The 57,671-nt window shown below is 43.6% G+C and carries 55 protein-coding genes (1 of these 55 only partly in view); 8 read left to right on the forward strand and 47 right to left on the reverse strand.

All coding sequences use genetic code 11. The features are described 5' to 3' along the window. Positions 1-434: 434 nt before the first annotated feature. From NYE72_RS16995 to NYE72_RS17005, 3 genes are all read right to left on the reverse strand, one after another. Positions 435-890: a DinB family protein gene (locus tag NYE72_RS16995; RefSeq protein WP_036687671.1), complete on the reverse strand. Its 456-nt coding sequence runs from the start codon at positions 888-890 to the stop codon at positions 435-437. 156 nt (positions 891-1,046) lie between these two features. Next, on the reverse strand, positions 1,047-1,535 hold the full coding sequence (locus tag NYE72_RS17000; protein ID WP_076103932.1) for a YfbM family protein: 489 nt from the start codon (positions 1,533-1,535) through the stop codon (positions 1,047-1,049). A 509-nt stretch (positions 1,536-2,044) separates the two neighbouring features. Then, positions 2,045-4,300, reverse strand: coding sequence for a type IA DNA topoisomerase (locus NYE72_RS17005; protein ID WP_076098791.1), 2,256 nt, complete (start codon positions 4,298-4,300; stop codon positions 2,045-2,047). Between the two features lie 164 nt (positions 4,301-4,464). On the opposite strand from NYE72_RS17005, the gene NYE72_RS17010 reads away from it, so the two are divergent. Then, positions 4,465-5,328 carry a pentapeptide repeat-containing protein gene (locus NYE72_RS17010; RefSeq protein ID WP_076274625.1) on the forward strand — a complete coding sequence of 288 codons (864 nt, stop codon included), beginning with the start codon at positions 4,465-4,467 and terminating at the stop codon, positions 5,326-5,328. A gap of 14 nt (positions 5,329-5,342) precedes the next feature. Here the strand turns inward: NYE72_RS17010 and NYE72_RS17015 are convergent, their stop codons facing one another. The 9 genes from NYE72_RS17015 to pdhA form a co-directional block, all read right to left on the reverse strand. After that, a complete protein-coding gene (locus NYE72_RS17015; RefSeq protein WP_076098773.1) occupies positions 5,343-7,055 on the reverse strand; it encodes a proline--tRNA ligase in 1,713 nt (570 codons plus the stop codon). Between the two features lie 393 nt (positions 7,056-7,448). Then, complete coding sequence (locus NYE72_RS17020) at positions 7,449-8,936, reverse strand: glutamate synthase subunit beta (RefSeq protein ID WP_036687677.1); 1,488 nt, start codon at positions 8,934-8,936, stop codon at positions 7,449-7,451. 235 nt (positions 8,937-9,171) lie between these two features. Further along, positions 9,172-9,663 (reverse strand): dihydrofolate reductase, encoded by a 492-nt coding sequence (locus NYE72_RS17025; RefSeq protein WP_036687679.1) that lies wholly within the window; start codon positions 9,661-9,663, stop codon positions 9,172-9,174. Positions 9,664-9,747: 84 nt separating this feature from the next. Then, positions 9,748-10,728, reverse strand: a complete 981-nt coding sequence (locus NYE72_RS17030; RefSeq protein ID WP_036687680.1) for a thymidylate synthase — start codon at positions 10,726-10,728, stop codon at positions 9,748-9,750. A 141-nt stretch (positions 10,729-10,869) separates the two neighbouring features. Then, positions 10,870-11,844, reverse strand: coding sequence for a S66 peptidase family protein (locus NYE72_RS17035; RefSeq protein ID WP_076098771.1), 975 nt, complete (start codon positions 11,842-11,844; stop codon positions 10,870-10,872). 151 nt (positions 11,845-11,995) lie between these two features. Continuing rightward, complete coding sequence (gene lpdA / locus NYE72_RS17040; RefSeq protein WP_036687684.1) at positions 11,996-13,408, reverse strand: dihydrolipoyl dehydrogenase; 1,413 nt, start codon at positions 13,406-13,408, stop codon at positions 11,996-11,998. A gap of 2 nt (positions 13,409-13,410) precedes the next feature. Then, positions 13,411-15,057 (reverse strand): 2-oxo acid dehydrogenase subunit E2, encoded by a 1,647-nt coding sequence (locus NYE72_RS17045; RefSeq protein WP_076144739.1) that lies wholly within the window; start codon positions 15,055-15,057, stop codon positions 13,411-13,413. A 106-nt stretch (positions 15,058-15,163) separates the two neighbouring features. Beyond that, complete coding sequence (locus NYE72_RS17050) at positions 15,164-16,141, reverse strand: alpha-ketoacid dehydrogenase subunit beta (RefSeq protein ID WP_038571553.1); 978 nt, start codon at positions 16,139-16,141, stop codon at positions 15,164-15,166. A 15-nt stretch (positions 16,142-16,156) separates the two neighbouring features. After that, positions 16,157-17,224: a pyruvate dehydrogenase (acetyl-transferring) E1 component subunit alpha gene (pdhA, locus tag NYE72_RS17055; protein ID WP_036687689.1), complete on the reverse strand. Its 1,068-nt coding sequence runs from the start codon at positions 17,222-17,224 to the stop codon at positions 16,157-16,159. A 265-nt stretch (positions 17,225-17,489) separates the two neighbouring features. On the opposite strand from pdhA, the gene NYE72_RS17060 reads away from it, so the two are divergent. Then, positions 17,490-18,221 (forward strand): alpha/beta hydrolase-fold protein, encoded by a 732-nt coding sequence (locus NYE72_RS17060; protein WP_036687691.1) that lies wholly within the window; start codon positions 17,490-17,492, stop codon positions 18,219-18,221. Positions 18,222-18,359: 138 nt separating this feature from the next. Here NYE72_RS17060 and NYE72_RS17065 read toward each other — a convergent pair whose 3' ends face one another. Further along, on the reverse strand, positions 18,360-18,824 hold the full coding sequence (locus tag NYE72_RS17065) for a low molecular weight protein-tyrosine-phosphatase (RefSeq protein WP_076144776.1): 465 nt from the start codon (positions 18,822-18,824) through the stop codon (positions 18,360-18,362). Between the two features lie 165 nt (positions 18,825-18,989). Between NYE72_RS17065 and NYE72_RS17070 the strand changes: the two genes are divergently transcribed. Together NYE72_RS17070 and NYE72_RS17075 are read left to right on the forward strand one after the other, a co-directional pair. After that, complete coding sequence (locus tag NYE72_RS17070) at positions 18,990-19,631, forward strand: thiamine diphosphokinase (RefSeq protein WP_036687693.1); 642 nt, start codon at positions 18,990-18,992, stop codon at positions 19,629-19,631. A gap of 295 nt (positions 19,632-19,926) precedes the next feature. After that, positions 19,927-20,427 (forward strand): C40 family peptidase, encoded by a 501-nt coding sequence (locus NYE72_RS17075; protein ID WP_036687694.1) that lies wholly within the window; start codon positions 19,927-19,929, stop codon positions 20,425-20,427. Positions 20,428-20,472: 45 nt separating this feature from the next. Here the strand turns inward: NYE72_RS17075 and NYE72_RS17080 are convergent, their stop codons facing one another. The 18 genes from NYE72_RS17080 to NYE72_RS17165 form a co-directional block, all read right to left on the reverse strand. Next, complete coding sequence (locus NYE72_RS17080) at positions 20,473-21,192, reverse strand: response regulator transcription factor (protein ID WP_076103939.1); 720 nt, start codon at positions 21,190-21,192, stop codon at positions 20,473-20,475. Between the two features lie 116 nt (positions 21,193-21,308). After that, complete coding sequence (locus NYE72_RS17085) at positions 21,309-22,349, reverse strand: ThiF family adenylyltransferase (RefSeq protein WP_076223829.1); 1,041 nt, start codon at positions 22,347-22,349, stop codon at positions 21,309-21,311. A 73-nt stretch (positions 22,350-22,422) separates the two neighbouring features. Then, a complete protein-coding gene (locus NYE72_RS17090) occupies positions 22,423-23,976 on the reverse strand; it encodes an ABC-F family ATP-binding cassette domain-containing protein (RefSeq protein ID WP_036687697.1) in 1,554 nt (517 codons plus the stop codon). 114 nt (positions 23,977-24,090) lie between these two features. Then, positions 24,091-25,584, reverse strand: a complete 1,494-nt coding sequence (locus tag NYE72_RS17095) for a serine/threonine-protein kinase (RefSeq protein WP_081386913.1) — start codon at positions 25,582-25,584, stop codon at positions 24,091-24,093. A 123-nt stretch (positions 25,585-25,707) separates the two neighbouring features. Further along, positions 25,708-26,775, reverse strand: a complete 1,068-nt coding sequence (locus NYE72_RS17100; RefSeq protein WP_036687700.1) for an SAM-dependent methyltransferase — start codon at positions 26,773-26,775, stop codon at positions 25,708-25,710. Further along, the gene (locus tag NYE72_RS17105; RefSeq protein WP_036687827.1) at positions 26,772-27,554 is read right to left on the reverse strand and encodes an ATP-binding cassette domain-containing protein; all 783 of its coding nucleotides are present in this window, start codon (positions 27,552-27,554) and stop codon (positions 26,772-26,774) included. Before NYE72_RS17105 ends, NYE72_RS17100 begins: the two co-directional genes overlap by 4 nt. Then, complete coding sequence (locus tag NYE72_RS17110; protein ID WP_038571558.1) at positions 27,554-27,877, reverse strand: thioredoxin family protein; 324 nt, start codon at positions 27,875-27,877, stop codon at positions 27,554-27,556. The genes NYE72_RS17105 and NYE72_RS17110 overlap by 1 nt, the downstream gene beginning before the upstream one ends. After that, positions 27,874-28,218: a cyclic-phosphate processing receiver domain-containing protein gene (locus NYE72_RS17115; protein WP_036687703.1), complete on the reverse strand. Its 345-nt coding sequence runs from the start codon at positions 28,216-28,218 to the stop codon at positions 27,874-27,876. The genes NYE72_RS17110 and NYE72_RS17115 overlap by 4 nt, the downstream gene beginning before the upstream one ends. A 3-nt stretch (positions 28,219-28,221) precedes the next feature. Beyond that, a complete protein-coding gene (locus tag NYE72_RS17120; protein WP_052097082.1) occupies positions 28,222-29,079 on the reverse strand; it encodes a deoxyribonuclease IV in 858 nt (285 codons plus the stop codon). Further along, positions 29,069-29,884 carry a DNA-formamidopyrimidine glycosylase family protein gene (locus tag NYE72_RS17125; RefSeq protein ID WP_339210057.1) on the reverse strand — a complete coding sequence of 272 codons (816 nt, stop codon included), beginning with the start codon at positions 29,882-29,884 and terminating at the stop codon, positions 29,069-29,071. Before NYE72_RS17125 ends, NYE72_RS17120 begins: the two co-directional genes overlap by 11 nt. Before the next feature lie 45 nt (positions 29,885-29,929). Beyond that, a complete protein-coding gene (locus NYE72_RS17130) occupies positions 29,930-30,718 on the reverse strand; it encodes a TIGR01457 family HAD-type hydrolase (protein WP_038571566.1) in 789 nt (262 codons plus the stop codon). Positions 30,719-31,011: 293 nt separating this feature from the next. Continuing rightward, on the reverse strand, positions 31,012-31,950 hold the full coding sequence (gene rnz / locus NYE72_RS17135) for a ribonuclease Z (RefSeq protein WP_036687710.1): 939 nt from the start codon (positions 31,948-31,950) through the stop codon (positions 31,012-31,014). A 143-nt stretch (positions 31,951-32,093) separates the two neighbouring features. Further along, positions 32,094-35,531 (reverse strand): methionine synthase, encoded by a 3,438-nt coding sequence (metH, locus tag NYE72_RS17140; protein ID WP_038571569.1) that lies wholly within the window; start codon positions 35,529-35,531, stop codon positions 32,094-32,096. A 119-nt stretch (positions 35,532-35,650) separates the two neighbouring features. Then, positions 35,651-36,076 (reverse strand): FixH family protein, encoded by a 426-nt coding sequence (locus NYE72_RS17145; RefSeq protein WP_038571571.1) that lies wholly within the window; start codon positions 36,074-36,076, stop codon positions 35,651-35,653. Between the two features lie 262 nt (positions 36,077-36,338). Next, positions 36,339-37,124, reverse strand: coding sequence for an HAD family hydrolase (locus NYE72_RS17150; protein WP_036687714.1), 786 nt, complete (start codon positions 37,122-37,124; stop codon positions 36,339-36,341). Positions 37,125-37,158: 34 nt separating this feature from the next. Continuing rightward, entirely contained in the window at positions 37,159-37,680 is a 522-nt protein-coding gene (locus tag NYE72_RS17155; protein ID WP_036687716.1) for a hypothetical protein, read from the reverse strand. Positions 37,681-37,729: 49 nt separating this feature from the next. Then, positions 37,730-37,939 (reverse strand): DUF896 domain-containing protein, encoded by a 210-nt coding sequence (locus NYE72_RS17160; RefSeq protein ID WP_036687717.1) that lies wholly within the window; start codon positions 37,937-37,939, stop codon positions 37,730-37,732. Positions 37,940-38,048: 109 nt separating this feature from the next. After that, on the reverse strand, positions 38,049-38,462 hold the full coding sequence (locus tag NYE72_RS17165) for a LysM peptidoglycan-binding domain-containing protein (protein ID WP_036687719.1): 414 nt from the start codon (positions 38,460-38,462) through the stop codon (positions 38,049-38,051). A 251-nt stretch (positions 38,463-38,713) separates the two neighbouring features. Here NYE72_RS17165 and lexA point away from each other — a divergent pair, with 251 nt between their 5' ends. The 4 genes from lexA (at position 38,714) to NYE72_RS17185 (ending at position 41,187) form a co-directional block, all read left to right on the forward strand. Further along, positions 38,714-39,340 (forward strand): transcriptional repressor LexA, encoded by a 627-nt coding sequence (gene lexA / locus NYE72_RS17170; RefSeq protein WP_036687720.1) that lies wholly within the window; start codon positions 38,714-38,716, stop codon positions 39,338-39,340. A 177-nt stretch (positions 39,341-39,517) separates the two neighbouring features. Next, a complete protein-coding gene (locus NYE72_RS17175) occupies positions 39,518-39,856 on the forward strand; it encodes a L,D-transpeptidase (protein ID WP_036687722.1) in 339 nt (112 codons plus the stop codon). A 152-nt stretch (positions 39,857-40,008) separates the two neighbouring features. Continuing rightward, complete coding sequence (locus NYE72_RS17180; protein WP_038571576.1) at positions 40,009-40,389, forward strand: hypothetical protein; 381 nt, start codon at positions 40,009-40,011, stop codon at positions 40,387-40,389. 219 nt (positions 40,390-40,608) lie between these two features. Then, on the forward strand, positions 40,609-41,187 hold the full coding sequence (locus NYE72_RS17185; protein ID WP_076273285.1) for a hypothetical protein: 579 nt from the start codon (positions 40,609-40,611) through the stop codon (positions 41,185-41,187). Positions 41,188-41,236: 49 nt separating this feature from the next. Here the strand turns inward: NYE72_RS17185 and NYE72_RS17190 are convergent, their stop codons facing one another. The 16 genes from NYE72_RS17190 to mutL form a co-directional block, all read right to left on the reverse strand. Further along, positions 41,237-42,019, reverse strand: a complete 783-nt coding sequence (locus NYE72_RS17190) for an MBL fold metallo-hydrolase (RefSeq protein WP_076098762.1) — start codon at positions 42,017-42,019, stop codon at positions 41,237-41,239. Further along, complete coding sequence (locus tag NYE72_RS17195; RefSeq protein ID WP_051491529.1) at positions 42,020-42,511, reverse strand: cupin domain-containing protein; 492 nt, start codon at positions 42,509-42,511, stop codon at positions 42,020-42,022. Positions 42,512-42,546: 35 nt separating this feature from the next. After that, complete coding sequence (locus NYE72_RS17200; RefSeq protein WP_036687728.1) at positions 42,547-42,750, reverse strand: DUF5316 domain-containing protein; 204 nt, start codon at positions 42,748-42,750, stop codon at positions 42,547-42,549. 425 nt (positions 42,751-43,175) lie between these two features. Further along, on the reverse strand, positions 43,176-43,865 hold the full coding sequence (locus tag NYE72_RS17205; RefSeq protein WP_339210062.1) for a hypothetical protein: 690 nt from the start codon (positions 43,863-43,865) through the stop codon (positions 43,176-43,178). A gap of 821 nt (positions 43,866-44,686) precedes the next feature. After that, complete coding sequence (glnA, locus tag NYE72_RS17210; RefSeq protein ID WP_036687730.1) at positions 44,687-46,015, reverse strand: type I glutamate--ammonia ligase; 1,329 nt, start codon at positions 46,013-46,015, stop codon at positions 44,687-44,689. Between the two features lie 33 nt (positions 46,016-46,048). Then, a complete protein-coding gene (locus NYE72_RS17215; protein WP_019910684.1) occupies positions 46,049-46,459 on the reverse strand; it encodes a MerR family transcriptional regulator in 411 nt (136 codons plus the stop codon). Between the two features lie 62 nt (positions 46,460-46,521). Beyond that, complete coding sequence (locus NYE72_RS17220) at positions 46,522-47,796, reverse strand: methionine gamma-lyase family protein (RefSeq protein ID WP_036687732.1); 1,275 nt, start codon at positions 47,794-47,796, stop codon at positions 46,522-46,524. Between the two features lie 133 nt (positions 47,797-47,929). Continuing rightward, positions 47,930-49,219: a GTPase HflX gene (gene hflX, locus NYE72_RS17225; protein ID WP_036687733.1), complete on the reverse strand. Its 1,290-nt coding sequence runs from the start codon at positions 49,217-49,219 to the stop codon at positions 47,930-47,932. Between the two features lie 254 nt (positions 49,220-49,473). Beyond that, positions 49,474-50,448: an AAA family ATPase gene (locus NYE72_RS17230; protein WP_076098759.1), complete on the reverse strand. Its 975-nt coding sequence runs from the start codon at positions 50,446-50,448 to the stop codon at positions 49,474-49,476. Positions 50,449-50,765: 317 nt separating this feature from the next. Next, positions 50,766-51,422, reverse strand: coding sequence for a YdcF family protein (locus NYE72_RS17235; protein WP_036687738.1), 657 nt, complete (start codon positions 51,420-51,422; stop codon positions 50,766-50,768). 2 nt (positions 51,423-51,424) lie between these two features. After that, positions 51,425-51,979, reverse strand: a complete 555-nt coding sequence (locus tag NYE72_RS17240; RefSeq protein WP_036687739.1) for a DUF402 domain-containing protein — start codon at positions 51,977-51,979, stop codon at positions 51,425-51,427. A gap of 185 nt (positions 51,980-52,164) precedes the next feature. Next, positions 52,165-54,726, reverse strand: a complete 2,562-nt coding sequence (locus NYE72_RS17245) for a PBP1A family penicillin-binding protein (protein WP_036687740.1) — start codon at positions 54,724-54,726, stop codon at positions 52,165-52,167. A gap of 139 nt (positions 54,727-54,865) precedes the next feature. Beyond that, positions 54,866-55,105: an RNA chaperone Hfq gene (gene hfq / locus NYE72_RS17250; RefSeq protein ID WP_036687741.1), complete on the reverse strand. Its 240-nt coding sequence runs from the start codon at positions 55,103-55,105 to the stop codon at positions 54,866-54,868. Between the two features lie 19 nt (positions 55,106-55,124). Beyond that, positions 55,125-56,105 (reverse strand): tRNA (adenosine(37)-N6)-dimethylallyltransferase MiaA, encoded by a 981-nt coding sequence (gene miaA / locus NYE72_RS17255; RefSeq protein WP_076144735.1) that lies wholly within the window; start codon positions 56,103-56,105, stop codon positions 55,125-55,127. Further along, entirely contained in the window at positions 56,095-56,874 is a 780-nt protein-coding gene (locus tag NYE72_RS17260; RefSeq protein ID WP_036687743.1) for a class I SAM-dependent methyltransferase, read from the reverse strand. The genes miaA and NYE72_RS17260 overlap by 11 nt, the downstream gene beginning before the upstream one ends. A 44-nt stretch (positions 56,875-56,918) precedes the next feature. Continuing rightward, on the reverse strand, positions 56,919-57,671 hold the 3' end of the coding sequence (gene mutL / locus NYE72_RS17265; protein WP_038571591.1) for a DNA mismatch repair endonuclease MutL. Its footprint extends 1,233 nt past the window's final position; the window shows 753 of its 1,986 coding nt (coding positions 1,234-1,986); its start codon lies beyond the right edge, outside the window; the stop codon is at positions 56,919-56,921.

Below are 57,671 nucleotides of genomic sequence, written 5' to 3' on the forward strand. Positions count from 1 at the left end.
GGATATATTTGTACCTTAAATCGCCTTGGAAAATATCAACGTTATCATTCAATGACAAATCAAACGTTTTGGTCCTACTATTTCGGAATCTCATCAGATTTCCTCTTTGCACTTAGTGGTCGGTGTATAACCCTATCGTTCTGTCAAAGTATTTCCGCAAGCAGCTTAAGCGTGTCATGCATTCGCAGGATGGACAAGAAGCACGGAGTACCGGGAGGCATTAAATAAAAGGGCTCGGACCCGTTGAGACATGGGAGTGAAAATCACATGCCCTTACAGTTGTTCCAAGCCACCGCCTCCTCAATTTCCTTCTTATCTCACATTTAGCTAAAGGTAAAATCCTACGAATTCATGAGCCTGCGTGAGTAAACTAGATCATATCGGAGAAGTTCAATGCCCATCTCATTCCGGGTAATGGTGATGATTAGGCCCTGTTAGAGTCTCGCGAACGTGATGTAATCGACTTGGACAGGCTCTGCCAATTCGATCCGCAGTGCCCGGTTGATCTGTCCCCGGTGATATTGCCCATGTAAAATGACCTGCGACAGGATGTCACGGACGGACGTTCGGAACGGGACTCCGTTCTGGTTCGCGTAGTCGATCATCACGTCCAAATCAAATTCCTCCAGCCCTTCGATATACACACGATATTGCTCGGCGTTTTCTTCGAACATCGTTCGGATCGCCGTCAGGTCTTCCGCTTCCTCCCATAACGAATATTGCGCACTGCCCTTGCCCTGCAATCGGGACAGCCAGACTCGTTCCGCAACCGCGACATGCCGAACCAGCTTCAGAAGGTCATTGTTCTTCATCTCACTCTCCTCGAGCGCTTCCAAGATTCGTGCGTCCGCCCAGTACAGGTGGTCCATCATGCGCTTGATCGTCTTCATTTCCGTTTCCCCCTCTTCGTCTCATCGATTACTTGAACCTACTGTTTCCCGCATTGGTCATTTATTTCTCTAATCGTCATAATCTTCAGCAGTCCAAGGTTCTTTTTTTATCGCGCTCATTGGAATCAGGAGACGTGTATCGCCTTTTGGTTAGAATCAGAAAATATAAAAGATGAGACCTTTGCCCTCGGCTACAGTTTGGCTGTAGAAGCGCCGGATATCGTTAAAATGCTGTAGCAGGTAGGCAAAGAACGCATCCTTATCCTCGTCTGAAACAATATCAGGTTCAAGAGGATATACTTCTTCCTTGACCATGGCCGGGAAATCATACCGCAAGCGGAGCTGCGCTTCATCCAGCTCAGAAATAGCCTGAAGCGCTTCTGCAACTTGCTCAGCGCGTAAGGAAAACGCCCCGAATGAGCCAAAATCGATGCCTTTGTCTGACGTCAGCGGAACAACATAGCCAAGAGGGGCATCTCCATCGGAAATAGCTCCACAAAGCAAGTAGTGAATCGCCTCCCAGGATCTATCAATGTCCAGTCCGGGATAATCATCTATTTTCAAGCTCTTCAATGCAATGTCGCCTGCAATAATTTGCTGCACTAGGTTGTCATCCATTGCGAAGTAATATCCACGCATTCCCATGATGTCATCCTTCCTTCCATTCTAGTAGTGACTATACTGCCCTATCAAAATGTAACCTTTGAATTTATCCCGTAGGATAAAAAAAGAGTGAAGATCAGCCCCCTACGTAATCATAATATCTTGTGCGCACAAGTTACTACATCCCGTTTAAGATAGGTATGTCCTACACTCTTTACTAATGAATTTTATGTGTAAAAGATATGGTCACCCACAGCCGACACTGAAACCATATCCTCTATACGGCGAGTCCGACTAATAGTCATGACTACGGACCCAGCTGAAGCTATTGGCGAATTTATAGCCGTTGGGGCAAGTTTGCGGACTCCAGTGCTGCTATTCTCCCGCAAGCGGTGCATATATACCCCTTTTCATGCCAATAACGACTATGCGGTCCGATAGCAGTCCAAAAAGGACGTATTCCCGCGTTTAGGGTCATCTGTGTCCGATAGTGGCTTCGTACGTGCAAATTCGCTGTAATCATCCATGATCCATTCAAGCTTCCAGTTAAACTATGACTCCACTGTTAATTGACCCGTATCCATATTATTAAGCACAAGTTTCCCTTCCAGCGGGGTGCCGTCTTCGCTCGCAAGCTTCAGCTTACCCGTACGGCCCTTTTCAATCAATGCCTTTACTTGTGTATCTGTAAGGGTACGCCCGTGGTTCTCTTTCCAGATCACGAATTTGCAGCCTTCTTTGTAATGAGAGCAGCCGTAGCCTTTTTTACCCATAAAAATCATCCCGCCACAGCCAGGACGCGGGCAGTTTCCGATAATTTTCGGACCTGAATTTGCTGATTCCTCTTCGTTAGCTGGTTTACGTTTTCTTGGCGCGGCAGGTTTATCGCTAGTTTTACGAGATGTACCTCCACCACTCCGACCTTTAGCCCCTGTATTCACAGAAGGAGTTTCCCCTTCAAAAGAAGTTTTGGACGCCCGAGACTGCACACGAACCTTGTCCACGATCATACAGGCGAATCTTTTTACATTCTCCATAAATTGTCCGTCCGACGCCGTTCCTCTGGATATCTCGTTCAAGCGACGTTCCCACTGGCCGGTCATTTCAGGTGAAGTCAACAGCTCGATGCCCGCTCCACGTATCAGTTCAATAGCCGTTCGTCCTTTTTGCGTGATGGCGATTTTTTTACCTTGCATTTCAATGTATCCGACATTCTTAAGCCGTTCAATGGTTGCAGCACGTGTGGCTGGAGTGCCTAACCCTGAATCCTTCATAGCATCCCGAAGCTCTTCGTCCTCAATCTGTTTTCCGGCACTTTCCATCGCTCTAAGCAGCGTGCCTTCTGTATAGTGTTTTGGCGGCTGTGTATCCTTCTCTTTAACAATCGCATCACTACAGATCACTTCATCTGCCGGAGCAATTGCGAACGGTTCATTCACTTCAATCTCTTCGTCTTCCTCATCATCCTTGTTTTTTCCCTTGGACGACTTTGCTTTGTCTTTTTTCTGGTCCGCGTAAATGACCTTCCAGCCGAGACTTAATAATTCCTTAACAGTAGTTTTGAACTTTTCGTCCTCTACATCAGTCATAACCGTATGCACTTTATATTCCGCAGCCGGATAGAACTGTGACAAAAATCGCCGCACAATCAAATCATACAGCTTTCCCTCATCCGCACTAAGCCCTGTTGCTTTTCGATATGTAGGCAAGATCGCATGGTGATCCTCGACCTTCGAGGGATTGCAGATAAATTTATTTCCTTTATGAACGAGATTACGATTCGCGCCTTTCACCCATTCATCATAAGCCGTCCCTTGGAGCGCAGATAAAGTCTTATGCATCTCCGGAATATTCTGTTCTGTAACATAGTTAGAATTTGTCCGCGGATAGGATATCACCTTATGCTTTTCATATAACGCTTGTGCGATATCGAGTGTTTTTTTAGCGGAAAAAGCGTACTTCCCATTCGCCTCCCGCTGCAACAGCGTCAAATCATACAGTTTATTCGGATACTCTTTCGTTTCCTTAACCTCATAAGAGTCAATCCGTCCCGGTTTTCCTTTGACCTTGGCAGCCAGCGCCTCCGCCTTCTCACCATCAGTCAGCCGGTCACCCTGCCACATGCCTTTATAAGTCATTTCATTTTGTGTAAAATGGCCCTCTACCTCAAAAAACTTAAGGGATGAGAACGCCTCAATCGTCTTCTGGCGATCATAAATAAGTGCAAGTACTGGAGTTTGAACTCTCCCCACCGACAGCAGCACATTATGTTTCGTAGTAAATGCACGTGATCCGTTCATACCGATTAGCCAATCGGCTTCACTGCGCGCTTTTGCCGCTTTTGTTAGATTCTCGTACTCCGCCCCATCCTTTAGCTCTTGAAATCCTTTGCGGATTGTCTCTGGTGTCAAATCGGAAATCCACAGCCGTTTCACAGGATGTTCAAGCTTCAAATGCCGCTGAATGAGCGAAAATATATGCTGGCCTTCCCGCCCGGCGTCACAAGAATTTACTAGCAGATCGCTTCGTTTAGCCAGCTCTCCGATTACCTTCAGCTGATCAATGGTCCGCGCATTAGGAACCAGCTTGAATTGGTCCGGAATAATGGGAAGATCATTAATATTCCATTTTTTGTATTTTACATCATATGCATCCGGCTCAGCCAATCCTATTAGATGCCCTATTGCCCATGTAATAATGTACTGCTCCCCTTCAAGATAGGAACGGTAATTTTTAGCCTTTGGTTCTATTGCGGCGGCGATATTCCGCCCCATGTCCGGTTTCTCCGCAATAATAAGTGTCTTCAAAAACATTCGCTCCTTACCTTCTCGTTCTTAAGTCCAAAATAGGTCCAGTACTCTATTATAACATTAACCTCGGTTTTTTTTAATCGACCGGACTTTTCATAGTCTTTCGTTTGATTTAAAATAAGTTGGTATAAGCGTATTCATGTATCGGAGGGAAACAAACCTTGTATGAGAATCACAGATTTACAGAACCTTTTTCTGATCGAAGCCTCTCTGCCCTGAAGGCGGATTGTGAGCAGTGCTTCGGCTTATGTTGTGCCGCTTTACCTTTTGCTGCTTCCGTAGATTTCGCTAGAGACAAAGACGCTGGACAGCCGTGTCACAATCTACAGTCGGACTTTCGCTGTGGTGTACATACAGAGCTAAGAGTATTAGGCTACCGTGGTTGTACGGTCTATGACTGTTTTGGAGCTGGGCAAAAGATTTCTCAAGTCACTTATGCTGGAGAAGACTGGAGGAAAAAGCCGAAAACTGCGAAGCAGATGTTCGAGGTATTTCCGATTATGTGGCATTTGCACGAGCTGCTTTGGTATTTACATGAATCTTTGAACCTAGAAATAACCCGTACAATCCATACTGAGCTGCAAACAGCTCTCGATGAAACAGAACAGCTCACCTTGCTCAATCCTGAAGCTCTTATAAAGGTGGATGTTTCCGCTCATCGAGCAAAAATCAATATGTTACTGTTGCAGGTCAGTGAAATTGTAAGAACTGACGCTCGTCGTAAACTAAAAAAATCCACGAAGAATTTCAGTCGAGGTGCCGACCTTATGGGAGCAAAGCTCAAAGGAGCTGATCTTAGAGGTGCCAACTTGAGAGGAGCCTATTTAATAGCCGCAGACCTTAGGGATGCTGATCTCAGAGGTGCAGACCTTATTGGAGCAGACTTTCGCGATACTGACCTCAAAGGTGCTAATTTAGCAGAAGCTCTCTTTCTCACCCAGGCACAGATCAATGCGGCAAAAGGCAATACTCTCACGAAATTACCAGCAGCACTCTTGTGCCCTGATCATTGGCACTCTCATTAGATTAAAAAGATCATTTATATCAGCGGTGAATAGAATTTTTTGATCCGAGACACAGCTTCCATAATTTCTAAGACTTCTTTCTCCGCTGTGTTTCGTTCCAGATACTCTACTCTTCCCTGAGATGCTTCCTTGCCCACAACTATTGATAAAGGTATCCCGATCAAGCTTGAATCTTTAAATTTCACGCCAGCGCGTTCATCCCTATCATCGATCAGCGTCTCAATGCCAAGCTTGGTTAGTTGATCATAGAGACCTTCTGCAACCGTCCGCTGCTCACTATCCTTGACGGCCATTATCAAGATATGAACCTGATAAGGTGCCAATGCTGCTGGCCACATTAATCCATCCTCATCATGATGCTGTTCAGCAATAGCGGATAAAAGCCGTGAGATACCAATTCCGTAACAGCCCATAATCATAGGTTGACTTTTGCCTGAAGAATCTAAGTAAGAAGCGCCTAGCTTTTCACTGTATTTAGTACCTAATTTGAAAACATGACCCACTTCAATCCCTTGATGAAAATGCAAAACACCCTCCAAACAATGCGGACAAACTTCACCTTCTGCTACATTCCGTAGATCCCCCACATGCTCAAGCGCAAAATCTCTACCTGGAACTACGTTACGGAAGTGATAATCTTTTTCTCCCGCCCCTGTAATCCCTTGGGTCATATCTGCTACTGCTGCATCTACTAGGACAGTCAGCGTTAAACCCACAGGTCCTACAAATCCACTCTCTACACCGGCTAAGGATTTCACTGCCTCATAGTCAGCAAGCTTAATCTCATTCATTCCTAAATATTTACTTACCTTAATTTCATTGACTTCATGATCTCCCCGGACCAGAACAGAAAAAATCTGTCCGTCACCTTCATAGATTAATGTTTTAATAATCTGCTCTGGCCGGATATCTAGCTCCTGCTCTAGTTGCTCAATTGTGCGCAAATCAGGAGTGAGGAACTTCTCTATCTCCGGTACTTGCATGACAACTTCATTTTTTGCAGGCCGCACGGACTCTGCCTGTTCCAGATTGGCCGCATAATCACAAACGGAGCATGCAGCAATCGTATCCTCCCCAATCTCAGCCAGCGCCATAAATTCATGACTGCCGCCCTCGCCTCCAATCGCACCGGAATCCGCATGGACAGCACGGAATTTCAATCCACATCGCTCAAATATCCGGTGATAAGCCTCGAACATTTGGATATATGATTTATCGAGACCTTCCATGTTTGTATCAAAAGAGTAAGCATCCTTCATCAAAAACTCTCTGCCTCTCAGCAGTCCAAAACGTGGTCGGCGTTCATCACGAAACTTGGTCTGAATCTGATATACGGTAATAGGAAGCTTACGATAAGAGCTGATCTCATTCCGTACGAGCGTGGTTACTACTTCCTCATGTGTAGGACCTAGTATGAATTCCCGCTCATGACGATCCCGCAGCGTCATCAACTCCTTACCGTATACCTCATATCGGCCTGATTCTTTCCAGAGCTCCGCAGGCTGCATAGATGGCATCAATACCTCCTGAGCCCCAGAGAAATCCATCTCATTCCGCACAATCGCTTCTATTTTCCGTAAAATACGTCTTCCAAGCGGTAAATAAGTATACACACCCGCTGCTAATTGGCGAATATATCCCGCACGCAGCAGTAGCTGATGACTGCTTGTCTCCGCCTCTGAAGGTGCCTCACGCAGAGTTGTTAATAAAAGATTACTTTGACGCATATTTGTACCCTCCCTAAAAAATGAACGCTCTAAACGCAAAAAGACACATTCGTCAGGGACGAATGTGTCGTGATACCACCCTTATTTAACCGCCAACCCATACATAGTCTACATGGCGATCCTCGATCGAATAACGGCCGATTCCGGCAGCGGTTGTACGCTGCAGCTACCCAGGCAGGATACCATCCACACGTATTTGAGGAACCTTTCAGCCGGTGAGTTCCCTCTCTGTTCTAACGCTTCTAGGATCGTAAGTCCTTGGTCAATGCTTTTGTCATTTAAATATTGTATTAAATCTATATGAAAATAATATTTCCGTCAAGCGTCGGCTCCAAAAAAAAACCGCTTCTCCAGCAGGTAAACTGCTTTTGAAACGGCTTCTTAAATTAAAGCCTAGACAAGAACGCTTGAGCCCATCAGATATTTATCCACTTCACGTGCAGCTTCGCGACCTTCGTTGATGGCCCAGACCACCAAACTTTGACCACGACGCATATCGCCAGCAGCAAACACCTTATCCACGTTCGTGTTGAACTTGCCGTAACGTGCTTTCACATTGGTACGACGATCGGTCTCCAGTTTAAGCTCCTCAACAATATCTTGCTCTGGTCCATCGAAACCAATAGCGATAAGAGCGAGTTGAGCAGGATATACAGCTTCTGTTCCAGGAACGGGCTGATAGATTTTACGACCTGTCTCATCCACGATCCGGCGGATCTGCACGGTATGAAGCTCCTTCAAGTTCCCCTCTTCATCCCCAACAAATTTAGTGGTCATGATTGAGAATTCACGCGGATCATCACCAAAAATAGCTTTCGCCTCTTCTTGCGCATAATCCAAGCTGTACACATTCGGAAATTGCGGCCAAGGATTAGCAATCGGATCCCGTTGCAGAGGCGCTTTTTCATGTGTACCAAATTGAGTGATACTGCCGCAGCCATGACGAAGTGCTGTGGCAACACAGTCAGAACCTGTATCCCCTCCACCCAAGACGATTACATCTTTACCTTCAGCGGATACATAGTTACCATCCTCCAGATTCGAATTCAAGTAACTCTTGATCGTTCCATTTAAATAATCCATGGCATACATAACGCCCTTAAGCTCACTGCCTTCAATGTTGAAACGGCGTGCTTTAGTAGCTCCACCACACAGAACAACCGCATCATATTCATCAACAAGCTGCTGAGCCGGAATGTCTTTACCGATCTCAGTGTTCACCACGAAGTTAATTCCTTCAGCAGCCAGCAAATCTACACGACGTTGTACAACTTTTTTATCAAGCTTCATAGTAGGTATTCCATATGTCAGCAGTCCGCCAATGCGGTCACTGCGCTCAAATACAGTTACAGTGTGTCCAGCCTTGTTAAGCTGTGCTGCCGCGGCAAGTCCAGCAGGTCCAGAGCCTACAATTGCAATTTTTTTGCCAGTCCGTTTCTCAGGAGGATTAGGTACAACCCAGCCCTCTTCAAAACCCTTATCAACGATCGCAAGTTCAATTGTTTTGATGGTTACCGGCTGTCCGATCAGACCCACTGTGCAAGAGCCTTCACATGGGGCGGGACAAATACTGCCTGTGAATTCAGGAAAGTTGTTTGTCTTATGCAGACGTTCCAGTGCTTCTTTCCAGAGTCCACGATACACCAAGTTATTCCACTCCGGAATTAAATTGTGTACTGGACAACCTGAGGTCCCGCCAGCCATATCAATACCTGTATGGCAATAGGGGGTTCCGCAATCCATACAGCGTGCGCCCTGTGTCCGAAGCTCGTCCTCGGATAAATGATGGTGGAATTCTTCCCAGTCCTTTACCCGCTGCTCAGGATCCCGATCACCTGGGAGCTGCCGTTTATACTCCATAAAACCTGTAGGTGTAGACATGTTTACGTTTCCCCCATCCGTTCTCTTCGTGTTGAAGTATAGTACATTGTAGCATATTGCGGCTTCGTATGGTTGTCAGCAACGCAATGAAGTACCTGCACATTCTATTCTATACCTATACATAATCATTTCTAATTTTAATTATAGTAACATTCATCACTTTTGCACAGTAATGGATAAATCTACTGATTATTTGTACTATTTCACATGTTATGTCAGAGAAAACGTTTTATTGCTATTCCGTACGTTCATAAACAAGGAAACGGTAATCATACGGATTCTTCTCATCACGAATTCCCTTGATATTGGAGACCTCTTTCCACATCCTCCAGTCAATCTCAGGAAACCGGGTATCTCCTTCAAAATCCTGATCGATCTGCGTCAACATTAGCTTGTCAGCATACGGCAGCATCAAGCGATAAATTTCTGCACCACCGATCACCATCAGCTCATCTTCTTTTCTACCCTCGCTGAGAGCCTCTTCAAGCGTGTGTAGAACCACTGCACCTTCAGCTGAATAATCAGTATCCCTAGTTAGAATTAGGCTCGTTCTGCCCTTCAAGGGCTTGCCTCCGAGCGAATCCCATGTTTTGCGGCCCATTAGCATTCTTTTGCCCAATGTTTCTGCTTTGAAATAAGCAAAATCCAGCGGTAAATGCCAAGGCATATCGTTATCTTTTCCTATGACATGATTGGCACCCATTGCCCATATTAAGCTAATACTCATGAAGTTCCCTCCTTCCTTCATACTAAATTAAAAAACTACGCTGCCAGAAATTATATTTGCGAATCTTAATTTATAACAATTACGTTATACTGCGATCGGCGCTTTTATCGAAGGATGCGGATTGTACCCCTCAATGACCAGATCTTCCAGTTCAATATCAAAAATTGATTTCTTCTGTGAATTAATAACCAGGGTAGGCAATGCTCTTAATTCTCTTGATAATTGCTCTTTCACTTGCTCAACATGGTTTGAATAGATATGCGCATCACTAATGCTGTATACAAACTCACCTACTTCTAGACCACATTCATATGCAATTAAATGCGTAAGTAATGAGTAAGATGGAATATTGAAGTTTGCCCCGAGAAAGGAGTCAGCACTGCGTTGCAGCAAGTGGCAGCTTAGTTTACCATTTGCAACATAGAACTGGAACATAACGTGGCAGGGCGGTAACGCAGCTTTACTTCCTTTTGTTCCGGCATTTATAACATCTTCCGGGTTCCATGCGCTCACGATTAAACGCCGAGAATCAGGATTTGTTTTGATCTGATGAATAACGTCTTGTAATTGGTCAATTGATTCACCAGTAGAAGATGTCCAATTCCGCCATTGTTTACCGTAAACATTCCCTAGCTCACCATATTTCGCAGCAAACTCATCATCTTCTAAGACACGATCACAGAATGATTTCATCTCTGCTTGATACACTTGATTAAAATCTTCATCAACTAAACAACGATTCCCGAAGTCTGTCATATCTGGGCCAACATATTCGTCTGATTCAACCCATCTTTTAAAAGCCCATTCATCCCAAATATGATTATTATTTTTCAATAAATAACGAATGTTGGTATCGCCTTTAATAAACCACAATAACTCACTTGCAATTAAGCGAAACGGTGTACGTTTTGTTGTAAACAGCGGGAACCCTTTTGATAAATCAAATCGCATTTGATAACCAAAAACACTAATTGTACCAGTTCCTGTACGATCTTCTTTTTTTACACCATGATCTAAAATATATCGTAAAAAATTCAAATAGGTTTGTTCTAACTCATTCGTCAATGTACTGCACCTCCGTAATATTACACCTCATATATTATATCTGAAAAATCCGAATTTTGTAGAAGGTAAGATAATTTTTAAATATATTTAATAATCGGGTTACATATTCAATTATAAAGGATTGGTTCAGCAAGTGTATCTTTACTCCGCTATCCTAAGCTCCACTCTGGCCCCATAAGCACGAACGTTTGCTTGTCCACCCACAGGAAAGGTAATCATCGGCGATGTATGTCCAAAGTCCACGTCTGCGATCACAGGAATATCAGATAATTCTTCTTTTGAGCGGATAATTGTAGTTAGCAGCTTCTTTGACATACGCGATTCTTTTTGGAATCTGCCGATCACCAACCCTTTGACCCCTTCAAACTCAGGCTGATGAATTAGGGATTGCAGATCTCGATCAAAGGTTGCAGGTGCTGACTCATAATCATCCTCGATGAACAAAATAGAATTCTTTAAACTAGGCATATACTCTGTTCCCTGCAAAAGATTTAAAGTGCATAAATTGCCACCAATAATCGTTCCTTTCGCTTCCCCATCATTGATAATGAATGGACCTTCATTTTTAATAAATATCCGGTTTTCCTGATCCAGATACCACTCATCATCACTCCAATGCTTGGAAGGCTGCACGAGAATTTCTTTATTGTCCATCATCAGCCTGCGGAAATATTCGATGGTATATTCATTATCGTAGAGCATCGCAAATGTGGAAAAATGCGGCCCGGAGTATGTAACTAATCCTGTTTGAGCATAAATCGCATTACTTAGTGCAGTAATATCCGAATAACCACATAAACGCTTTGGATTCCCCGCAATGATTGAATAATCTATATAACGCAGCAGCTGGTTACTATTGAAGCCTCCAATGGTCGTTAATATTCCTTTCACTTTGGGGTCTAAAAAGGCTTCGTGCAAATCCTCAATTCTCGAATCAATAGAAGAGGAAACAAAATCATCCGTCTCAAAAGAATTTGTTGAAATGGATATCCGAAAACCTAACCGTTCAAGCTGCTCTTTGGCAATTTTTCTTTGCTGAGCATCGATTAATGACAAACTTCTGGAAGGAGAGATAATCCGCAGCTCATCTCCAGGCTTTAATTTATCAGCTCTCATCATTGAACCTCCCTATATTCATGAATTACAGATTAGGTAATTACTCTTCCTTCCAGTATATCTCTTTTCAAAAAAGTGGAAAACACAAAAAAAGGCGGAACGCATTTGCGTCCGCCTTTCTGTTGCCTGCTAGAGCAATTTTGGAGAAAAATTATTTCATTACATGAATTGGGTGACCTTCAACCAATTCAGCAGCTTCCATGACGATTTCGCCAAGGGTTGGATGCGCGTGAATAGTCAAGGCGATATCTTCAAGCGTTGCGCCCATTTCGATTGCCAAACCAAGTTCAGCGATCAAATTGGATGCTTCGATACCAACGATTTGAGCTCCCAGTACCAAATTGTTCTCGGAGTTAGCAACAATTTTGATGAAGCCCTCTGGGCTGTTCAAAGATACTGCGCGACCATTTCCTGCGAATGGGAATTTGCCGCTTTTCACTTTGTAGCCTTTGTCTTTTGCTTCTTTCTCAGTCAAACCAACGCTTGAGCACTCAGGATCTGTAAATACAACAGCTGGGATGACTTTGTAGTCAACAACAGATGTAAGTCCTGCGATTGCTTCTGCAGCGATTTTACCTTCGTAAGAAGCCTTGTGAGCCAAAGCAAGACCTGGAACAACGTCGCCGATAGCGAAGATGGTAGGAATGCTTGTGCGTCCTTGGTGATCAACTTTGATCAATCCGCGCTCGTCGAGCTCAAGACCGATCAGGTCCAGACCAAGTTCACCGTCAGTGTTAGGACGACGACCTACAGTAACAAGCAAGTAATCTGCTGTAACTTCTTTGGACTCGCCACCAACAGAGTATTTCACGGTTACTTCTTTGTCGTTCTGAACAGCACTTTCAGCTTTAGCGTTAGTTACGATTTCGATGCCAGTTTTAGCCATGTTTTTCGCAACAAGACGAGTCATATCTTTATCGAAGCCTGGAAGTACAGTATCCAAACCTTCGATGATTGTTACTTTAGTGCCAAATTTAGAGTACATTTGACCAAGCTCGGCACCGATGTATCCACCACCGATTACGATCATGCTCTTCGGAATTTCTGGAAGTTCCAGAGCTTCAGTCGAAGACAGAATACGTCCGCCGAATGGGAAAGGTTTAAGTTCAATTGGACGGGAACCTGTAGCAATGATGCAGTGTTTGAAGCGGTAACGTGGAGATTCATGATCATTGAACACACGTGCTTCTGTGTCGCTGATAAACATGCACTCGCCGTTAAATACTTCAATTTTGTTGCCCTTCATCAAGCTAGTCACACCGCTAGTCATTTTTTTAACTACGCTGTTCTTGAATTCTTGAGTTTTGGCAAAATCCACTTTAACATTCTCAGCTGTAACGCCGAAAACTTCACCATGCTGTGCAGATTCAAATTGATGTGCAGCAGCGATCAAGGCTTTAGAAGGAATACATCCACGGTTCAAACATACACCGCCGAGTTCCGATTTATCCACGATGAGGACTTTTTGGCCGAGCTGGGCGGCACGAATTGCCGCCACATACCCACCAGGACCTGCACCAATGACCAATGTATCAATATCTAGTGAAGCGTCTCCTACTACCATAATTATACCTCCATAACCAGCAGCTCAGGATTATTGAGCAGCGATTTAATGTAGTTCATAAAGTTTTGAGCAGTCGCACCATCGATAATACGGTGGTCAAAGCTGAGTGACAACGCCATTACTGGAGCAACTACGATTTCACCATTTTTCACAACTGCTTTTTCACTGATACGGCCAGTTCCGAGGATAGCCACTTCAGGGAAGTTGATGATTGGAGTAAAGAACATACCGCCAGCAGAACCGATGTTACTGATGGAGATCGTGCTGCCCTTCATTTCGTTAGCAGACAATTTACCGTCACGGCCACGAACAGCCAAGTCAGTGATGCTGCTAGCGATCATCCAAATGCTCTTACGGTCAGCGTCTTTGATCACTGGAACGATCAAACCGTTTGGTGTATCAGTAGCGATACCGATATTGTAGTATTTCTTGTAGACAATTTCGCCTGCTTCTTCATCAATCATAGCATTAAGTGCTGGGAATTGACGGGAAGCTGCAACAAGAGCCTTAACGATGAATGGAAGGTAAGTAACCTTAACGCCTTTTTTCTCAGCAATAGGTTTCATACGCGTACGGAATGCTACCAGTTCAGTAACATCTACTTCATCCATGATGGTTACGTGCGGAGCAGTGTAAGCCGATTTAACCATTGCGTTGGAGATCGCCTTACGAATACCCTTGAATGGTACACGTTCTTCTTCAAGACTAACGTTACCGCTAGCTGCTGCAGGTGCTGCTTTAGCTTCGGTCTTAGCAGCCTTAGGAGCTTCAGACGCCGCTGCTGCTGCAGGAGCCGCAGGTGTAGAACCACCTTTCAAGAAGGCTTCTACGTCTTCACGAGTGATTTTGCCACCTTTTCCAGTTCCGTTCACTTTGGAAATATCCACTTTTTGCTCACGAGCAAATTTGCGAACGCTTGGTGTAGCCAATACATCGCGGTCAGGAGCTGGTGTTACACTTGCAGATCCACCTTCTTTAGCATCAGCAGGGCTTGTTGCTGCAGGGGAAGAAGTAGTGTTTGCACTTCCTTTTGCTGCATCAGCTTCAGCAGATGCATGACCTTCTTGTTCAGGAACGTCGCCTTCAGCAGCGATAATAGCAACAACTTCGCCTACGCGGCAAACTTGGCCATCTTTAGTCAGAACTTCCAATACAGTACCATTCACTGGACATGGAACCTCAACTACCGCCTTGTCATTTTGAACTTCCATGATGATGTCATCATCCGTTACCTTGTCACCGGCTTTGATATGCATTTTGATGATTTCACCTTCATGCAGACCTTCACCCAGCTCAGGGAAGCGATATTCAAAATTCGATGCTTTGTTAGATGCTGGAGCAGCTGGTGCAGCTGGTGCTTCAGCAGCAGGAGCTTCAGTAGCAGCACCCTCTTGATCAGGCACGTCACCTTCTGCTTCGATAATAGCTACTACTTCACCAACACGGCATACTTGACCGTCTTTTGTCAGAACTTCCAATACAGTACCGTTTACTGGGCAAGGCACCTCAACTACCGCCTTGTCATTTTGAACTTCCATTACGATATCATCATCCGTTACCTTGTCACCGGCTTTGATATGCATTTTGATGATTTCACCTTCATGCAGACCTTCACCTAGTTCAGGAAATCGGTATTCAAACTTTGCCACTTTGAAAACCTCCTTGTGAAATTGGGACTAACCTTATGATTTAAACTTTATAAGATGAAACAACGTTGTCATCCATATGGATGACAACTGTTTCTCGTAAAAATATTTAGAATTCCAAAACTTTCTTCACGCCTGCAATAATACGCGCAGGGTTTGGAAGCCATGTATCTTCAATTTGTGCAAATGGATATACAGTGTCAGGACCTGCGATACGAAGCACAGGAGCTTCCAAGTGCAGTAGAGCTTTTTCATTGATCTGTGCGATAACTTCAGCAGCTACACCCGCACTCTTTTGTGCTTCTTGCACCACGATAGCACGGTTAGTCTTCTTCACAGACGCTACAATAGTGTCGATGTCGATCGGACTTACAGTACGAAGGTCGATAATTTCAACATTAACGCCTTCTTTTTCGAGTTGCTCGGCTGCTTTGGTAGCTGTATGTACCATCAGCCCGTAAGTAATGATCGAAACGTCAGAACCTTCACGTACTACGTTCGCTTTACCAAGTTCAACTGTATATTCACCTTCTGGCACTTCAGCACGGAATGCATGATAAAGGTTCAAGTGCTCCATGAAGAATACAGGGTCATTGTCGCGGATAGACGCGATTAAAAGTCCCTTAGCATCATATGGGTTTGAAGGAATTACAACTTTAATCCCTGGGCTTTGTGCAATCAAACCTTCGAGTGAGTCAGTATGAAGCTCAGCAGCCTTAACTCCGCCACCAAAAGGAGTACGGAATACTACTGGAGCATTATATTTACCGCCAGAACGCCAGCGCAGACGTGCCGCTTGAACAACGATCTGATCCAGAGCTTCAAAGATAAAACCTACGAATTGAATTTCTGCAATTGGGCGGAAGCCTTGTACACCAAGACCAAATGCCAGACCGCCGATAGCGGACTCAGCTAGTGGTGTATCAAAAATACGATCTTCGCCAAATTCCTTTTGCAGACCTTCTGTTACACGGAAAACGCCACCTACATTACCAACATCCTCTCCGAAGATAAGAACGTTAGGGTCACGATTCAGTTCAACGCGCATCGCGTCGCGGATCGCTTCTTTCATATTCATTTGTGCCATTGCCTGATATCCCCCTTATTCAAAATCGGCTTTTTGCTCTTCCAGATGTTTAGGTGTTACTTCGAACATGCTGTCGATCAAGCCAGGTATTGTCATTTTTTCGGTTTGTTCAGCTTTTTTGATCTGCTCGTTAACAGTAGCTTTCGCTTCATCTTTCACGCGCAGTGTATCTTCTTCAGTCCAAAGACCTTTCTTCTCCAAATACTTGGCAAGACGGGCGATTGGATCCTTTTCACTCCATTGTCCTTCTTCTTCTTTCGAACGATATTTACTTGCATCGTCAGAAAGGGAGTGTGGACGGAAACGGTAAGTTACAGCTTCGATCAATGTAGCACCTTCGCCGTTGCGTGCACGTTCAGCAGCATCGCGTACAGCACTGATTACTGCAAAGATGTCCATACCGTCAACCTTAATCCCTGGAATACCAGCTGCAACCGCTTTGTGAGCGATCGATTTGGAAGCCGTTTGTTTAGCGAACGGAGTCGTAATCGCGTAACCATTGTTTTGAACAAAGAAGATTACAGGCAGTTTAAAACGACCAGCAAAGTTCAAGCCTTCGTAGAAGTCACCTTCTGAAGAACCGCCATCACCAGTGTAAGTAATTGCAACACTCTTTTGTTTTTTCAATTTGAAGCCCATAGCAATACCAGTAGCGTGCAGGATTTGCGCACCAATGATAATTTGTGGCATCAATACATTAACACCATCAGGAATAGCTCCACCATGTTGGTGACCACGGGAATATAAGAAAGCTTGGTACAATGGAAGTCCGTGCCATACTAGCTGCGGAATATCACGGTAGCCTGGGCATAAGAAGTCTTCTTTCTCCAAAGCGAACTCACTACCAATCATGGTAGCTTCTTGACCGGATACCGGTGCGTAGAAACCAAGACGACCTTGACGGCCAAGGTTTACTGCACGATCATCCCAAGTACGGGTAAATACCATACGATACATAATTTCTTTCAGTTGATCGTCAGTTAAATCTGGCATCTTATCCTTATTGATAATTTCTCCATCCGGGGAAAGTACCGATAGAGCCTCGACGTCCTCTGTATACACTTCATAAGGAACTTTACTCATTATCTTCACCTCAATAAAAAAATTTGAATATCAGCTGCCTCTGTTATAATATTATTATACACCTGTTTAGTTACTTTCGTCAAAGAAATACTTATAAAATTTATATTTCTTTAAATTTTGTATGTATAACAGGTGAGATAATTTAATATAACAGTTTAACACTTTTCCAACAAGTAAATGATTAATAACACAGTTACACATTTAATAATTTTAGCGTAACCCTGTGTGTATTGCAAAATTCGACAAGAAAGGTGACGTGACAACGATGAGCGATTCTGTTTTTCTGAAACGCACAATTGTAAAAGAAACGCTTTGGAGTGAACATCTGCAGGAGGAACGTAAATTACGTATCTATCTGCCCCCAGGCTACAATGAAGTTCTCAGTTACCCCGTGGTGTACTGCCAAGACGGAGAAGAATTTTTCAACTTTGGACGCATTGCTACACTTGCTGGACAACTTATTATAGAAGAAGATGTCGAGCCCTTCATTATCGTCGGTGTAGAAGTTAACGTCGCTGTTCGGACTCAAGAATACGCTCCGTTCGGCAGCCGATTCAAGCAGTACCTATCTTGCTTTTCCGAAGAGATTATTCCCTTCATTGAAAAAAATTATCCCGTACGCCGTACACCCGAAGAACGAATCTTAGCCGGCGATTCCCTTGGAGGCAGCGTCTCCCTCCATCTCGCACTTGCTTATCCAGCTATCTTCACACGTATCATCAGCCTATCCGGTGCATTCTATCCCGAATCACAAGCCATGCTGGCAAAAGAAGAAGATCTCGCCTGGCTTAACATTAATATGGTCGTTGGACTGCAGGAAACAGATTACCAGACTGATACAGGGACCTATGATTTTGTTCAGATGAACAGAGAAACAAAAGCGTTGCTTGAAGCACGTGGAGCTACCGTATCCTACCGTGAGAAAGACGGTCGTCATCTCTGGGGCTTTTGGCAAAAGGAACTCCCTGAATCTCTACTCTATTTTTTAAACACATAATGCCTTATTGATAGAAGCAAAAAATGAACATCTAAAGAACGTATGTAGATTTCAGCCGTGTTTGCGCTTACAGTTTAATCCAGCGAATTTCCTTAATTTACTTTAATACTAATCAGAGAGGGCTGGAACCCAACCGGGTTACAGCTTTTCTCTTATCACCATTTCAAGCAAAACGTCACAGCCTGCATTGATTAAATCATATACCTGCTCAAAATCCCCTGTAAAATAAGGGTCTGGCACTTCTCTCAATTCTTCCTCAGGCAATAAATCCATGAAGAACAAAAGCTTAGCCTCTTCCCCACCAGGAACCTTTCGAACATTCTCTCCATTAGACTTGTCCATACAAACGATATAATCAAACTTCTGAAAATCCTCGCTACTGACCAAACGCGCTGCCATATTTGCATAACTAATCATGTTTTGATCAAGTATACGTCTAGTCCCTTCATGCGGTTCCTTACCAATATGCCAATCTCCAGTTCCCGCACTGTCAACCAGAATCTTATGTGAAAGCTCTTGTTCATCAATCTTATGGCGCAGAACTGCCTCCGCCATTGGTGAGCGACAAATATTACCCAGACATACAAATAGCACGTTTACGATTTCATTCACCTCCCAATTATTAAAACATAAGTAAATATGAATTTATGCACATAAAAAATCGCACACTATCATTTTAGCGTTGTCTTGGTCAATTGTGCAACTTTTCAATCTGCATTATACTGGGACAGGATAACCAACTAGAGTTTTAGAGGAGGAATGGATGTTATGCCATCCAAACGTGTCGTTATTTTTGCCGGTGGAGAACTATCTCCGGATTATTTCGCTCTATTAGATGAAGAAGATTTTATTATCGGTGCGGACCGGGGTGCATTATTCCTAATCTCACATGGATATATACCAGATATTGCAGTAGGTGATTTTGATTCTGTATCGCCTGAAGCTTTTCAGGATATTCAATCCAAAAGTAAAAAAACCATCACTTGTGATGCCGTAAACAAGGATTTAACCGACAGTGAGATGGCGCTCGATATTGCGATGAATCAGCAACCTGATTCTATTTTACTATTAGGAGTTACAGGCACTCGAATTGACCACTCCTTAGCCAGCATTCAAATGATGACAAGGGCTCTGCAACGTCAAATCAATTGCTACGTCATGGATTCTAATAACTATGTGACACTTACCGGATCCCAAACAGTCATTGAAGATTTGGGCTACACCTATGTATCTTTGCTTCCATTAACTCCTGAAGTAACAGGGATTACATTAGAAGGATTTCAATATCCTTTGAATGACGCCACTTTAAAGCTAGGCCAATCTCTAGGTGTAAGCAACAAACTGATTTCCTCCACTGGAACAGTTAGAATACGTAGTGGATTATTGCTGATTATCCAGAGCAAAGACTAAATACATAGTGATATAGAAACATCCTTGTAACTTTTGTTTTAAAATCAAAAAGCCGATAAATCCTTTATATATCAAGGGGTTTACGGCTTATTTTATTGTCCAAAATATCAAGTTATTAATTTTTTGTAACTTTTAATGAATTTTTAATAAAACGTTTACAACCTAGGCCCAGCCTCACTTTATTGCTGCTCTACCAAATTTTATGACATAGATAACCTGCTATACTACGAATCAGGCAAGCAAGACAAGACACAGCAAGACAGATTGATATACTAACTTTGGAGGTACTTACAACATGAATAAACAACAATGGATAAAAAAAGCGATTGTCATAGGAATGGTTACTACGATGGGCTTAGGAACAATGATGGCAACAGGCGTAGGCGCAACTAAAGTCGAAGCCGCTACGGTGTCCAAAGGACAAAGCGTTGTCAATTTTGGGAAAAACTATATGGGAACTCCATACAAATTCGGAGCATCTACTTCTACTACTAAGGTTTTTGATTGCTCTTCATTTATGAAACATATCTTTAAAAAGTATAATGTATCATTACCCCGTACAGCTGCAGCTCAATCAAAAGTAGGAACTTCTGTTTCCAAAGCAAACCTTCGTGTGGGCGATCTTGTATTCTTCTCTAGCGGCAGCAGAGCAACTGGTAAAAATGTAACTCACGTAGCTGTTTACGCCGGAAACGGTAAAATTCTGCACACTTACGGTAAACCAGGTGTTACGGTTTCTGATCTTAATTCTGGTACATGGAAAAAGACTTATCTAAAGGCTCGCCGCGTACTGTAAACAACAGCTCTATAGTAGAGTCTTTTCTATAAAAGAGAATAAGTCTCAGGATGTGGTGCTGCCTTCGGGCACCCTCATTACATATCCTGTTCCGCGAACAGTGTGAATTAACTTGTTCCGGTACCCTTTATCAATCTTTAAGCGGATATGCCTGATGTATACATCTACAACATTGGTATCTGCATGGAATTGATATCCCCATACTTGTTTGAGTATTTCCTCGCGGGAACATATAATCCCTCGATTCGCAGCGAGATAATATAAAAGATCGAATTCTTTATGCGTCATCTTAAGCTCGATCCCTTCACGGGTGACCAGCCTGCGGCTGGGATCGAGCATTAAACCATCCACCTTTAACAGATGTTTTAAATTTCGACGCCGACCCGTGAGGGTTAATAAATTTAGAATTCTACATTTGAATTCACCGGTATGTAGTGGTTTTGACATAAAATCATTCCCCCCGGCTAAAAAGGCCGCAACCGCTCCGTTACCCGATAGCTCTTCGGAAATCACCATGACCGGAAGAATCATTCCCTCATCTCTTACTGCGGAAATGATTTTCCATCCTTCCCATGTTCCCACCTCGCCTAAATCAGCAAGCAGCAATACCGGTTCTACTTCAGAAATGGATAAGCGAAGATCTTCGGGATCTTCGCTTTTTGTTATTTGCAGACCGATATCATTAAACACTTTTTCTATAGCGATTCGCTCTTCTACTCCTCTTTCGTTTCCCTCAGACATATACCATATCAGTTGCTCACTCACAAAGATCCCCCGTATCCATCAGACATGCATCAGCATCCCATTAATAGATATAGAATCCCCGGAAAGCAAAGAGACCATTCCTAGGAAATGGTCTGAAGATCAGTTTATCTTGCTTTTTAACCGAAATATCGATGATAAAAGCTACGGGCGGCGGCAATATCCTTCGTCCCATGAATCAATGCCCGGCCATCTGCGAAGATCACCATCCGGTAAGGACCTTCTTTAAAGGAAATTAGATAAGGATTGCTCTCTACCTCACCGTCTCCTAAACGAGACAAGCGGCTGGCTGTTTCCTGCAGGTTAAGGCTCTGCGGCCGGGCAGGGCGGATTTGTACGGTATCCCTACCACAAAGCACATCACTTCGTTCCGTATTCAAGGCTGTTAGATAAGGGTAGATCGGATGAGTCCCACAAGAAGGGCAATTCTCCTTTTTGGCACTTTTCACTCCAATTTCTTGATGTTCATTACGCCATACATCGAAAGTGAGCAGTTTATTTCTTAATTGGTCCTTACGGTTACCGAGAAGCTTTAACGCCTCAGCTGTAGCATTTGCAGTAACCAATTGCACGGCCTGTGGAAGAATACCCGCTGTATCACAGGTATCTCCCCCTAGTGGGACTGTACCTAAAAGACAATGAAGACATGGCGTTTCTCCAGGCAAAATCGTATATGTAATTCCATAGCTTCCTACACAAGCTCCATAAATCCAAGGGATATTATTCTTTTGGGCAATATCATTAATGATGAGACGTGTATCGAAATTATCGGTCCCATCCATAATCAGATCCACCCCTGAGATGAGTCCTTCCAGTTCTTCCTTCCGCACATCCATAACATGCGCTTCTATGACAACCTCAGAATTAATCTGCTGCAGTCTGTTCTGGGCTGCTATGGCTTTCGGAGCTCGCTCCTGTGCATCTATCTCGGTATACAGCTGTTGCCGCTGCAGGTTACTCCACTCTACATAATCGCGATCAACGATAAGGACATGCCCAACACCACAGCGGACCAATGTCTCTGCAATCCCTGTACCTAACGCACCCGCACCAACCACAAGCACTTTTGATTTTGCGAGCCCCTGCTGTCCTTCAGTACCAAATGGCGCGAAACGTATCTGTCGTGAGTATCGATCTTCTCGCCCGGCGTTATGAAACATACATTATCTCCTCCCCATATCCAAAAAGCGGAGAACAGCAGGATGTCTGCTATTCTCCGGATTTATGATTATTCTATACTTGTACAGCTGACCACTGCTCAACATCCCAAATTTTCGTAACCCAATCTTCATAGAAATCAGGTTCATGGGATACAAGCAGGACTGTGCCTTTATATTCTTGCAAAGCGCGCTTCAGCTCTGCTTTAGCAATAACGTCAAGGTGATTGGTAGGTTCATCGAACAGTACCCAGTTGCTTTCACGCATCAAAAGCTTACAAAGACGCACCTTCGCTTGCTCCCCACCGCTCAGCATACTAAGCGGACGTGTAATATGTTCATTTTTTAGACCACAGCGAGCCAGATGCCCACGAACTTCGTTCTGAGTTAAACTGGAGAATTCATTCCAGACATCCTCAATAGGCGTAAGACTAGCTGCTTTCACTTCTTGTTGGAAATATGCAGGGTTCAGATAATCCCCAAGATAGGTTTTGCCGCTGTATGTTGGGATCACTCCCAGAATAGTCTTCAGCAGTGTAGATTTACCTACACCATTGCAGCCAACAATAGCAATCTTCTCCCCACGTTCAATGACCATATTTAGCTGTGGCAGCAGCGGACGATCATAACCAATCTCGAAATCAATTCCTTCGAATACGGTTTTGCCGCTTGCCCGGCTCTCTTTAAACTTAAAGGTCGGCTTAGCAGCTTCTTCAGGACGATCAATTCGGTCCATACGATCAAGCTGCTTCTCACGGCTTTTTGCCCGGCCTGAGGTTGAAGCACGCGCTTTATTCCGTTGGATGAAGTCCTCTTGTTTTTTGATAAAATCTTGTTGTTTCTCATAGGCATCGATATGCTGGTTTTTGTTCATCTCCGCCATATCAAGGAATTTCTCATAGTTCGCCGTGTAACGGGTCAATTTACCAAACTCCAAGTGATAAACGACATTAACGACTTTATTCATGAACTCAGTGTCATGGGAAATCAATATAAATGCATATGGGTACTGTTTCAAATAGTTGGTCAGCCAATCGATATGCTCAACATCCAAATAGTTGGTAGGCTCATCAAGCAATAGTACATTGGGTTTCTCAAGCAAAAGCTTTGCCAGCAGTACTTTGGTTCTTTGACCACCGCTAAGAGAAGCTACATCACGATCAAGCCCAATCACGGACAGGCCTAAACCATTTGCCATTTCCTCCACTTTTACATCAATCAGATAGAAATCTCCGATGTCCAGTTGTTCCTGAATGTCCCCCATCTGCTCCAGTAGTACTTCTAGTTCCTCAGGCGAAGCATCACCCATCTGCTCTGTGATCTTCAGCATTTCCTGCTCTAACTCAAGCAGTGGCAGAAAAGCGTCCTTTAGAACATCGCGAATCGTTTTTCCTGGTGTAAGAATCGTATGTTGGTCCAAATAACCGTAACGCACCCGAGGGGTCCATTCTACTTTACCATTATCCTTCAAAAGCTTTCCTGTCAAAATATTCATTAGCGTCGATTTACCAACGCCATTTGCTCCAACAATTCCAACATGTTCTCCTGGTAACAACCGGAAAGACACGTTCTTGAACAACGTCCGATCCCCAAAATTGTGGGAAACGTCTTCTACAGTAAGTAAACTCATAAATTCTCCGCAAGCTCCTGTCTATACTTAAATAATGCGTAAATCAAATCACGTATAAATATATATTTTATCACACTTTAGCGGAACACTGAATTAAATGTTAGTCCCAATAGCCTATCTTAAGAAAAAACCACGGCGTTTTCCATCGTTTCGTTCGCCCTTAATGTCCCCTAATAGCTCAGCAATTACATCTGCCAACTTCCCTTTTTGTAAAAATGGATCTTGCTGACACGGTAAATTATAAACCCTATCTATACCTAAAGAATTTCGCAACAGTTCAACAGATTGCTGTTCAGCAAGTGGTAAACCCACTCTCCAATCCCGTTCAGGCTGCAGCCCCTTCCTCCTAATCCATAATAAAGTTTCCTCCAGTCGCCAATCTGCGCCAGAAGCAATTAGAATGGGAATATCGCTATGTTTGATTTCTTCCAGCGCTCCATCAAATCCACCCGTGCCCAGATCTAATACCACAAATTGATAAGCCCCTCTCATAAGCTCTGCTACATCCCCATGGTGAGGTCGCTTCCAGTAATGAACCTTCCTCCAGGAAAATACAGACTCAGAGCTCTCAGCAGGAACTGAAGCGCTCTGCACATCAAGCAAATTGTGCATGCGATCATAAACCGATGAATCCGGTGATAGATCAACCCAAGCTGTTGAACCAATCTGTGCCAGATAACTGCTAATCGCAAATGAAGTATGTGTTGTTCCAAGCCCCGGCCCTACTCCAAGTAAGGCAATCACTTTAGCTTTCCGTTTATCAACTGCTAGGGGTACAGACACTGCTGAATGATTACCTTCATCCATATCAGCCTCCACATGAACCAGTGCTTGAATAACAGCTGTTGCCTCCTGATATCTTTCCTCCGGATGTGGCCGTAATAAACGTCTAATTATCGGAATAAAAGCTGCGGGAACTTGGTCACGCAACTTATTTTCCATTCCTGACTCCCAGTGGCTGCATAATCCTCCGGTAGCCATATATAAAAGCAACGCACCAAGACCATATAAGTCAGAAACCGGTTGACTCTGCCCATTCCCATACTGCTCAGGAGCCGCGAATCCTACCGTACCAAGCTTCACCGTATCTTCAGCGATGCCTTTTCTAAAATTTCGAGCGATTCCGAAGTCGATTAACATTAATTCTTTTTGCTTAGTTAACATAAGATTGGAGGGCTTTAAATCACGATAAACAATGGGCGGATGATGACCATGCAAATATTGCAGGACTTCTAAAAGCTGTTTAGCAATTTGTAGGATGAATTCACAAGGCAAAGGTCCGGGATTATCCCTCATCAGCTGACTTAAAGTTATCCCTTCAATATAATCCATGACTAAATAAGAATACCCTTCTTTATCCGAAAGATAGTAATCAACAATACGTGGAAGCCGCGGGTGATCCAGCCCCATTAGCATCTCCGCTTCCGCTTCAATGTCCGAATGCAGCGTTGCTGAGCTAACACTTTCTTTTACAGCCCAACGTTTCCCCTTTAAACGCAGATCCTCCGCAAGATAAACAATACTCATTCCACCTGTTCCAATCTGGTCAATAATTCTGTATCTGGCGTCCATTATCTGCCCTACCCCAAGCTTCGATGCAAAATTCACTGAACTTCCCCCTTTTTCACATAAAAAAAAGAGAAAGCTTCCGCCATTAACGTTGTTACCGCAGATTACGATAACGTTAATAACGGGATGCTTTCCCTTAAGATTTTTAAATTAGGATCTTACCTAGTATTTAATCATATAAAGCGTGATCTCGTCACGATTATGAAACAGCTGCTTAGCCCGCTGAATCTGCATACGTTCGCCCTCAAACATTGCAATGATCTCTTTGATCATCGCTAGAGGTTTCTTATGCATCAGCTTTACGGTCACAATCGCTGTTCCGCCTGGTGACAGGCTGTGCAGCAGCCCGGTTACAAGCTTTGCCATCAGCTTAGGACTCCAGCTCATATCACATACAAGCAGATCAAATTCATTATCGCGGAATTTCACTTCTCCGGCATTTTTGCGCAGGATCTTCAGACCCGGGTAATTACGCAGCGATTCATGCATCAAAGCAGGGTCAACCGCTGTTACCTTCATTCCACGCTCCAGCAAGAAAGAAGTCCAGCCCCCTGGAGAGGCGCCAATATCAAGCGCATTACGGAAGCTGTAAAAAGGAATAGCGAACTCCTTCTCCGCTTCCATCAGCTTGAACTTAGCACGTGAGATTTGTCCGTCTTCTTTGCGGAAGCGGATTGCACCGCCATTCCAGCCGGATAGATTCTCTTCTGGTCTGGAAACTCCTGCATATAAGGCATTCCCGTCTGCGTAGACAGAAATGACCCATGCCGGATCTTGTACTGTAAATTCTGCACCCAAGCTTTGTAATTGCTCCTGCAGCCATTCACGAAGTTCGCCCGGACTTTCCTGCCAGAAGGAAGGATCCCCTTTACGAACATTTAGGGATACTTTCTCCCCCTCTAGCTCACTGCGGCGGCTTAAATACACAGCCAAACGCTGTAGTGCTTCCATGGTTCCTTCATCCTGAAACTGCACAGGCTGTATATGACGAAGGAAAATGGGCAGATTCTGTGTGAGCAATCGTGATACTTCCTCGGGTTCAGACTGCAAGGTGGCGAGAAAGATTTCTCCCGGCAACAGCAGCGTACTCTTCACTGCGCCGAACAAGCGCCGAAGCTCTTCCTGAGCATATGGCGCAAAGCCGTGATTAGCTGTACAAATATATCGGGAGTACACTATTTCTTCCGGAGCAGTGGTCTGCTCTTCGTTATCATGTCTTAATTCGTTCAAATCGTTTTGCCTCCAGGTCTAATTTTAATCCAGGGACGACCGCTATCCCATTCTACATCAACAGGAATATCATAGGTGGCCAAGATCATTTCTTTGGTTAATACTTCTTCTTTCGGTCCGGAACCAGCTAGCTTACCGTCGCGAATTAAAGCAACATGTGTAAAAAGCGGGACAATTTCTTCCACATGATGAGTTACATAAACAACGGAGACATTACGTTGTCTTAGCTTATCTACTTCAGCCAGCATTTTTTCTCTTTCGTACAGATCAAGACCTGCACAAGGCTCGTCCATAATCAGTAGTTTGGGGTCAGCCATAAGACATCTTGCCAGCATTGCTTTTTTTCGCTCTCCCTGTGACAAGGTTCCAAAAGGATGAAGTGCCATATTGCCCAGATTCATATCCTCTAGCAAGCGGATTGCCTTCTCCTTCACTTCGTGTGGAATGCTCTCGTAGAAACGCAAATAAGCGTAAGCTCCTGTAGCGACAACCTCCCACACCGGATCATTTAAAGACATCTTCTCCATTAAGGAAGGACCAATATAACCAATTTCTTTACGAACCTCGCGTAAATCACATTGACCATATTTATTCCCCAATACCTCAACAGTTCCTTTGCTAGGGAATAAATAACCTGTCATAATCTCCAAAATTGTTGTTTTGCCAGAACCATTCCGTCCCAAAATGACCCAGTTTTCGCCTTCCTTAACTTCTAAGGACACATCGTCCAAGATTAGGCTTTCTTCTCTGCGCAGAGATAAATGTTGTAATGAAATGATCATGATATAACACTCCTTATGTATTCCAGAATCCGCTCAACTGAAACCATTGAATAATAAATATGCGGATCCTCTATCCGGTCAGCAGAAGCCACTAGTAGAGCAGGAACACTGGTAATACGGTATTGTTGTACCAGATTAGGCAACATGTTCACATTTCCAGCAACCATTTGGAGTTCAGCAGGCAACAGATGTGCCGCCACTTCCAACATGCGTTCTGTTGCCTTACAGGTACCACACAGCGGAGTATGCAAAAACACTACCAGCGGTTCTCCCGGTCTCGTGAGTATCTCCAGTAAATCCGCTTCGTTCATTTCCTTCATTTTAGTCCCGTCTCCCCAGCGATATCATGAAGCTTATCAGAACTCAGGGGACCATTAAACAAGCGCATCCCCTCAGGTTTAGCCGCGTATAAGATTTCATACATTTCTTTTCTCCCTAAAACGCTGGAGGTGTGTAGATAGATTTCACAGGGGTACAGTCCTTCCAGAACAATCCGTCTAGCCACTTCCCCACCTGAATAATCATCCGGTCCCATATCATAATCTAACGATAAAATACCGACCTCACACTCACGCAGCATCAGAAGACATTCTTCTGTTGTCCGGGCTAAAGCAAATCCAAGCGGACCTTTACGGAGATCGTCCATATAGATATGAATCACTTTCTAGCCCCCCGCTTCAAACCAACTGCGAACAGTAGCTATTTCATTCCGATGACTGCCATCTGGACCCTTTTCAGTTTCCAAAACAACAGATGTTTTACGTAATGGATCAGAAGTTATTAAGCTTTCAAGACCCTTTTCGCCGATAAAACCTTTTCCTATTCCAGCATGCCGGTCCCGTCTTGAACCAAAGGGAAACATAGAATCATTAAGATGAACAGCTACAAGATGCGGCCAAAATCCAAGCTGGTTTCCTCGTTCAAGCAAGTCTTCCGTATGTTCAGGATTCCAAATTCCTGCTGCAAAAGCATGACAGGTATCCAGACAAAATCCAATCTTCTCGGGAAACTGGCTAAGCTCACGAACCTTCACCAATTCTTCAAGTGTAATCCCTTCGGTACCATGGTTGCCCGCTTGATTCTCAATTAGCAGCTTGGCGTTACCTTCCCAGGACTCCAGCGTCTCATTCATACATTGTATAATATTTTGATAGCCTTGTAACGGCTCCATTCCAGCAAAATGTCCAAAATGAACAACAATGCCTAAGGAACCACAGGCTTCAGCAATTTCCAGATCGTTAAGAAGGGAGTCTACATACACCTTTCGAGGGGTAGCGTCATCCCTATTCGCAGCCATATTGATTGCATAAGGGGTGTGGGCGATAGAGGTGATCCCTTTTTCTTGGCAAAAGAGTGCACAATCCCTTGTATCTCGAATATCAACCGTCTTTAACTTCAGACTGCGCGGATTTTTCGGAAAATATTGAAAACTTGTTGCACCGCTCTCCCAAGCAAATCGGGCAGCTCTCCCATATCCACCACGAATGCTGACATGAGCCCCTATTTTGGGTTTAGGCTTCATGCTGACAGTCTGGGCAATAAAATACTTTGCGTCCAGACAGCTCTGTTTTGATAATCGTTCCCCCATCGCGTAGGCAAGGCTCGCCCTCACGGTCATAGACTTTACATTGATCATTATAGGAACCCGTAACCGTGTCACCAGTCATAAACGGCATTTCCATGTATCCGCCGATCACTGTCGCATCAATTAATACTTTTTGAATGCTTTGATACAGACGGGAAATGGCTTCAGGTGATAAATTTTGTACTAAAACTGAAGGCAGAAGCCCAGCGTCAAAAGCAATCTCATCCGCATAACAATTTCCAATACCCGCCATTACATGCTGATTCACTAACAGACTTTTTAACGCACCACGCCGCCCTTTTAATATTCCTGCAAAACGTTCCGGCGTCATCCGTCGATCCAGCAGCTCAGGTCCAAGCTTACCCATCGTTGCTTCGCTTTCCTTCACGGATACTAAATGTAAGAACCCTAACCGCAGGCCCATAAAATAAAGGATCTGATCACCAAATGCGATTTCTACTTGCGTATTACGATCCGGCCGCTCTTCTTCTGAACCATAAAAAAGCAATCCACCCAGCATTAAATGCAATAGTAATCTTCGTCCATCATGGAGATGAAACAAAATGTACTTGGCGCGCCGCTCTACAAAAACAACACGCGCACCGATCAAGGCATCAATGAAAGCTTCTGTTTCCATGTTAATTGTTTTTTCTCTGTTCACAATTACATTAGTTATCGGAACATTTATAATACGCTGGCTAAGCAGCTGTCTATAATTCTCCATTTCCGGCAATTCTGGCATACTCATCGTCCCCTCTAAGTTGGTGAAGTAATAAGACCCTAGCTATTATACACCGAGAAACATTTTAAGTTCAGCTAAATCGGCACATATTTCATCGGGAGTGATCCCTGTGATACTTTTATAGTGCTCCAGATTCTCTGTAGTGGTTAAACCGGTAAGAACAAGGATTGTACGACAGCCCGCATTAACACCGGCAGCGATATCCGTACGCATATTATCCCCAACAACAGCAGCATGTTCAGGTTGAATTTTCAGAAGATCTGTCGCATATTTGATCAGATGCGATTCAGGCTTACCGATCACTACTGGCTTCACACCACTGGCAGCCTCAATTGCTGCACCGATCGTACCCGCACCCGGCATAACCCCATCATCTGATGGTAACATTAAATCTGGATTGGTGAGCACAAACTTTGCCCCGCTCAAAATCCAACGCGAAGCTTGAGCTAACGAAGCATAATTAAAAGAACGATCGATACCTTGCACCACATAATCAGGTGATTCTGTGACGATTTGGAGCCCTGCCTCAATGCAAGCCATACGCAGTCCCTCTTCTCCAAGTATCGCCACTGTAGCCCCAGGTGATTCCTCAGCTATGTAACGTGCGGCTGCCATAGAAGAGGTACATACCTCCTCAGCTTTCGCCTCAATTCCCATTCCACTTAAGTGGGCAGCAACGTTAGCTGCCGTGCGCGATGAGTTATTGGTAACAAATAAAAAAGGGATATCCGCTTCACGAAGAGCCTTTATCAGCAGATCAGCACCGGGAATCATTTTATGCCCATGGTACAATGTACCGTCTAGATCAATCAATAATCCTTCAATTTGTTCCATCACTAACCCCTCAGTTTCCATAATAAATTTAATTAATATAATAAATAAATAATAGTATTAACAAACTCGCAGCCTTTGCCCTGCTTGGATTTACAGGCATACTCAAGCCCTTTAGGTGGAAGATATCACCTACTGATTTTCGGCAATATGTCCAGCCATTCGTTCGTCTTTTACTCCGTGATTACTTTAAATCTAACACACTTCGTCGAATGAAATCGAACAAGCGTCCCATCCAGCATTTTTTAGCATAGCACTGTCATTTCCTGCGCTTTCCCGGAAAATAATCATTCCCCCTATTGCCCATTTAGTCTGCGAGGTACCGGATATGCATTAAATTCCTCAGCTAATAATGTCTCAGGGAATATGAGTTCAGCTTCCTCAAGCAAAGGAATTAACTCTTCATGCGAGCTGTAACGAGAACTGAAATGAGTCAGCAACAGCTGTCCTGCTTTGGCTTCTTTTGCTAACTCTGCAGCCTGACGCGCTGTACTGTGATGATATTGATACGCCATGTCAGCCAGATCATGGGCGAAGGTTGCTTCATGAACAACAAGGTCTGCATTAAGAGAGAGTTCTAAGGCTCCCGAACAAGGTCTTGTATCCCCAAGGATAGTAACAATACGTCCTCGTTTAGGTTCCCTGACAACATCAGCAGCACAGATTCGTACACCTTCATCCGTAACAACATCTTCACCTTTTTTTAATTTCCCATAAATCGGTCCCGGTTTTAAACCATAACTCTTAAGCAATTCCGTATTGAGGCTTCCGGGACTATCCTTTTCCGTTACCCGGTAGCCATAGCTGTCAATGCGATGCTCAAGTAATGCAGCTTCAACTTTAAAGCCATCATCCTCGAATATAGTTCCTCCTGTATGCTCCACAATCTCAATCTTATAAGGAATTCGGGATTGGCTCACAGCTAAGGAGATCTCTAGGTATGCTTTTAATCCAGGGGGGCCGTACACCGTTAACGGCGCTGTCCCTCCCTGATAACCACGACTTGATAATAGACCTGGAAGACCAAATAGGTGATCACCATGCAAGTGGGTAATGAATAGCTTTTCCAGCTTTCCTAGCCGAATCGGTGAACTAAGAACCTGATGTTGTGTACCTTCCCCACAATCGAACATCCAAATACTGCGACGTTCTTCCAGCAGTCTTAATGTAACGGACGTTACATTACGTTGTAGCGTTGGCACACCTGCATTAGTACCTAAAAAATATAAATCCATTCTTTTTCCTCCCTTCTACTTATTGGCTCAACCATCTCTTTTCAATTCTAAACGACCTTCTTCCAGCAAAAAACCCCCCAGTTACGGGAGGTTCCGCTGAAGGGGATACAATCCCCTACAGACCAGGTATATAAATGAAAGAATTACAGCTTCTCTACATTAAAATACTGCGCTTCTGGATGGGCAAATACCATAGCCGAAACGGAAGCTTCGGGCTCCATCATAAAGCCTTCTGTAAGGTGAACACCGATATCCTCCGGAGATAACAACTTAAACAGTGGACCTTGATCTTCTAAATCCGGGCATGCAGGATAACCAAATGAAACACGGATCCCTTGGTATCTTGCCCCATGTCTTTGCTTCATCGTCATATCCGCCGGATCTGAGAAACCCCAAGTATCGCGCATCATATGATGGACACGTTCTGCCAGTCCTTCTGCCACTTCAAGTGCAACCGACTGCAAGGCGTGTGAACGCAGATAATCTCCGCTTTCTTTCAGCTGAGTAGACAATTCACGTACACCGTGACCTGCTGTTACAACTAGGAATCCAACATAGTCCATAATACCACTGTCAACAGGTTTCAAGAAGTCCGCCAAGCACAGATGAGGCTCTACCCCTTGTCTTGGGAAAGTAAAGGTATGCAGGATCTCGGACGTATTCTGTGGATTATACACTATAATATCATTCCCTTGCGATTGTGCAGGGAAGAATTGATACATAGCATGTGGAGTAATGGTACCCTCTAGCATCGCTTGATGGAGAATATCGTCTACGGTACCCTTCAGTTCAACAGTCCGCTGATCTCCAGCAGCTAATTGGGCTTCTACAGAACCCCGTAACCCCAAATGATGACCCAGCAGCATTTGCATATTCACATAGGGGATAATATGCCCCAATGGATAGTTACGCAGTACGTGGCGTTCTAAATCCGGTGGAACAAAAACAGGTGCATCTGGAGATATTTTGGAACGCACTGCTCTGGTTAGTTTCGGCAGTTCTTGCTTAGGCGCAACCGCAACCGCTGCTTCTGCCTCCACACGAATTTCCTCGGCAATCTTCTCCCGTTCTTCAGGGTTCATAAGCCGATTGGCAATATCCAGCCCGTCCATAGCGTCCTTAGCATACAATACTAGGCCGTCATATTCTGGACGAATACGGGTCTTCGTAAATTTACGGGTCAAAGCTGCGCCGCCAACCATAATCGGAACATCGATCCCAGCTGTACGTAAATCCTGAGCGGTGAGCACCATCTGCTGAGCAGATTTTACAAGCAGCCCGGACAATCCTATCGCATCAGCTTTTTCTCGACGGAAGGCTTCGATAATGGTCTCTGGTGGTACTTTTATACCCAAATTAATGATCTGATAACCATTGTTGGAGAGGATGATCTCCACTAGATTCTTACCAATATCATGCACGTCCCCTTTTACGGTCGCCAGCATAATTTTTCCTTTAACCGCTGTCTCATCCTTCTGCATAAACTGCTCTAGGTGATTCACAGAAGCCTTCATCACTTCAGCGCTTTGCAGCACTTCAGCAACAATCAATTCATTATTATTAAATAACCGGCCGACTTCCGACATCCCTGCCATCAGCGGTCCATTGATGATCTCCAGCGGACCAGATTTAGTCAATGCTTCATTTAGATCAGGAATGAGTCCTTCCTTCGTACCTTCAACCACATAGGAGGCTAAACGTTCTTCAAGTGACAGGTTGGAAATCTTCTCTTTTTTCTCTACTTTTTTACCACGGAAAGCAGCTACAAAAGCAGAAAGCGTCTCATCATTCGTATTATAAATCAGTTCCTCAGCAAGATGACGTTCTTCGGCAGGAATGGAAGCATACCGCTCCACTTTCTCTGTATTTACGATCGCATAATCTAATCCAGCTTTTGTACATTCATAAAGGAATACTGAGTTCAACACTTCACGTCCCGCTTCTGGCAATCCAAAGGAGACATTGCTGATGCCCAAGATCGTATGAACACCTGGAAGTGCTTCCTTGATCAAACGAATGCCGTCAATCGTTTCTTTTGCTGAACCGATATATTGTTCATCTCCGGTTCCTACAGGGAACACCAGCGTGTCAAAAATAAGATCTTCTCCTGCTAAACCATACTTGTTCACTAGCAAGTCATAGGAGCGTTTAGCCACTTCCAGTTTATCTGTCGCCTTAATTGCTTGTCCCGTCTCATCGATGGTACCCACAACAATAGCTGCGCCATATTTATGAATGATCGGCGTCACCAGCTCGAATTTCTCTTCACCATCTTCAAGGTTAATAGAGTTAATTATCGCCTTACCTTGGCAGTACTGCAAAGCTAAATCAATAACCTTAGGATCGGTAGTATCGATCATCAGAGGTACTTTAACCTTTTTTACAACCAGTTCTAAGAAAAGCTTAATATCTTCAATCTCATCGCGGTCAGGGTCTTGTACACACACGTCAATAACCTGTGCCCCACTCTTTACCTGAGCTCGGGCAATTTCTGAGGCTTCCTCATATTTACCTTCGACGATAAGACGTTTGAATTTACGAGAGCCAAGTACATTCGTACGTTCACCAACCATGTAAGGACGGTTGTCGTTCTCAATATAGATAGGCTCAATACCTGAAAGTGCAGGTGGATGATTACCTGCCAGCGGGCGTGGAGGATATTCGAAAAGTGCTTCCTTCATCGCACGGATATGCTCTGGTGTCGTTCCACAGCAGCCCCCCGCAATATTCAGCCAGCCTTTTTCAGCAAAGGCTGCAATCTTGCGAGCTAAAGAATCTGGAGATTCATGATAATGTCCATTCTCATCCGGCAATCCTGCGTTTGGATAACAGCTCACGGCTGCCGAGGAGATCTCCGAAAGCGAACGAATATGATCCCGCATGAACTCTGGACCAGTCGCACAGTTGAGGCCCATAGAGATAGGCTTCAGATGTTCTAATGAGATATAAAATGCTTCAATATTCTGACCCGCCAGTGTAGTACCCATTGGTTCAATTGTTCCTGAAATCATAACCGGTAATGTGATGCCAGTCTTTTCAAAAGCATTACGAATACCAATACTTCCAGCTTTAACGTTAAGTGTATCTTGAGAGGTCTCCAGCAGCAAAACATCTACTTTACCGTCGATCAATGCCACTGCTTGTTCCTCATAGCTATCAACTAGCTCTTGGAAAGTAACGCCTCCAGTTACTGAGAGCGTTTTTGTTGTTGGACCCATAGCCCCCACGACGTATCGCGGACGGTCAGGTGTGTCATATTTGTCTACTGCTCTGCGGGCCAACTCTGCTGCCGCTAGATTGATCTCACGTGCGCGCTGAGGAATATCATATTCCGCCAGTACAACAGAGGTTGCACCAAATGTGTTAGTCTCAATGAGATCAGCCCCTGCTTCGAGATACTGCTCATGAATCGTCTGAATGACTTCTGGACGTGTTAATACCAGCATTTCATTACAGCCATCCAGCTCATCGCCACCAAAATCTTCTCCAGTAAGAGGCACCTGTTGGATCATTGTGCCCATTGCGCCATCAAGGATCAAAATCCTTTGTTGTAAGCTTTCCTCAAGTGTATATTTAGCCAACTAATAGTCCCCCCAGTAAAACATTAGAGTAAGTTTAGCAGAATAAAGGAATTTCGAAAAGCCTTCCTTTCCACTCTGCTTTATCTGTTATTGCTCAGCAACCGTTGTGAACCTTTGAATCATGGTTTCACAGACAGCTCTTTGCTAGGCATAGAGTGCTGTGTCCGGGCTGTCACATGTGAAGTGACATTATATTGTCCTTCCTTTTCAAGGGTCCCTTCTGCTTGATAGACTCCTTTACCTATTAGCTTTCCCTTAAGCTCTATTTTCTGTCCCTCATCATTTTTATTCACAATTTCGAACAGAACCTCTTTTGCATCATCTACTGCCTCGTTATCTTGGGTCACCACAGCTTCAAAGGTTACCTTTTGATTTACAACAACTTCTTCAGGACTCCATTGTAGTTCGACTTTGATAGGTTCCATAGACATGTTCATATTCATGTTATGTATTTCTGAATGCTTGGTTCCATTTGAAGAACATCCACCTAGTACTAGAAGTGTTGCACCTAATAATACAGCGACTAATTTCTTCGATCTCATCATTTGGAGCCCTCCCAATCATTATCGAATAATAAAAATCTACCAATTCATGTTATACATCTCCATCTATTATACACATTATTATTGGTTTTTCAGTATTTTGCATCAATTCCGCATTAGACTTGTGACTTAAATCATTTACTTAAAAATCTAATGAAATCCTTATGTTAGTATGTATGTACAGAAAAGCAGCGAGTTTCTTAGGATCTCAGAAACTCGCTGCTTTTATAAAGTCTTTATGTTGGAGCTAATAGCTCTGTATATCTTACAAGGATTGAACTAGTGGAAGAAGTTCCTCAAGGTGATTGATTTCATGATCCGGATGAATATCAAGACTAGGTGCTCTACCTTTTCTATTAATCCAGACCGTGGTCAACCCTGCTGCCAGCCCCCCACGGATATCCGTTGTAAGCTTATCGCCGACCATAACCGCTTGCTCAGGAGTTACATCAAGAAGCTCTAAAGCATGCAGGAAAATTTCCTTATCCGGTTTGCCTTTACCAAAGCTTCCGGAAATCACAATATGATCAAAGAAAGGAATTAACTCTGGCACACCATCTAGTTTTTCTTGTTGCAGTGCAGGACAGCCGTTCGTAAGTAGCAAAAGCTTCACTTGACCCCGTAACTGCTCCAGTACATGCATTGTTTCTTCATAGATGTATGGACGTTTTCTGCGCTCTGCTGCGAATTTAGTTGCCAAGGTCTCAGCTAGTGCTTCGTCTTCCACCCCTAAGGCTGCAAGTCCGCGACGCCAAGACTCTTTACGATATACCGGTGCAAGCTGCTCCAATTGACGGAATTCTGGTTGTTCACCTGCCGTAAAGTTAGCCCAGAGTGCTTCATATGGATTAATTCCGATCATCTTTGTAAATGGGAACGTCTCATAAGATTCATACAAGCTACTTGCTTCCTTACGAACTGCAACTTCTAGTTCTTGTGGATCAATCGTATCCCCGGCGGCTTCACAAGCAGAACGAAATGCTTCTTCGACGCTCCGATCATCCCACAGCAATGTATCATCAAGGTCAAATAGTACAGCAGAAATTGGCATTACAGGTCTCCCTCTCCCTTTAACTGGTCTAGTTCTATTCGTGAACTACTTCAATGTTGTGAGCTTTAGCAAATGCTTCTAATCGTGTACTCATCGCATTAGTATCATAGCGATTCATAAGTCTTGTGAAAATCCATTTCGTACGTTTCCCTTTGTGCTTAATGACTACAGCTCCACGCGAAAGGGTGATTTTCTCAATATCTGCAGCTGGAAGCCCGCGTTCGCGATTGAATTTAATAGTAGACAGTCTTGCTTTTTCCACCTTCAAGTACGGACGACGGAAGAACAATAGCGCTGCCAGCAAATAGTACAGTACTACTCCCAACCAATTAGCCAGCATGCCATTTCCTTTGGCCTGATCAATAGAACCAACTACCCAAAACATAGTGCCAAGTATCACTAACACTACCGGAAATGCAATGTTGCGACCTTTAAAGACTTCGGCATTCTGGGTAGGAGATTTAGAGGCATAAATCGTATCCTTGCCTTGTTTCTTTCTTTGCTTGTTGATTTGCTGTGTGTTGCGTTGAACCATTCTTTCCCAAGAACGGGCCATGTGCGTTCCCCCTAGTCATCCTGAAATATCTATGAAAAGGAACAGCGAGCTAATGTTTAAGCCCCTTGTTACCTTGTTCATGCTCATCGTTATCTACTACTTCAATAGTATTTAATTGTGCTCGGAAGTTATTGCGGATATTCCCCAGGTAAATTTCACGAAGCTTGGCGCGTTCCGCCACTTCCTCTTGATTAAGGCCTACGCTCTTCTGTTTGCGTGCCAATTCGTTAATTCGCGCGACCAACTCATCAATATTCAATACTTTCCCTCCCCCTATAAATTAATTCTAACTCTGCCATGAGAAAAAGAGCTTGTCAAGGTCTACTCCCTGCAAGCTCTAATGGTCATTCTATTATGTTCTCAGAAAATTAATAAATAGGTAAAGTAAGTATGTCTCCAGCGTTAATTTGACTACTCTTAATCCCACTTGAACGTTTAATTCCTTCTATATAAACAACTGTCTTCATATCAGCCGGTTTATTCTTAAGGGCAATACTCCATAGTGTATCTCCACGTTCAACCACAATCCGCTTCTCTTCCTTCATTATAGTCGTCGATCCTGCAAATACATTTCCCACTACTGTTAGGCCAGAAAATACTAGCACGATAATCAATATTAACTTAATAAAGAAGTCCTGACGGAACAACGAAATCATCCCTCCTAGCAAACGTTCCGTTATCTCTTTCACCTTAGCGGAATTACGGGCAACGTCATTATGTCCTAAAGATTCAACCACTGGGGCCTTATCGTAGATGCTGCGGTATGTACTGTATTTTAGCATAATTATCATCCTCCAAACACTTGTTCTTACTTTCGAATTCATAATAACACGAACATGTGTTTTGTTCAATACTATTTCAGAACAATTGTTCTCTTTTTTTTGAGAGACTCAAGTGGTACATTTTATTATCATTTGTCTACCATTTTTTAACTCTAGCAGATTAATATTTATAATAGTTAGAACTTATGTTTGTGCGAACGGTAGTTCTATGTTATAATTTTCCCAAACATTACTATATGGGGTTGATTCCAATGTCAAAGATTTCAAGTCGCCAGCTGGCGATCCTGGAATTTATACGAAGCGAAGTCCGCAGCAAGGGTTATCCACCTTCCGTCCGGGAAATTGGAGAAGCTGTTGGCCTTGCTTCCAGCTCCACAGTTCACGGTCATTTGGACCGGCTTGAGAAGAAGGGACTTATTCGTCGAGATCCAACGAAGCCACGTGCAATAGAATTACTAGGCCAAGAGGATTCAGAGAATGTTCACCAATTCGCCCAGACCATCTCACGGATTCCTGTCGTAGGTAAAGTTACCGCCGGGGTACCTATCACTGCTACAGAGAATATCGAGGACTACTTCCCACTTCCTACTCACTATGTAGGTGACAACAAAGTATTTATGCTGTCAGTTATGGGTGATAGTATGGTGGATGCTGGCATTATGAATGGTGATTATGTAATTGTTCGCCAACAACAAACAGCGGACAACGGAGATATCGTTGTAGCCATGACTGAAGAAGATGAAGCAACCGTTAAGACCTTTTACAAGGAACGTGATCATATACGGCTTCAGCCGGAGAATCCAGCTTATGAGCCTCTTCGCCTTAATCGCGTAACTATTCTCGGAAGAGTCATCGGATTGTTTCGAGATATCCACTAAGTATGCACTCCTACCATAAAAGGCTGTTCCGCAAATGCGGAACAGCCTTTTTTCTGTGTATTTTGCTTTCTCAACCACTAACGAACATTTGTTCTCGTTCGCTAAAATGGGCATTTTCTATGAATAACCGTTTAGGCGTTCTGCTCATATCCTAATTAGAAAGGAGTGTTGTGCATAATGCCAAATTACCGAATTATTGTAGATCTGACCCAACGAATGTTATATCTTCTGGACAATGATATTGTGATTAGAGGTTTCCCTGTCGGCATTGGTAAGATGTTAACCCAATCCCCAGTGGGAGAATTCACGATTATTAACAAACAACCCAATCCAGGCGGTCCCTTTGGTGCCTTTTGGATGGGACTGTCTAAACCACACTACGGGATTCATGGAACGAATGATCCTTCCTCCATTGGGAAAGAGGTATCCCACGGCTGTATCCGGATGTACAACGAGGATGTGTTAACACTCGCAGCTATCGTCCCTATAGGAACACGAGTAACGATAAGGAATTGAATTCGCTGAGGACGTCACAGCCCCCAAATCACCATATACAGAATGGGGGTCATTACATAAGTAAGTATTTTTTCATTAGCATACTAGGAGTTTGGTGATTATATGTCGAATATTGTTAACAGGATTGCAAATTGAAAAGGATGTGTTTAGTTTTGAATAACTCAAAAATTAGAACCCTCGTCGATTTTAAAGTCGATGCACTGGGTAAGCTGTCCGGTTTACTTTTAAATGATGAACAAGCTAGTGGAAAAAAAGTGAATTTGCTCACCTCTTTTGGCAGCATTCAGGGAATCGTCTCTCCAGCCGTCTCCAACAAAGAGGATGTATTTGATTTAAAATCTTTGATGGATGATGTAATAGTAGACGAATACATATCTTATTTGGGAGCAGAACACCCTGATAAAAATTTCAGCTATAACTTTGTTGTCCTCAATGACGTTACTGTAAGACCTTATGCTAGTTATGGGACTCCGATCGAATACAAACAGCTGATTGTTTATACCGATCATATCACTGCCTTCAATTTTCTATAGGTTACATACTTACCTTAAAAAGCACCCTTGCAGCAACCCCCAATTTTGCGCCATTTGCAGAATCGGCAGGTTTCTCCGGGTGCTTTTTTTGGGCTAATTCCGAAGCCGATCCTATAATTCCACGAATTTCCCTTTTAAAAGATACTAGTGGGGATCATTCAGGCATATCTTTCAATAAGCAACAATTTGAGTCTAATGAGATAACTGGGAGGTGATTATATGCTGATTATCTTAGTGTACTTATTTGCTATTTTAGGAGTTGTTTTAATTCTAAGTGCCGCCATTATAAAATTGAAAACGCTATCCACTTCATCTGATATTTCTATGCTAGTTAATGCGGCTGCATCCTTTAACATCATTTTCACCAAAACATTCATTCCCCCCAATCAATCTCACTTGATCGCACTTAACGAACCTAATAAAAAATTAGCAATAGGCACCAGAAATCCGAAGAACAACAAAAAAGCAGTAGCAAAGCTATACTCTTTCGATAATGTAATGGGATCCGAGATTGTGGTTAACGCACTTACCCTTTCAAAAGTCTCCAAAAGACAACAAAACAGCAAAACAACTGCAACTAGTGCAGATATTAACGTCCTTAAGGAAGCTGATGAAGAAGCTAATGTGATAGAAGAACTCACGCTTAAAATATATATGAACAGCAAAGAAACGCCTGTGTATTGTATTTCCTTCTTGCCGGGTTTATTGCCTATTCAACAATCCGACAACCAGTACAAGGAAGCTTACTCCCAAGTACAACAATTGCATGCACTCTTCAGGTCAATCGTATCTGAATAATTAAGTTGTTATCGCCATACCTCTCATTTGATTTCGAAATAGAAAGAACCTAAAATTGCACACTAAACCCATCAAACTGGTGAATACCCGTACCATGTGCCACTACTTTTTGCTCACGTAACTCACGAACTGCCTTTTTGACCTCTTGTAAAATAGATGGATCTAAACCCAGCGTATTATGAGAGCCATATACTTGGGTAACCCCTGGAATTTCTGTAATCTTCTCTAAGGATGCCACTAAATCAACCGGACTAGTCGAAGGGTAAAAAGCATAGATTGGAGTAACGTCATACAATAAATCACCTGTAAACAGATATCCGTTGGCATGATCAAATAGGCTGATATGACCTGGCGAATGACCTGGTGTGTGGTAAATTTCTATTTCGCGCCCACCTATGTCGAGCACATCCCCCTCTTGTAAAAGAGCCGTTGGTTTCCCTTGAAAAGGTATGTAGGTGTTAGGATCAAAGGTTTCAGGAACAGGAAGGGTGATGTCTCGACTCATATCCTTTCGAATCTGGGCAAGGGACAAGCCTTTTATTCCGTTAATCAGCCAATCCTCATCCTCTTTATGAACATAGATTGTCTCGAATTGTCCGTGACTGCCAATATGATCTGCATGCACATGTGTAGTTATGACAGCGATAGGTAAATCCGTTAACTGATCCGTTATTCTTTTTATATTATCAATACCTAATCCCGTATCAATTAACGCGGCTTGTTTTTGCCCCAAGAGTAAAAAAGAATGCACCTTTTCCCAATGTCCATATTCACTGATTGCATAGGTGGTCGGATCAATTTCCGTTACTGTAAACCAACGATCTTTAATCAATTACGCTCCCCCATTCCATTTTTCCCTTACATGCTCTTCACCCTTATAATAATCCGCCTGTTCATCCGCTTGATAGATTTCTTGATAAGGCAAAATGTTGATTTTTCCAGAGTCTGGATATTCGCAAACATCTATTCCCTGATTCGTTCGGAGATCCAGATACCTGCATGGTGCATCCGTATGATTATAAAGCTGGTGCGCCCCTTCCGGTCCCATTTCAAAAAATATTACATCCCCTTCCGTAACCTCCGTAAAACCCTCGGGTGTTCTTAACATCGCTTTTCCCGCTAAAATCACAAATATCTCTTCAGCATTTCTATGAAAATGATAAGGATAAGAATATTTATCAGGATCTAAAGATCTGATATCAAAAACTAAATGCTTGGAGCCCACCATTTCAGCTAATCTTTCACTCGTATGCCAAGCAAACTCTGGGATCGGGGACTGTTTTTGAGTAAATGAGACCGTATTTTCATTAAAAATCTTCACCATCTGCAACATTCCTCCTCCTTATATTTTGCGTTCAATTACAACAAATAAAGAATCCCAGCTATAGCTAATGAAATAAGACCACCTAAAGCAGACCCATTCGCTACTTTGTTTTTAGCTTTACGGTCTTGCTTAGATTCCGAATAAAAGTTACCTCTTTGTTGTGTACCTGTCGTGAAGGCTCCAACACATATACCTGAAATTATAAAAAAGCCCAAGCCTATGTAAATAAAAATTTGCATGAACTTACTCCTTTGCAGGTAAGAATTAGTTATCTATATATAAGATATTTTAACATTAAATCCCTTTACTACACGCCATGACTTTCGGACCCATATGACGCTATTTGCTTATTTTCAGGCTTTGGAGCATGGTTTCGGACTCCAGTGACGTTATTCCTAAGAATGAGGCTCATATTGAGTGTTTTTAATGCCAATAGCGACTATGGGGTCCTTTAGTATCCAAAATGTGGGATAAAGCTTCATATAAGGTCTGCTGGGTCCTATACCGGGCTCATACGCGAAATTTGCAACCTCAGCAAATGGAAATTGGCGTTCAAATGAAGTAAGGTACCAAAAAGAAGAAGAAGTGTGCCAACAACCATTTTTTGATTATGGTTATGGCACACTTCTTCTACTCCATACACCCCCTTCGGTTCTGTTTACACTTAATTCATTTCAAGTTCAAGTGTTGCCAGTGAAACCATCACCCAAGGTGCAAACTTATTCGACGAATCACCCTTAGGATTGTGTATCCGAAAAAGAAAAGCTTCCCCCGCCTGATTTTTCCAGACCATATAATCTTCTATCCCCTTATCACTGGTAGCCTGCAGATATAATTCTGCAAAACCTAGAGGATGTTCAATTAGTTCCCCGCTATGGTCGTTTGCTTTACCAATTGCAGAAAGCTCGGTTTGTCCCTGTTGCTTCAAAGCTGTGAGATCGTAACCGGCAGGCAAGTGTTCAATTTCGGCATAATAGGTTGGATCCTCAGTTAATGATAAACGACCAGACTGTGAGTCTAGTGTGAAACCCTGAAAAACATACAGGGAATATCCATCACCTTGCCCAAGTGTACCTTCTTGCCCTGAGACCCCTCCCTCCTGTTCACCAAATGCTTTGGTCTTTGGTCGATCGGATGCTAGAGGATCAGTGGCCTCCGGACTGGCGGACTCCTGCGCCTCCATAGAAGGAGTAGCAGAAGGTTCGGGAGTGGTTGTAGCTTCGACAACTGGCGTAGGCGCTGCACTTGACGCTGTAGGCTCTGCCTCGTTTGTTGTTTTATTGTTACTACATGCACCGAGAATTGAGGCAAACAGAAGAATACTAGTAGCTGTAGTTAATAATATTTTTTTCATTACGCACCTCCTTATTACTATAATAGTTATTACCCACATGACTAACGTATCCTCTTATTCTTCAAATCTTTTCTTCATTTTTATTGCTACGGATTGAAAAATTTCATTCAATCGACTCACTCTTATTGACAGCTATGGAGTTGTGCTCGAAATTCAAATTGTTCCCGGACGATTCGGGCACCTGCTATCTTAATAGGCAGACGACACATCAATTAAGTAAAAGACAAATTCCACGAAACACTTTACTTATAACATTTTCAGAAAAAAATAAAATAGCGACTCACAGCAAACGCGGGGTGGTTCTGTAAATCGCCATCCTTAATGATCTGTAACTCAGATTTGTGTCAACACTCTTTGATAAATCCTTTAAAAGTCAAAGCAATGCGAGAATATAAGCAATGTCTGTCATGACTATGTACACTCGTCTGAAGAGTTATTTTTTTGATTTATAACTTCTTACTAATAAACTTATACCTTTAAAAATCAAAACCACTAATATCCCGAAAATTATCAAAGTTAATATTAAGTTTGACCAAACTATATCCAAATTCACTCCTCCGTCTCTGCATTTAATTCTTCTATATCCCATGATATCCCATTATTTATGATAAATGAACAGCTTCTTACACGTTAAAATTGTTAATCAACAATATGCCAATTTTGATATTCACCTGTAAAACATCCTCGAATAACCTTAACCTCAGCTATTTGTGGGCATTTCGCGGGCATTTTTCGTAGACATATCATTGATGGTTACAAAACCACTATTTTGCCCAAACAAAAAAACCCTCAACACCAAAGGTGTCAAGGGTTTAAAGGTTCTAGTACAAAGTCATGTATTGGTTTCTTTCCCACTCGTGAACCTGAGTACGATAGATATCCCATTCGATTTCTTTCAGCTCGTAGAAGTGAGCCAGCGCATGTTCGCCGAGAGCTTCGGTAATTACATGGCTGCGGATCATTTCGCTTAGCGCTTCTTTCAAATCGGATGGCAAGCTCGGGATGCCTTCTTCAATACGCTCTTCCTCAGACATCACATAGATGTTACGGTCAATTGGGGCTGGAAGATCAAGCTTACGCTTAATTCCGTCTAGCCCTGCTTTCAACATAACAGCAAGTGCGAGGTATGGGTTAGCTGCCGGGTCCGGATTACGAACTTCAACACGTGTGCTAAGCCCTCTCGAAGCCGGGATACGAATCATCGGGCTACGGTTACTTGCAGACCAAGCTACGTAACAAGGTGCTTCATAACCAGGAACAAGACGTTTGTAAGAGTTCACTGTTGGGTTAGTAATCGCTGCAAAAGCACGAGCGTGCTTCAAAATACCAGCCATATAGTAACGTGCAGTTTTGCTCAGACCTAGCTTGTCACTTTCATCGTAGAACATGTTTTCTTTGCCATTAAACAAGGATTGGTGAGCGTGCATACCCGATCCGTTAATACCAAACAAAGGTTTAGGCATAAAAGTTGCATGCAAGCCGTGTTGACGGGCAACCGTCTTCACAACGAGCTTAAAGGTTTGAATTTGGTCAGCAGAAGTGATCGCGTCAGCATATTTGAAATCAATTTCATGCTGGCCGGAAGCCACTTCATGGTGGGATGCTTCGATTTCAAAGCCCATTTCTTCAAGGGTCAATACGATTTCACGACGGCAGTTTTCTCCTAAGTCCGTAGGAGCTAAGTCGAAATAACCACCTTGGTCGTTCAATTCTGTAGTTGGGTTACCTCTTTCGTCTGTTTTGAACAAGAAGAATTCAGGTTCAGGTCCAACATTCATCGCTGTAAAGCCCATTTCTTCGGCTTCCTTCAGACAACGCTTCAGGATACCACGTGGGTCTCCAGCAAATGGAGTACCATCAGGCATATACACGTCACAAATCAGACGTGCAACCCGGCTATCAGTCACCCAAGGGAAGATTACCCAAGTATCAAGGTCTGGGAAGAGATACATATCGGATTCTTCAATCCGTACATAACCTTCAATGGAGGAACCATCAAACATCATTTTGTTGTCGAGTGCTTTTTCCAATTGGCTAACCGGAATCTCTACATTCTTGATAGTACCTAACAGATCTGTAAATTGCAGACGAATGAAACGAACATTCTCTTCCTTGGCAATGCGTAAAATATCCTCTTTAGAAAAGCTCACGTGATCCTCTCCCTTTCAAAACTCTGTATATTATTATTTATTAAAAAACCGGGATAACTCACCTTGAATAAGCGATACCTGTCCCGGTCTTTTACCGGAAACTAGTTCTTGCTTCAGCAAACGGTGAAGCTGCGAATCTGATAGCTCTCTACGTCTAACCTCTGTGTCAGGGGTAATCACAGTAGCTTCTTCGGATTCCTTAGAGACTGGGTTCATTACTTGCTTGATGCCAGCAATGTTAACACCCTTTTCAATCAAGGCCTTAATTTCTAATAGGCGCTCAACATCATTAAAAGAGAACAAACGTTGATTCCCAGATGTACGTGCAGGTACGATTAGACTGTGCTGTTCATAATAACGAATTTGTCTTGCAGATAAATCAGTTAACTTCATTACAATTCCAATAGGAAATAATGCCATATTTCTGCGGATTTCATCACCCATGACTCATCCAACCTTCCAATGATCTTTTTCTGATCTCATTGTACATTTCCTAATACAGCGTGTCAATGGTGTGTAAGATTTTCTGACAGTAATTTTCGATCACGCATACTTTGGAGTGCCATCAAAACGCCATATTTGACATGGGAGTAGGTTAATCCCCCTTGCATATAGCCGATATAAGGCGCACGGATAGGCGCATCTGCCGATAACTCTAAGCTACCACCTTGTATAAACGTACCTGCCGCCATGATGACAGGATGTTCATATCCCGGCATATCCCATGGTTCTGGAACTACATGGCTGTCTACCGCCGCAGCACGTTGAATTCCCTGCACGAAGGCAATTAAGTGATCCGGTCCATCAAAGGAAACCGCCTGAATCAAATCTGTACGAGGTTCATTCCACGCTGGTTTCGTCTCAAACCCGCAGCGCTGAAATACAGCTGCCGCAAAAATACTGCCTTTAAGGGCTTGTCCAACTGTATGCGGAGCCATGAACAGTCCTTGGTATAACCCGCGGGTAGTTCCTAACATTGCACCTACTTCGCCGCCGATACCAGGAGCTGTAAGACGGTACGCTGTAAGCTCTACTAGATCTCTGCGCCCACAGATGTATCCACCCGTCTCAGCAATTCCACCACCAGGATTTTTAATTAATGAACCCGCTACTAGATCCACTCCAACCTGTGGAGGCTCAAGCTCTTCAGTAAACTCACCATAGCAATTATCAACGAACACAATAACATCCGGTTTCAATGACTTCACTCTCGCTGTCATGTCACCTATTTCGGCTACTGTGAAGGAAGCACGCCAATCATAACCACGCGATCTTTGAATTCCAATTACTTTAGTCTTCTCATTGATAGAGAGAGTTACCTCTTCCCAATCAATCTTACCCTCTGCGGTAAGGGCAACCTCCCGATATGTAATTCCGAAGTCTGCGAGTGAGCCTGTCCCATCTCCTGCTTGGCCAATCACCTTGTGTAAGGTATCGTACGGACGACCTGTGATGTATAAAAGCTCGTCTCCTGGTCGCAGCACACCAAAGAGGGCTGTTGAAATGGTATGTGTTCCTGAAGCAAAATGCGGACGCACCAAAGCTGATTCCGCACCAAAAACGTCAGCATAGACAAGATCCAGCACTTCGCGTCCACGGTCGTTGTAAGCATACCCCGTTGAACCCGCAAAATGATAATCACTGACCTGATGACGTTGAAACGCTTCTATAACCTTCCATTGATTCTTATCGACAATTCGATCAAGAGCTTTGACTGCACCTTCGATTTCAACTTCTGCGGACTCTGCCGCTCCTAAAATATCTTCTGCAAAAACTGCCATTAGTTCTTATTCGCTCCTTACATTTACTTGCCATCATAATGACAGAAAGCGACAGTTGCCTGACGCTTTTTGTCATTAGCTATTATTTTATACCTATACAACAAGCATTTCCACTTTAGGGGAACAGAGAAGATTACGGCTGGTCCACAAAATCAGCAAGCATGTAACCCCATTTATCATAATCCTCTTTATTAAGACGGACGTTATAGATAACATCGTTCTCATCATAGGTGGTTTCCAGCACCTCACCTACTCTGTAAAGCAAGGAAGAAATATCGCCTCGGTCTCCAGGAATGCGAAAGTTCAGCGTATCTCCGGCCAACTCATCAGAGATAATTTCAATAATCCGGGTTAAATCCTCAGGGTTAAACGCACTGATCTTCAAAAACCCTGTGCCTGTTGGCAGCATTTCCAGTTGCTCAGGCTCACATAGATCGATTTTATTAAAAAGCACTATTTGCGGTTTGCTGGCTGCCCCTAAGTCCTGCAAAATAGTTTGCACAATCTCCATCTGCTCCTCACGCATTGGAGATGAGGCATCCACTACATGCAACACCAGATTGGCCTCATTGACTTCCTCCAGCGTTGCGCGGAAAGATGCCACAAGATCATGCGGAAGATTCTGAATGAAGCCTACAGTATCCGTAAGCACTACCTCTTTGCCACCCGTTAGCTGAAGCACACGTGAAGTAGGGTCAAGCGTAGCAAACAATTGATTTTCAATATAAACATCCGCATCCGTAAGCTGCTTAAGCAGCGTCGATTTACCAGCATTTGTGTAGCCGACTAGAGCAACCTGCACTGCCCCTGCCTTACGACGGCGTTCACGGTGCAATTCACGGGTTTTAACTACCTCATCCAACTGGCGTTTCAACTCCGTAATCCGATTGCGAATATGCCGGCGATCGGTCTCAAGCTTACTTTCACCTGGACCTCTGGTTCCTATCCCCCCGCCTAATCTGGATAAGTTTTTGCCTTGACCGGATAACCGCGGCAAAAGATAGGACAGCTGTGCCAGCTCTACTTGAATAATACCCTCTCTCGTTTTGGCCCGCCCAGCAAAAATATCCAAAATGAGTTGCGTCCGATCAATAATCTTCAGATCCAAAGACTCTTCAAGGTTCCGTACCTGCGCTCCAGATAATTCCTGATCAAAAATAGCCGTATTAGCTCCAAGACCATCAGCGGCCATGCGGAGCTCTTCTACCTTACCTTTCCCGATAAACCATTTTGAATCCGGTGTTTCCTTATTCTGACGCAACACATCCAGGACTTCAACACCTGCTGTTTCTGCTAACTGTACTAATTCCTGCAGAGAAAGCTCTGGGTCAATACCGGTACGTTTAATTTTATCTGTGACGAGAGTGACCAATATCGCCCGATCTTGAATATCCGTTTCTGTATCATGCGTAGTTATTGCCATTTATTCATGCTCCTTATGACGGTAATAGAATCTTTGTGTACCATTTAATCAGTTTTTCACTTCTTGCTGATGTTATACAGATGAAACTGTTCATTCACAGCACTTCAAAACATTTTATCATAAGTTTCATTGGTAATATAGGCTGATAATGGAACGGCTCCCCATGCTGTCAGCATTTTCATTATGATAATCTTCAATCTTTTATAAAAGATAAACCGACTAAGCACGTATAAACTTAGCCGGTGTCAATTTATTTATGAGATTATACTCTCCCCTTTTGAATAATCATCGACCGGAAGAACAAGGTCTCTCGGTAAGATCTCCATCAAAGATTGCTTGGATATTTTGACATGTCTGCTTATTAATCTAACCGCTTGATGGCGAATTGCCTGCTCGAGGATATTGCGTACATACCGCGCATTACTAAAATTTTCTTCAATAATTTTCTCATTAAGGATTAACTCTTTTAGTTTCCCATTTGTTTCTGGAGTAATTATATAGTCTCTTTCAGCTGCCATTTTATGTGCAATCAATATCAGTTCATCTGTTGTGTAGTCCTGAAAATCAAGTTGAATTGGAAATCGTGAGGGAAGTCCGGTATTAGCCTCCATGAACATCTCCATTTCATTTGGATAACCCGCTAAGATAATGATGAGATCATCATTCCTGTCCTCCATAACCTTTACAAGACAGTCGATTGCCTCTTTCCCAAAATCTTTATCTCCGCCTCTAGCCAAGCTATAAGCCTCGTCAATGAATAATACGCCACCCATAGCCTTCTTAACAAGGTCTCTGGTCTTTTGAGCTGTATGCCCTATGTATTCCCCCACTAAATCCGCTCTCTCTACTTCGATTAATTGACCTTTACTTAATATGCCCATATTCTTTAACAGCTTGGCAACGATTCTTGCTACAGTTGTTTTTCCAGTCCCGGGGTTGCCTTTAAACAGCATATGATAAACCTGATTAACTACATTTAACCCCAGTTCTTGTCTCATTTTTTCCACTTGGATAAGCGCATGAATTTCATATATAAGATCCTTCACCTTTTCAAGACCGATAAGCTCATGAAGCTCTTGCAGGATTTCTTTTGTAGATTCTAAATGATTATTTTGAGCCAGCGCGCTCTCCAATGTTTCATTCGTAATATTTGTTGGGTCTTGATTTTTGAAAGTTATATTCATTCTGGAATCATTAATGGTTATCTTTCTTAAATTTTCTTCACCCATTGTAATCACCTCGTTAGAGCATTATATGCAATAACTGAATGACATCATGCACTTGTTTTAAAGAATGGGGTTTCGACATTGGATTCCCTGCTATCTCTCGCATCTTCTACGATGGTACACGAGGATAGAATGACCGAAATACATAAAAGCCATAAGCAAACGCTTATTTTTTTATCATTTTACACTCCCATTATTTTTGATATACAAATAACAAATAGCCCCCAGTTAGAGTTTAATCCATTTGGGGGCTGGCTTTTCTAATCAAGTCTCTTCCGGAATAGGAGGCGTTATTAGAAGATTCTGATATTCGGGAACAATTACAGGAACAACTGCTGGATTTTCCATTTCGTATAGGCTAGAATTTCACGCGACTTATGCCTTGTCATCGACAGAACAGTGGATTCTGTAAGTCCCAGTTCAGGATTCACATAACCGAGCTCGTCCGCGATTTCGTGTGAACGCCATCCATGATATGTATGCGTAATAATAATTGCTGAAGACAATCCCTCACTTGTCATAATGGCTTTGCTATACAGAAGATTCTCGTAAGTGCTGGTAGCTTTATTTTCAACAGAAATGGCGCTATCCGGAACTCCATGAGCTACTAAATAATTGCGCATGCCTTGACCTTCGGTATATTTAAGATCAGGTTTATCCAAACCTCCAGAAACTATGAAATGCGAGAACATCCCCTCTTGATAAAGCTTAAGCCCGTAATCCAATCGTTCCTTCAATCCCGGGCTAGGTTCATCTCCCCACATCGACATGCCAAGAATGATCCCTGTATCGGCTTTGAGCATAGGATCTGTCGTTGCGGCTTTATTGATATTCCTCAATGCGTACGCACACCACAACAATCCAACTACAACAATAAGCATTAAAGCAATAAGCAACGTTCGTTTAGACCAAATCCGGCGTTTTTTGGGAACAATCCGAATCGGGGAAGAGTCTCTTCCATAAACGTACCATTCCATCTTTATTTCCTCCTGAATTCTCCATGATGAAATAATTCGGCACGATGTTTCAAAGAGAGAGAGAAATAAGGGAAAGCATGAGCATCGATGCCACGTAAAATAGTATGGGCAGTCTCCCAGGCTAGCTTATAATCGCTTTCTGAGATATCTTGCCTCTCCAGTGCTTCCTCCAGTTCATCCTCATCGAGCAAAAACACCTCGCCGTTCCAAAGTACTACCACGTCCAGATACAAATCGTCAAACCAAGGCACACCTTGGTCAGTGACGCCTTGCACCTTACAGGTGTCTATGTACCATTGAACAATATTTTGTTTTTCGTCGAACATAGCCGTCACAATATAGTGACTGTCTTTCGGAAAATATTGCAGCCAGGAATAACCTTTATCTGCAATACGATATGTATGTCGTCCATAGCTCTTCCACAGTGGTTCTTTCAGCCCGTAGATGGTATAAAGCGTAATATATCCGCTGAATTCCCGGCTCTCCACATAGCGGCAGGCAAAATGGCGACGCGTAATCCGGCGCCAGTTGGCCCGGTCTCCGAATTTACGTTTCATAGAAATTACCCTCTCCAGTATGGTCTATTCAGCTTAACACATTTAGAGGATACACTCAAAACATCCCGCAAAATACAAGAAATTTTCTTCTAAACCTAACAAAAACGGCAGCCTAGCTTCGCTTTTTAAATAAAGCGAAGCTGGGCTGCCATGGATAAAGCTTATTATTTGAAATTCAAACTCGTTTATTGAGCGGAAGAATCTCCGTTCACAAACCCCGCCTCTGGATCAGGGTTTGTGGACACATTCCCGCTCTCATCGCCGGAACCTTCTCCACCGATAGTGGGTTCTGGAGTTGGAGTCGGCACTGGTGTTGGCGGTGGCGGGGTGATTTCAGGGATCGTCCCTGTACCTCCGTCATTTCCGCCACCCTCGTTGCCGCCTCCGTTATTGCCACCATTTCCATTCTCTCCGTTGTTGCCACCTTCCTCTGGGGTCGGGGTCGGAAGATTAGGATCTATGGTTGGTTCAGGGGTTGGCATTTCATCCTGCACGGATACACTAACCACATTGGATGGTTCGCTCTCCACTTTCAGCGCAGGGTCATAAGAAGTTACATAATACTCGTAAACCAAACCAGGCAGTGCACTAAAATCCCCTGCGCTGGTAGTCACTGTATTTAACAGTGAGCCAAACTCAGCTTCCGATGTCTCTCTACGATAAATACGATACTCAACTCCGGAAATAGGAACTGCCTCCCAATTGAGATTTACAGTCATCGTAGAAGGATCATATGCTGCTGATAGTCCAGTAACGGTCTGAGCTGTTTCTGGTGTTTCTGTAGGCTCAGGGGCAATCTCGTTATCGATCTGCGGGAAGGATTTCTTAGGAACATCCTTCAGCGCTTCCTCCATGACCTTACCCCAGAAAGCAGCGGCAAGCGGACTGCTGTTCTTAAGCAGATGCTTTTTACTTGGCTTGTCATAACCCATCCAGACTGCTGCTGTCCATTCCGGCGTGTAGCCTACAAACCACACATCACGGTTCGAGCTGATTCCAGAATATCCACTTTGCGTCGTACCGGTCTTACCCGCCACAGGACGGTCAATCCTAGCTTTTCTACCCGTACCGCTCTCCACGACCTTCTGCATCATCTCAGTCATTTGATAAGCCGTTTCCTTACTCATCACACGCTCAGGCGTTGTATTCGCTTTGTAGACCGTCTCACCACTGCTGTCAGAGATGGATTTAATGGAATAAGCCTCTCTTAGTTCGCCGCCATTTGCAAAAGCGCTGTAGGCTTGCGCCATTTCCAGCGTATTGGTTCCTTTGCTCATGCCTCCAAGAGCCAGCGAGAGGTTCTTATCCTCGTCTTCCAATCCAATGCCTAGTTTCTTGGCAAATTTAAATCCGGTATTCACACCAATTTCATTGAGCAGCCAAACAGCAGGAATATTCTCTGATTTCTGAATGGCATCACTCATGTTGATGCTCTTAGAATATCCGTGCAGGTTGGTTGGACAATAGTTCGCGAAACATTGCTTCTCATTGCTTAGCGTTGAATTCATGGTGAATTTCCCAGATTCCAGCGCTGGAGCATAAGAGACAATTGGTTTGAAAGCAGAACCTGGAGAACGACGGCTGCCAGTTACACGACTGTAGCCTTTTTTCTCATAATTCCGTCCGCCAAGGAGTGCGACAATGCTGCCATTCTCCTGATTCACAATCGTCATTGAGCCTTGTACCAGCTCTTCATCTACACTCTTTTCAAAATTATCACTATCTGCAAAAGCATCTTCAACCGTTTCTTGAGCATGCTTATCCATGGTAGTGTAAATTTTGTATCCGCCGATATTCAGATCATCTTCTGACAATCCAAATTTTTCTTCCGCCTCATCTACTGCAAAATCAATAAATGCTTGATAACGCTGTTTCTTTTCTGGCGGCTTATAGTTATAATCTACGGCTTTTGCTTCGTCTCTTTCCTGCTCCGTTATGTACCCTTGCTCATACATAAGCTGAAGCACTACTGCGCGCCGTTCCTTCGAAAGATCTGGGTTACGCAGCGGGTTGTAACGAGACGGGCCTTTTGGCATTGCCGCCAATGTCGCGATTTCCCAGACCTTAAGCTGACTCAAATCACTTTTACCAAAATATCTTACTGATGCTGCTTTAATTCCGTAAATTGTACCCCCGAAGTTAATCCGGTTCAGATACATCGTAATGATCTCTTCTTTAGATTTCTGATTCTCAAGGGCTACGGCAATAGACACTTCAGTTGCTTTACGGAAAAACGTCTTGTCCCGTGTCAGGAAGATGTTTTTGGCGAGCTGTTGAGTAATGGTACTACCGCCCTCTACCATACTTCGTGCGGCGATATCCTTTACTGCTGCCCGGCCAATCGACCATAAATCCACACCAGAATGTTCGAAGAAACGTTTATCCTCTGTGGCTACAAAAGCATTAACCAATAACGGTGGAATTTCTTCATACTCTACTGGATCACTTTTCTCCAGTGATAATTCGCCGATTAAATTAGCATTGCGGTCATATACCTTAGTAGTTTCATTCACTGTTAGCTTATCTTGGTTCTCAAGCAGAAGCTTTTGACCATTTAGCATAATGAACAGATATCCACCTAATGCACAAAAAATGGCTAATGCCGTAGCGAAGAACAAGCTCCACAGCACACGCTTCTTAGTCAAAAATTTCTTTTTCTTTTTTGGTTTTGATTTTGGTTTTGATTTGGAACTGGACGATCCTCTATCTCTATTGTGATTCGTCCTGGATGTATCGTCTCTAGACATAATGCCTCCTGACTCCCTTTCGGAAATAAACATAAATGGTCTGCCATGAATGAAAAGAACAACCTTCACAGGTTGCTCTCTCACACTCTATTCAAACGATTTATAAACAAGAAAGGTTTCAATTCATTTTTGATAAATATTATTCTTCACTACTGCTGTCTTGCATCAGTGATACACTACGCTGTGGTGTGAACGTGGAAATTGCGTGTTTATACACCATTTGCTGGCGTCCATCACTGTCAATGACGATTGTAAAATTGTCGAATGCTTTAATTATTCCCCGGATTTGAAAACCGTTGGTCAGATATACCGTAGCAGGGATATTTTCTTTGCGTAGTTGGTTCAAGAATGTATCTTGGATGTTAATGGACTTGTTCATATGACGTACCCCCAATGGTTCAATTAGATTGTTCAGAAGTATATTCAAGACCTGAGAGAAACTTTCCTGCTATTATACCACGTATTTTTGAGAAATTCTCAGAAAAGTTTTGTTCACCTTCGACATCGATCCACTCGATTTCCTTCATGTGGCGAAACCATGACAACTGTCTTTTGGCGAATCGGCGAGTATCGCGTTTAAGCAGTATCACAGCTTCTTCCAGCGTCAGTTCTCCCGCCAGGTAAGCGGCAATTTCCTTGTAACCCAATCCCTGCATGGACACAAGGCTTCTGCTGTAACCGTTATCCAGCAGTCCCTTCACCTCAGCAACGAGACCATCCGCCAGCATGCTATCAATTCGGTCCTCAATACGTTTATATAGTATTTTCCGGTCCATTGTCAAACCTATGAGACATAAGTCATAGGGTGATTCCTTCTTTTGAGCAGCATGAGAAGCGGAAAGTGTAGTGTTTGTCTGGTGTTGAATTTCCAGTGCACGGATAATTCTGCGACGGTCGTTAGGATGAAGTTTGGCTGCGCTGACTGGATCAACCGCCTCGAGTCTGGCATGCAGTGCAAGCGCTCCATATTCTTCCGCAAATTGATCCTGCTCTTTACGGAAGGCTTCATCAGCCACTGCTTCCGAGAACTGAAAGCCGTAACATAAAGACTCAATATACAGTCCAGTCCCCCCTACGATAAAGGGAAGCTTCCCTCTAGCGCTTATCTCCTCGATAAGTCTAGTGCCCTGCTCTTGAAATTCAGCGGCAGAATACGCATCCTGCGGATCATGAATATCGATCAGGTGATGGGGAATTCCCTTCATTTCAGCGGTTGTAATCTTAGCTGTACCAATATCCATACCACAATAAACCTGCATCGAATCGCCGGAAATAATCTCAGCGTTATAAGCTGCTGCCAGCTCCAGACTTAACCGGGTTTTGCCTACGGCAGTTGGTCCTAACAGCACTAGAACCTTATGCCTTTCTTTAGTTGTCAATGTGTATCACCCCGTACGATGTTTTGGAGTTGCTTCGGAGCAGCTCAGTAAACCCTAGGCGTTCAAATTCGCCACTCAAAGCCTTTTCTTTTAAAAGAACAGTCTTACGGGCGACCCTAACCGCCTCTGCTACACTCTCTGTCGATAAGGCTGCACGGTTAGCGAATTGCCGCAGCGGGGAAATCGAGGCAGAACCCGTCAGAGGCACGCGAAACATAGGATCGAAGTAGACAATATCCACACTTCGATCTGGTTGAGACCGTAAATAATCCAAATGTTCACTATGCACGACATTAACTCTGCGTAAAGCCTCATTGACCTTTACTTGCCCAGAGGTGTAATGAGACATCCCTTCACTGAGCAGTGCGTACAGCGGTAATGAGCTCTCCAAAGCGGTAACCTCCGAGGACTCACCACCATGCACAGCAAACAGTAAGGAGTCGGCTCCTAATCCGGCTGTACAATCCAATACGCTATCTCCGGGAAGCATTCGAGCAGCAACAAGCATCGGCTCGATCTCACCCTTTAGGATTCGTTTAGCGCGAACGAAGCCCATGCTTGGATGAAACTCCATAGGCTCCATTCCTAAGCGGTGTAGTCGAACAGCGTCCTGAGATAGAATCAGAATATCCTCATCTCCGTAATGTTCAACCATCCTTGTAATTGAGAGTTTCTCACGTGAAGCATAACTACAACCCGTTCTCTCCGCAAGGCTTTGCGCGCGTTCTACTATTTCCATTATCGGGCTATACCCCGTAGTTATAATCATGGTGCCTCCAGTCTTGCTCTCAACAAATTTCAAAAAATGTATAATTACATAACCCGCTTGAACAATTTCTCTAAATCATAGGATGAAAAAGAGATCACAATCGGCCGTCCATGTGGGCAAGTATACGGTTGCTTGCACTCTGCAAGTCGGGATAACAGAGCTTCCACTTCCTGTTCTGTTAGTTTATGGTTGGCCTTAATCGAGGCTTTACATGAACACAGAATCGATGACTTTTCTCTTAGCTTCGCAAGATCAATCATACGCTCACTTAAGACCCACTCCGCCATTTCTTCAACGACCGCCTTCTCATCCCCTTCAGGAAACCAATAGGGCAAGGAACGAACGAGAAAGGTTTGTCCGCCAAAGTGCTCAAGGTATACCCCGGCCTGCTGAAACCAATGTAGACGTTCACTAAGCTGGCGACTTTCAGAAGGCGTGAACTCCAGCGTAATCGGCAGTAGCAGCTCCTGTGAGGCATCCTCCGGCCGACCAAATTTCTCATAGAAGTATTCGTAATTAATTCGTTCATGTGCCGCATGCTGATCGATTAAATAAAGCCCTCCATCATTCTGAGCAATAATATACGTCCCATGATGCTGACCTATATAATTAAGCTCAGGAAAGGCCGGAAGTCCAGGCTCTTCTTGTTGTGGTGGAGCCCATAGCTTCTCAACCGAAAGGAGCTGCTTCTGCGACATTGAGGTTTCTTGCGGGCGATAGCTATTGGAATAACTAGTATTCGCACTAGTTTGGCGCCCCTGCGAAGATGAAGACGGATAGCCTGACCCGTAAGCTGG

The sequence above is a fragment of the Paenibacillus sp. FSL L8-0333 genome, assembly GCF_037965665.1.
Classification (GTDB): domain Bacteria; phylum Bacillota; class Bacilli; order Paenibacillales; family Paenibacillaceae; genus Paenibacillus_AQ; species Paenibacillus_AQ odorifer.

Coding starts and splice junctions, on each gene's coding strand:
- NYE72_RS16995 (WP_036687671.1), bottom strand. CDS start 890: ATGAAGACGATCAAGCGCATGATGGACCACCTGTACTGGGCGGACGCA.
- NYE72_RS17000 (WP_076103932.1), bottom strand. CDS start 1,535: ATGGGAATGCGTGGATATTACTTCGCAATGGATGACAACCTAGTGCAG.
- NYE72_RS17015 (WP_076098773.1), bottom strand. CDS start 7,055: ATGCGTCAAAGTAATCTTTTATTAACAACTCTGCGTGAGGCACCTTCA.
- NYE72_RS17020 (WP_036687677.1), bottom strand. CDS start 8,936: ATGTCTACACCTACAGGTTTTATGGAGTATAAACGGCAGCTCCCAGGT.
- NYE72_RS17025 (WP_036687679.1), bottom strand. CDS start 9,663: ATGAGTATTAGCTTAATATGGGCAATGGGTGCCAATCATGTCATAGGA.
- NYE72_RS17035 (WP_076098771.1), bottom strand. CDS start 11,844: ATGAGAGCTGATAAATTAAAGCCTGGAGATGAGCTGCGGATTATCTCT.
- lpdA (WP_036687684.1), bottom strand. CDS start 13,408: ATGGTAGTAGGAGACGCTTCACTAGATATTGATACATTGGTCATTGGT.
- NYE72_RS17050 (WP_038571553.1), bottom strand. CDS start 16,141: ATGGCACAAATGAATATGAAAGAAGCGATCCGCGACGCGATGCGCGTT.
- pdhA (WP_036687689.1), bottom strand. CDS start 17,224: ATGAGTAAAGTTCCTTATGAAGTGTATACAGAGGACGTCGAGGCTCTA.
- NYE72_RS17060 (WP_036687691.1), top strand. CDS start 17,490: ATGAGCGATTCTGTTTTTCTGAAACGCACAATTGTAAAAGAAACGCTT.
- NYE72_RS17070 (WP_036687693.1), top strand. CDS start 18,990: ATGCCATCCAAACGTGTCGTTATTTTTGCCGGTGGAGAACTATCTCCG.
- NYE72_RS17075 (WP_036687694.1), top strand. CDS start 19,927: ATGAATAAACAACAATGGATAAAAAAAGCGATTGTCATAGGAATGGTT.
- NYE72_RS17085 (WP_076223829.1), bottom strand. CDS start 22,349: ATGTTTCATAACGCCGGGCGAGAAGATCGATACTCACGACAGATACGT.
- NYE72_RS17090 (WP_036687697.1), bottom strand. CDS start 23,976: ATGAGTTTACTTACTGTAGAAGACGTTTCCCACAATTTTGGGGATCGG.
- NYE72_RS17110 (WP_038571558.1), bottom strand. CDS start 27,877: ATGAAGGAAATGAACGAAGCGGATTTACTGGAGATACTCACGAGACCG.
- NYE72_RS17120 (WP_052097082.1), bottom strand. CDS start 29,079: ATGAAGCCTAAACCCAAAATAGGGGCTCATGTCAGCATTCGTGGTGGA.
- NYE72_RS17125 (WP_339210057.1), bottom strand. CDS start 29,884: ATGCCAGAATTGCCGGAAATGGAGAATTATAGACAGCTGCTTAGCCAG.
- NYE72_RS17130 (WP_038571566.1), bottom strand. CDS start 30,718: ATGGAACAAATTGAAGGATTATTGATTGATCTAGACGGTACATTGTAC.
- rnz (WP_036687710.1), bottom strand. CDS start 31,950: ATGGATTTATATTTTTTAGGTACTAATGCAGGTGTGCCAACGCTACAA.
- NYE72_RS17145 (WP_038571571.1), bottom strand. CDS start 36,076: ATGATGAGATCGAAGAAATTAGTCGCTGTATTATTAGGTGCAACACTT.
- NYE72_RS17150 (WP_036687714.1), bottom strand. CDS start 37,124: ATGCCAATTTCTGCTGTACTATTTGACCTTGATGATACATTGCTGTGG.
- NYE72_RS17155 (WP_036687716.1), bottom strand. CDS start 37,680: ATGGCCCGTTCTTGGGAAAGAATGGTTCAACGCAACACACAGCAAATC.
- NYE72_RS17165 (WP_036687719.1), bottom strand. CDS start 38,462: ATGCTAAAATACAGTACATACCGCAGCATCTACGATAAGGCCCCAGTG.
- lexA (WP_036687720.1), top strand. CDS start 38,714: ATGTCAAAGATTTCAAGTCGCCAGCTGGCGATCCTGGAATTTATACGA.
- NYE72_RS17175 (WP_036687722.1), top strand. CDS start 39,518: ATGCCAAATTACCGAATTATTGTAGATCTGACCCAACGAATGTTATAT.
- NYE72_RS17185 (WP_076273285.1), top strand. CDS start 40,609: ATGCTGATTATCTTAGTGTACTTATTTGCTATTTTAGGAGTTGTTTTA.
- NYE72_RS17195 (WP_051491529.1), bottom strand. CDS start 42,511: ATGGTGAAGATTTTTAATGAAAATACGGTCTCATTTACTCAAAAACAG.
- NYE72_RS17200 (WP_036687728.1), bottom strand. CDS start 42,750: ATGCAAATTTTTATTTACATAGGCTTGGGCTTTTTTATAATTTCAGGT.
- NYE72_RS17205 (WP_339210062.1), bottom strand. CDS start 43,865: ATGAAAAAAATATTATTAACTACAGCTACTAGTATTCTTCTGTTTGCC.
- NYE72_RS17215 (WP_019910684.1), bottom strand. CDS start 46,459: ATGGGTGATGAAATCCGCAGAAATATGGCATTATTTCCTATTGGAATT.
- NYE72_RS17220 (WP_036687732.1), bottom strand. CDS start 47,796: ATGGCAGTTTTTGCAGAAGATATTTTAGGAGCGGCAGAGTCCGCAGAA.
- hflX (WP_036687733.1), bottom strand. CDS start 49,219: ATGGCAATAACTACGCATGATACAGAAACGGATATTCAAGATCGGGCG.
- NYE72_RS17230 (WP_076098759.1), bottom strand. CDS start 50,448: ATGGGTGAAGAAAATTTAAGAAAGATAACCATTAATGATTCCAGAATG.
- NYE72_RS17235 (WP_036687738.1), bottom strand. CDS start 51,422: ATGGAATGGTACGTTTATGGAAGAGACTCTTCCCCGATTCGGATTGTT.
- NYE72_RS17240 (WP_036687739.1), bottom strand. CDS start 51,979: ATGAAACGTAAATTCGGAGACCGGGCCAACTGGCGCCGGATTACGCGT.
- NYE72_RS17245 (WP_036687740.1), bottom strand. CDS start 54,726: ATGTCTAGAGACGATACATCCAGGACGAATCACAATAGAGATAGAGGA.
- hfq (WP_036687741.1), bottom strand. CDS start 55,105: ATGAACAAGTCCATTAACATCCAAGATACATTCTTGAACCAACTACGC.
- NYE72_RS17260 (WP_036687743.1), bottom strand. CDS start 56,874: ATGATTATAACTACGGGGTATAGCCCGATAATGGAAATAGTAGAACGC.